Source organism: Paraburkholderia humisilvae (genome assembly GCF_902859855.1).
GTDB lineage: Bacteria > Pseudomonadota > Gammaproteobacteria > Burkholderiales > Burkholderiaceae > Paraburkholderia > Paraburkholderia humisilvae.
In genome coordinates, this window is record NZ_CADIKH010000003.1 from 114536 (window position 1) to 172206 (window position 57671).

Sequence of the window (57671 nt, forward strand, 5' to 3'; positions counted from 1 at the left end):
ATCCGCGTTCAGGTCGCCGAAGCCGCCGAGCACGCTGAAACTGCCCTGGCCATCACCCGGGTGCTGGGTCTTGCCGGCCTGCGCATCGATCTGCAAGCCCTGGAAGTTCTTCTTCGTGATGATGTTCACGACACCCGCAATCGCATCCGAACCGTATTCCGACACGGCGCCCGTCTTCACCACCTCGATGTGATCGACAATATTCAACGGAATCGCGTTGACGTCGAAGAACGTATCCGTGAAATTCACCGGCATCGCGTAGTTCGCGACGCGCTGACCGTCGACGAGCACCAGCGTGTACTTCTCGCTCAGGCCGCGCAGCGCAATGCCTGCGCCACCCGGCGCAGAGCTGTTCATAGTCGATTGCGACCAGCTGCTCCCGGAGTTCGCCGCCATGCCGCGCAGAAAGTCCGCTACCGTCGTGTACCCGCTTTGCTGGATTTCCTTTGGCGTAATGGTTTGGACTTCGATGTTGCCGACCTTGTCCGACGTGCGGATCAACGAGCCGGTCACTTCCACTTTCTCGAGCTTGCTAACCGGCGCCGATGCCGCGGGTGCGCTGCTTGCCGCTGCTGCGGGAGCGGCCGTGCTATCCGGTTGGCTTTGCGCATACGCGACCGGCATGCAAGCCGCCGTCAACACGAGCTCAGCACCGATGATTCTCGTCATTGCCGAGACCAATTTCTTCTTTTTCACTTGCTCTCCTGCTTGTTGTTGAGGCCACCTTCATTGAACGATCCGCACGGCGCGCGAGTCACGCGCGTGCAGCCGTGCGAAGTCCGATGTGATCAGCGAGTTCGTCGCCGCCGGTACCTATCCCTGGTCTCGCACGTCCCGTCCAGAACGCCTTGCCGATCGTGTCGAGCGCGTACTGGTTCTTAAAGCGACCGCAGCAAAAGCAGGACGCATGCCAAGCAAAACATCGTTGTGGGCACAACTGCCTCGTTAAATGCAATTGATTTGCACGCAAGTGATTGATTGATCGCGCTTTCATTAGCGATTCAAAGAGACGAATTAACTTCCGCCCACTCACTCGCGCGAGTAACACGGCGGCGGATAAAGTCTTATATGAAACATTTGCGGTTAGAGTGTTTATTCTATTTCCGCTGTGGTGCGTTATCCGCACCTGCTGAATGCGCTCGTTTCCGAAGCGGTGCATATCGTCGAAAATAACCGAAAATGCATAAATTCACCGAAAGCGTGCAGAAAGATAGCGAAAGAAACGAATATAAATAATTGCTTACCAGTCCGTGTTTAGCCCGCCAGCTCGGGATATTCAGGTTACACATCCCTATTTTTAGCAAGCTTCGCTTTAAAATAATTGTAAGAAACTTGTCTATAGTTAATGCTGAATTTGCACCACCGGGCTGCGTCTTTTCTCACGAGCACCAAACAGGCACCGGCAAAGTCTTAAATCGCGCTTTGCAATGAATTAGGTCTTCTTTGCAACTCTTCTGAATTGGCGATTTATCTGCTATTCGAGCGTGACATCCCATTCCGACGTCCCGCCAGAACCCGTGGCTGCGCGCTCCGTTGCGTTCAGCAAGTCATCGCGCGTGGTCAAACAACCCATGCCGCGTTCGGCTGGTACGCCCCTTGCATTGCTCGCAACGCATTTGAGCCGGCCACCCACGAGGGAACCGACAACAAGAAACCCTGCCGTTATGCAACGGCCGTTATGTGCCAACAGGAGTCCGCAGTGCTGAACACGCTTATCAACTACTCGATCCAGTCGATGGGGCTCATCCCCCTGCTCGCGCTCATCTTTCTGATCGGCATGGCGATCATCATCGAACGCTTTATGTTCTTTTCGCGAGCGGTACGCGCCGGCAATACGCTCGAGCACGATCTGAAGCTCGTCGAGCCGACCAACCTCGACGACGCCGCAAAGGTCGTCAATCACTACAGCCAGACCGTGCAGGCCGAACTCGTCAGAACGGCGATGAAGGCGAAGGGCAAGAGCGAAGCCGTCGTCGAACGCGAGATCGAAGAAACCATCATGTTCCAGTTGCCGCGCCTCGACCGCAACCTATGGATTCTGGACACCGCTGTCACGCTTGGGCCGCTGCTCGGGTTGCTCGGCACGATCATCGGCATGGTCGAATCGTTCAATGTGCTCGGTACGAGCGGCACCGCGAATCCGAACGGCGTGACAGGCGGGATCGGCCACGCACTCACCGCGACCGCATGCGGCCTGACGATCGCGATCATCTGCGTCGTCTTTCTCAACTACTTCAACAAGCGGATCCGGATGACGGTCAACCAGTTCGACCTGATCAAGTCGCTGCTCGTGTCGCGCTTTGCCTCGTAAGCACCCCAGGAGAGAATCATGCGCAACCATCGCAGCCACTATCTCGGCGGAGAGGAAAAGGCCCGCATCGAGATCATCCCGATGATCGACATCATGATGTTCCTGCTGGTGTTCTTCATGCTTGCGACGCTGAAGATGATCCAGGGCACGGGTATCAAGCTTGACTTGCCGCAATCGAGTACCGCCGAGCAATTGCAGCAAACGGTCAAAGTATCGATTGGCGTGACGAAGAACGATCAGCTTTATCTGGACGCGAAAGAGATCACGCCGGAAGCGCTCAGCGCACATCTGCAAGGGCTGGTGCACGACTCGAAAAAAGTCGACGTCGCGATCGCCGGCGATGAAGGCACGAGCTACAAAAACATCGTCAAGGTGATGGACCTAGTGCGCGCGGCGGGCATCAGTTCGGTTGCTCTGGCCACGAATCCGACGACATGAACGCGCCGCCCATCGATATGAACGAACCGCAACAGCCTCTGTCCGGCGCGCTTTGGGCTTCGTCCGCGCCCGCGCGTCACAGCGGCTTTTCGATGAAGACCGCGGCCGGGGTGGCGCTACTGGTTGAAGTGTTGCTGATCGCGGGCTTATCGCAGGTGAAGTTCGAGCAGGCGCCACCCCCGCCGCCGAAGGAAATGCGTGTGCGGATGGCACCGCCTCCGCCGCCTGAGGTCAAGAAGCTGGAGCCACCGCCCGCCCCTCCTGTGCCGCAAAACCCTGTGCAAAAGACGGTACAGCCCAAGCCATTGCCGACACCGAAGCCGCCGCCCGCGAAACCTGCGGCAGCGCCCAAGGAAGCGGTGATTCCGGCCGCCGCCGACCCTGCGCCGAATGCGCCGGCACTGGCCACGGCGCCCGCGACATCGGCACCGTCGACACCGACCGCCGCGGTAGGGACGGCGCCGACTGCACCGCCCGCGCTGCATGGTGTGGTCGACGGCCGTGGCCATTGCCAGTCGGTACAGCCGCAAATTCCGCAAAAGGCGCTGCAGGAAGGCATTTCCGCGGATGTGATCGCGCATCTGTCGATCAACACGGATGGCAGCGTTGGTGACGTGAAGATCGTCCGTGTCACGCCGCCTACGTCCGTGTTCAACCAGGCGGTCATTGCGGCTGGGCGCGCGTACAGGTGCGAGAAAAACGCGGAGCCTTACGTGGGTGAAGTGGAGTTTTCGTTCAAGACGACTGCGGCCGATGGCGAGTAGTGCAATCATCGTCGCGCAAATCGTGGCGAGAGCGTCGGCGCTCGCTACGCTCCGCTGATTCGGATATTCGCGCGCTGGCTATAAGCCTGTAAGCCGGCGCGCGAATGCTAGTGGCGCGCCGCCCCCAACTCAAATATGGCCACCGCCGCATTCAACCGGTTCGCCTGATCCTCCAGCGCTCCCGCGGCGGCCGCGGCCTGTTCCACCAAAGCCGCATTCTGCTGCGTGACCTGATCCATCTGCGCGATGGCGACATTGATCTGCCCGATCCCCGCGCTTTGCTCGGACGATGCCGTTTCGATCTCGCTCATGATCGCGCTCACCCGCGTGATCGAATCGAGAATCTCGCGCATCGTCTCACCCGAGCGCGTCACCAGCGCCGCGCCGGATTCAATGCGTCCGGTCGATTCGCCGATCAGGTCCTTGATCTCCTTCGCCGCCGACGCACTACGCTGCGCAAGCGAGCGCACTTCGCTCGCAACGACCGCGAACCCGCGGCCGTTCTCACCTGCCCGCGCCGCTTCAACCGCGGCATTGAGCGCGAGAATATTGGTCTGGAACGCAATGCCTTCGATCACACCGACGATATCGCCGATCTTGTGCGAATCACCAACGATATTCTCCATCGCACCGACCACGTCGCGCGTCAGATCGCCGCCCTGACTCGCGAGCGAAGAGGCCCCGGTTGCCAGCGAATTCGCGACCTTCGCATTGTCCGCTGTCTGCTTGAGCGTCGAACTCAGCTGTTCAATGCTCGCGACCGTCTCTTCGAGCGACGCCGCCTGCTCCTCGGTACGCTGCGACAGGTTCGCATTGCCGGCGGCGATCTCGCTTACGCCCGTGTGAATCGACTGCACGCCGCCGCGCACATTGCCAACGGTTGAGATCAGCGACTCCTGCATGCGCTTTAGCGCCGCCGTCAGCACACCCATTTCATTGCTGCTCTCGACGACGATCTTGCCGCTGAGATCGCCCGCCGAAATGCGCTCGAAATGCGCGATCGCCGCATCGGCCGGCTTGACGATGGCACGCAGCAACACGACACGCATCAGCCACGACAGCGCAAGCGCCGCGACAAGGCCGACCGCGACCAGCATCATGACCAGACGGAACTCGTCCTGCGCTTTCCGGTAGCGATCTTCACCCTGGTCCATTTGCACCTTCTCGAGCGCGAGCATCGCCTTTTCGAATGCGCTATAGAGCTTCGGTAACTTGTACGCCTGGATCTGCAGGAACGCGTCCCTGTCGCCGGCACGCAATGCGGCCAGTCCAGGTTCAATGCCCTCCTTGAGCAACGTATTGCGCGCGGCCTGCATCAGTTGAATCTGATTGCGCGCTTCATCGCTGTCCACCGCGGCGCCGAGAAATTTCGTCAGCTTGTCATTGGAAATCTCGAGGTAGGTGTCCGAGCGCTTGAGCACCGCGTCGGCGCCCTTCGCATCGTGCAGATCGGTCAGCGACGCATAGGTCGCAAGCGCAAGACGCAGACGCAACAACTGCCCCGCGCTATTTTCCAGATTCGCGACCGCCGGCGTATCGACGGTATACGTTTGCTGAAGTGCGTGGTTTTCCGAGCGTAATGCGACGAGCCCGATGGCTGCGCCCACCATCAAGGTAATTGCGAACGCAACCACCATCAGGGTCAGGCAAGTTCTTATTGAAAGGTTCTTTGACATGATTATCCGGCGTGATCAGACCGATGCCGCATCGGATAAGTCCTCTGCGCGGCACTCCTTATGGTCATCGGCACGATGCTTACAAAACTTTAGCTTAACGTGCCGATGCCGCCCCGTAGTTGTCCCTGCGGTTGCCCCGTTATGCGACACGCCGACGTCGCGACAACCGGTAACACTATGCAGCCACTTCGCTTTCCAGCAACGCTCCCTCTTCCTTTAACGCGCGAATCCGCGCATCGTCGAAGCCATATTCCCGCAGCACCTCGCTCGTATGCTGCCCAAACAACGGCGCAGGGCGCGATTCGCGCGTGCAGCCCTCGGAAAAATGAATCGGCAGACCGAGCCCACGCATTTTTCCGGCTACCGGATGCTGCGTCTCGACGATCATCCCGCGCGCCAGCGCCTGCTCGTGTGCAACCGCTTCAGGCACTTCGAGCACCGCGCCCGACGGTAAGCCGATCTCGTCGAACATCGCAAGCCACTCGGCCGTGGTGCGCTCAACGAGTCGCGCGGTCAGAATCTCGACCAGCGCGTCACGATGCTTCAGCCGCCCCGCATTAGTCTGAAAGCGCTCATCGCGCTCAATATCCGGGATTTTCAGTACACCGATCAGCCGCTCATAGTTGCTTTGATTCGCCGCGCCGATGTTGATCCAGCCATCGCGTGTGCGGAATGCCTGATACGGCGCGCTGGTCGGGTTCGCCGAGCCGGCTTTCGGCAGCACGGTACCGTCCGCGAAATAGTTCGCGAATGCCCAGTACATCTGCTGCAAGCCCGCTTCGAACAACGACGTGTCCACCATCTGCCCGCGCCCGGTCCACTGTTTGTTCGCATAGGCGGCACAAATGCCAAGCGCGGCAAGAATACCCGCGTTGATATCGGTAACCGGTGAACCGGCCTTGATTGGTGCCTGGCCCGGCTCGCCGGTCATGCTCATCAGACCGCTCATGCCTTGCGCGATCAGATCGAAGCCGCCTTTGTCCGCGTACGGACCGCTGCGGCCAAAACCCGAAATCGCGCAGTAAATCAGACCCGGATTCGCGAGCTTCAGCGCGTCGTAGCCCATGCCGAGCTTTTCCATCGTGCCGCCTCGATAGTTCTCGGTCACCACGTCGGCGCTCGCCAGCATCTTGCGGAGCACTTCCTTGCCGCCTTCGGTCTTCAGATTCAGCGCAATGCCGCGCTTGTTGCGGTTGACGATCATGAACGAGGCCGACTCGCCGCCGTCGATGATCGGCGCAAAACGGCGGCAATCGTCGCCGCCCGGAATCTTTTCGACCTTGATCACGTCCGCGCCCATATCCGCGAGCATCATGCCGCAGATCGGCCCGGACATGATGTGCGCAAGCTCGATCACGCGCATACCGGCAAGCGGCCCGGCGCCGGGCGCGTGTTGTGAGTTCGTGTCTGTCATGTCAACGCCCCTTGAATTCAGGTTTGACCTTGTCGAGAAACGCGCGATAGCCGGTGCGGAAGTCTTCGGTGCCAAAGCATGCAAAGCCTTCGTCGCGTTCGGCCGCGGTGAGCGGCGCAGGGTCCATCGCGCGTCTGACGAACTGTTTGTGCCAGCGCGCGACGAGCGGCGCGCCGTCGGCAATTCGCCGCGCGGTCTCATACGTGTGCGCGGTCACGTCAGTATCGGGCACCACGCGCGTCACGAGGCCTTTCGTGAACGCCTCCTGTGCATCGAAGATACGCCCTTCCAGCAGAATTTCCAGCGCGACCGCTGAGCCCGCGAGACGCACGAGCCCTTCAAGCTCCGCATGCGCCATCACGAGCCCGAGATTCTTGATCGGCACGCCAAAGCGGCTCGACGTGCCGCAGATGCGCAAATCGCACATGGCCGCGATCTCAAGCCCGCCGCCGACGCAAATGCCGTGAATCATCGCGACCAGCGGATGACGGCACGCGTTGAGCGCATCGAGTGTGCGATGCATCAGCGCGCCATATACGCGCGCCTGGTCGACGTTCGAGCGATCGGTGGCGAATTCGCCAATGTCGTTGCCCGGCGAGAACGCCTTTTCGCCTGCGCCGCGCAACACGATGCAACGCAGCCCGTCGTCCGCTGACAATTCGTCGATGCGTTCGCCAAGCATGCGCCACAGGTCCTTCGTCATCGCGTTGAGCTTCGCTTCACGGTCGATCGTGACCGTCGCGATGGTCCCTTCTCGCTCGACAGAAATGGTGGGTTCAGCCATAGCGTCTCCTCGGAAATGGCACTCGCTGTTCGCTGTCACTGTTGTGTCAGGTGGCAGGAGACAGGGCTGCGCACGGCGCAAACGCCGCTGGTCCTTCATCGAGCGCATACGCGCACGCGTCAAGCGCGCCGCACGGGGCTGCGTGCGGCGCGCGAGCGCTGGGGCGCCGGCATCAGACAAACTTGCGCGCGTCCTTCGTGGTCTCTTCGTTGCCGTCGGCACCGAGCACACGGTCCGGCCGCATCGTAAAGGACAGCACAATGCCGAGCGCCATCAGCGCCATCGACACGGTGAACGGCAGATTCCAGTTGCCGGTGAGGTCGATCAGCCAGCCGCCGACCACCGGGCTGATGATCGCCGCAAGCGCCGAACCGGTGTTCATGATGCCGCTCGCGGTGCCGGCATGCTTCGGCGCGATATCCATCGGCACGGCCCACATCGGCCCGATCGTCATTTCGTTAAAGAAGAAGCCGCCTGCCAGACACAGCGCCGCCATCGTGATCGTGATGTTGGGGATCAGCATGATCGGCGCGAGCGACAGCAACGTCAGCAGCATGCAGATGCCGACCATCACGTTGCGCGCAAGACGCACGTTGCCGCTCGAACGCAGAATGCGATCGGTAATCGAGCCGCCGAGCCAGTCGCCGATCACGCCGGCGAAAAACACGCTCGACGCAAACAGCGCGGACTTCTTGAGGTCCATGTGATAGTTGTGCAGGAAGTACTGTGGAATCCAGCCGAGGAACAGCCACAGCACCCATCCATAGCAGAAGTACACGGCGGTCACGGGCGCCATGCGGCCGACCAGTGCGCGCCACGGCACCGGCGTGCGCTGCTTTGCGCCGCTATACGCGGACAGCGTCGCACATTCGGAATCCGTAATACGCGGATGCTCGCGCGGATTGTCGCGGAAGTACCAGATCCACACGACCGCCCACAAGAAACTCACGATACCGGTCACGATGAACGCGCCACGCCAGTTGGTCGCCACCATCAGCCAGACGATCAGCGGCGGCGCGACGGCATTGCCGATCCGGGAAGCCGCATGCGTGATGCCTTGTGCGAATCCGCGCTGGTCGGCGCGCATCCAGTTCGACATTGCGCGCGTCGCGGTCGGGAACGTTGCACCCTCGCCGAGACCGAGCAGCAAGCGCGCGACAATCATCGACGCGAAACCGCCCGCGAGGCCGGTCAGCACGGTTGCGCCCGCCCAGATCACCGCGCAGATGCCCAGCGTGCGGCGCGGCCCGAAACGGTCGCCCACCCAGCCGCCGATAATCTGGAAGATCAGGTACGGATACGCGAACGCGGAAAACACAAAACCGACTTGCGTGTGATTCAGGCCCAGTTCCGCGCCGAACTGGCTGGCGGCGGTGCTGACGTTGACCCGGTCGATATACGTGATGAAATACATCGCGCAGAGAAGCAATAGAACGCGCGTCGTGGCTCGACGGAACATCATCCTCTCCTATAGTTGTGTGCGAAGTCCCGGGACGTGCGGGCGCACACCGAAGGCATCGAAAAGCGGACAGCGAAAGCACGGCGGCGCCGAGCGCGCGCCGTTACCGCGTACGTCCCGGCATGGGGCTCTGCAGGCCGCCACGCATGTGTCCGGACAGGCCACCGGGATGGGGATTGCAACGTCGTGTCATCGCTTTGTCTCCTGATTACTCATACTGTTTGCTTATCCTCTGATCGGGTGGTCTCTTCCCGCTGCTGCGACTTGTTGTTAATCAGTGATCCTCTACTCCAGCGCCGCCTCAAGCACGCGTGCGACATGCAGCGCCTCGGCCTGCGCGCCGTCGGCGATCTGATGGCGGCAGCTCGTGCCATCCGCGACAATCAACGCATCGCCCGCCTGTCTAACCGCCGGCAACAGCGACAGTTCCGCCATCGCCTTCGATGCTTCGTAGTGCTCGGCCTCGTAGCCGAAGCTCCCTGCCATTCCGCAGCAAGACGATTCGATCGTTTCGACCTTCAGCCCCGGAATCCAGCCGAGCACCGTCTGCACCGGACGCACAGCATCGAATGCCTTCTGGTGGCAATGCCCATGCAGCAACGCCTTGCCGGTCTCGAGCCGCTTGAGCGGCAACTTCAGACGCCCCGCATCATGCTCCCGCACGAGAAACTCCTCGAACAGGAACGACGACTTCGCGAGGCGCTGTGCCGCGTCGCCATATCCGTAGCCGAGAAACTCGTCACGCAGCGACAGCAGGCACGACGGCTCGAGGCCGACGATCGCCACGCCGCGGTCCACGTACGGCAGCAGCGCATCGAGTGCACGGCGCGCTTCGGCCTTGGCCTCATCGACGAGCCCCGCCGACAGGAACGTTCGGCCGCAGCACAGCGGCCGTTCACCCGCCTTGACGTTGAAGTGCACCTGATAGCCCGCTGCTTCGAGCACGCGCTGGGCGGCACGCGCGTTGTCCGGCTCCATGTAATTATTGAAGGTATCGACAAATAGCAGCACTTCTTTAGCGCCTGCTTCAAAATTCATGCGAGGCTGCGTTGCCGAAAGGAAGGGTTTCGCAAACTGTGGGAAAGAACGTTCTGTTGCGAGACCCAGGCGGGCTTTTATCCAGCGCGCAAATGGCATCTGTTCGAGCGACGGCATGCGGCTCGCATATTGCGCATAGCGCGGCAGGTAAGCAATCAGCCGCTCGCGCAGCGTCGTGCCGTGACGCGCGTTCCATGCGGCGCGCGCCTCGATCTTGATGCGCGCCATATCGACACCGGTCGGGCAATCGCGCTTGCAGCCCTTGCATGAGACGCAGAGGTCGAGCACTTCCTTGACCTCACTGCCGGCCAGCCCGTCTTCACCGAGCTGTCCCGAGATCGCCAGCCGCAGCGTATTCGCGCGGCCTCGCGTCACGTGCTGCTCGTCCTTCGTGATCCGATAGCTTGGACACATCGTGCCCGCGTCGAACTTGCGGCAGTGGCCGTTGTTATTGCACATCTCGACCGCTTTCGCGAGGCCATTTGCGCGATCGCCGCCGGAACCGGGCGCGCCTTCGTCGCCGGTGAGCGGATCGCGCGTGACATTCCATGCGGACCAGTCGAGCACCGGCTTCCACGCGCGCTCGCGATACGAAGGCGGAAAGCGGAAACTCGTTGCGTCGTCCATCTTCGGCGGATTGACGATGCGGTCCGGGCTCAGCCGGTTCTCCGGATCGAACAGCGCCTTGATGTCACGAAATGCCTGATTGATACGCGGGCCGTATTGCCATGCGACCCATTCCCCGCGGCACAGGCCGTCGCCGTGCTCGCCCGAATAGGCGCCCTTGTATTCGCGCACCATCGCGGCCGCCTCTTCGGCGATGGCGCGCATTTTCTGCGCACCGTCGCGGCGCATATCGAGAATCGGCCGCACATGCAGCGTGCCGACGCTCGCATGCGCGTACCACGTGCCTTCGGTGCCGTGCTTGTGGAACACGTCGGTCAGCCGGCTCGTATAGTCCGCGAGATGTTCGAGCGGCACCGCGCAGTCTTCGATAAACGATACCGGCTTACCGTCGCCCTTCATGCTCATCATGATGTTGAGCCCGGCCTTGCGCACGTCCCACAGCGCTTTCTGCGCGCCGGCGTCCGGCATTTCGACCACTGAGCGAGGCAAACCGAGATCGCCCATCAGTTCGACCAGTTGCGCAAGCTTCGCGAGTTGCACATCCTTGTCAGCGCCGGCAAACTCGACCAGCAGCACGGCTTGAGGATCGCCGACCAGCGCCTTTTCGACGACCGGGCGAAACGCGGGGTTCGACATCGCAAGGTCGATCATCGTGCGATCGACCAGCTCGACCGCGACGGGGCCAAGCTTCACGATATGCTGCGTCATGTCCATCGCCGCATAGAACGTCGGGAAGTTCACGACGCCGAGCGTCTTATAAGCGGGCAGCGGCGAAAGCTTCAACGTCAGCGTGCGGCTGAACGCGAGCGTGCCCTCGGAGCCGACCAGCAGGTTCGCGAGGTTCGGTTCGCCATCCTCGGTAAACGGCAACGGGTTCTGGCATTCGAACAGATCGAGGTTGTAGCCCGCCACCCGCCGCAGCACTTTCGGAATCTGCTCGCGCATCTCGTCGCGTTCGCGCTGCGCGATCTTGCGTATGTCTTCGACCAGCGCGCGCGTGCGCTCGTCGCCTGTCATCTTCGACAGTCGGGTGAAACACGCTTCGTGGCCATCGGCCAGCACCGCGTCGATCGCGTCGACGTTGTGCACCATGATGCCGTATTCCATGGAACGCGAGCCGCACGAGTTGTTGCCCGCCATCCCGCCAATCGTGCATTGCGCGCTCGTCGATACGTCGACCGGAAACCACAACCCATGCGGCTTGAGCCACGCGTTCAGATGATCGAGCACGACACCCGGCTCGACCGTAACGGTACGCGCCTGCGCGTCGAAGTGCACGATGTTGTTCAACCACTTGCTCGTATCGATCACGAGCGCTTCGCCGATCGTCTGCCCGCACTGGCTTGTGCCCGCGCCGCGCGCAAGCACCGGCGTCTTGCTGTCGCGTGCGATGTCGAGGGCGAGCCGCAGGTCCGCCTGGTCTTTGGGCACGACCACGCCAAGCGGCATGATCTGGTAGATCGATGCATCGGTCGCGTAGCGGCCACGCGCCGCCCGATCGAATAGCACGTCGCCTTTGAGTTCGGCGGCAAGACGCGCGGCGAGTGGCGTGAGCTTCGCGCGCGCGGCGGCGGGCATCAGGTGAATCGGCTGGACCAGTGCCTGGGGACGGGAGTTCAGCATCGGCATCGCAACGTTTCAGTGAGTGGGCGTTCGCTTGGGCCGGCAGGTCGGGCGTAATTCGTCAGCCAAGCGTCAATTGCACCGGCGGCAATCCATCGATCACGCCGAGCGCGACGCCCCGCTTCTCCGGAAATACCATGCCGGTGTACGAACCGGTCGTCAGCACGGTGCCAGGCTCGAACGTGAGCCCGCGCGACACACCGTGATTGATCAGCCAGCCGAGCAGCCGGCGCGGATCGCCGGCGGGATTGGCAGATGCGCCATCGAACACCGGCGCGCCATCGAACGTAAAGCTCGCGGCCGGTACGAGAAATGGGAAACGGCTGTCATACGGCACGCCTTCGCCGACGATCAACGCACCATGGTTCTGCAAATCGGCGAGCTGCCACAGCTTGTCGACATGGGGCCAACCGCTGAAGCGGCTCGTCACCACCTCGATCGCCGCATGCATCGACTCGATCGCGCCGAGCACCTGTTCGTCGCTATACGGCGCGCCTGCCGGATCGAAACGGCGGCCGAGCGCGAACGCCACTTCGAGTTCAAGCCCGGCCTGGTGGAACGCGCCGCGCGGCAGATCGACCCCGCTGCGATGCACGCAGGCGGCCGGCAACGGCGAGCCTTGAATCGGCCCGGTCGGCGACTTCGCGCCGACCTTCCATCCGCCGATCGACGCGCGCATCGCATCGAGCGTGGCGAACTGGACTGCGTAGGCATCCTCTGCGTTGGCCGGCTGCACATCGTGAGGCAGTGTATCGAGCGGCGCATGGCGCACGCGCGCGTCGACGAACACACGCGCAAGCAGCGCCGCCCGATCGGCGGCCGCCGCCTGCGCCTGGGGCTCGCGCGCCGTCATGCGGCCGCCTTCAGCGACGGCTTGGCAACGTGGCTCGTCAGATAGTCCATCGCGGCCGCGACCCCGCTCGCCTTGAGCGGCACGCCCGCGAGCTTCAGACCCATCTCGCAGCCGGACAGTGTCGCCATCAGCGTGAGGTCGTTGCATTCGCCGAGGTGGCCGATCCGGAACATGCGCCCCTTGACCTTGCCGAGGCCGGTGCCGAGCGACATGTCGAAGTGCTCGTAAATCAGCTTGCGCACCGCGTCCGCATCGACGCCTTCGGGCATGATCACGCCGGTCAGCACGGGCGAGTAGACGGCCGGGTCCGCGCACTGGATCTCAAGGCCCCACGCGGTCACCGCCGCACGGCACGCGGCCGCGAGCCGCTGATGACGCGCGAACACGTTGTCGAGCCCTTCGCCGAGAATCATCTCGAGCGATTCGGACAGCCCGTACAGCAGATTCGTGTTCGGCGTGTACGGCCAGTAGCCCTGCTTGTTCATTTCGACGATATCGGTCCAATCCCAGAACGCGCACGGTAGCTTCGCGCTCTGATGCGCCTTCATCGCCTTGGGCGAAATCGCGTTGAAACTGATGCCCGGCGGCAGCATCAAGCCCTTCTGCGAGCCCGACACCGTCACGTCGACACCCCATTCGTCATGCCGATAGTCGGCGGACGCGAGGCCTGAAATCGTATCGACCATCAGTAGCGCCGGATGGCCCGCGGCATCGATCGCGCGGCGCACCGCCGCGATATCCGACGTCACGCCCGTCGAGGTCTCGTTGTGCACGACGCACACGGCCTTGATCGAGTGATTCGAGTCGGCACGCAGACGCGCTTCGATCATGTCCGCCTGCACGCCACGGCGCCAGCCCTCGACGCCCGGCAAACCGAGAAACTCGGGTTTCAGGCCGAGGTTTTCGGCCATCTTCTTCCATAGCGTCGCGAAGTGGCCGGTCTCATACATCAGCACCGCGTCGCCCGGGCTCAGCGTGTTGCATAGCGCCGCTTCCCATGCGCCGGTGCCCGACGCCGGATAGATCACGACCGGCTGCGAGGTCTTGAAAATCTTCTTGATGCCGTCCAGCACCTTCAGCCCCAGCGCGCCGAACTCAGGGCCGCGATGGTCGATGGTCGGGTAGCTCATCGCCCGCAGAATGCGATCCGGCACGGGACTCGGCCCTGGAATCTGCAAAAAGTGACGTCCGGCTGGATGAAAGTCGAGTTTCAGCATGTTTGCGCCCTTGCATTTGAATTTTGCATGCAAAATACTGTAGCGCACCGAGCTCGTCGCGGGAACACATTTCACCCAGGTATAAACCCGCAGGCATTCTTCCTGGCCGGCCTGCGATAAAATTGCGGGCGAATCCAAACAAGAGGTCTTTGCATGCAAAATGCTGACATGCCGGAGGCAATGCTGCCGCCGTCATTGCCGAAGGTCGAACGGCAGCGTCTGCACGACACGGTGGTCGACCATCTGCGCAACTTCATCGTCGAAGGGCTGCTCGCCCCCGGCGTGAAGCTCAACGAGCGCAAGCTATGCGAGACGCTCGGCATTTCGCGCACGCCGCTGCGCGAAGCGCTGAAGGTGCTGGCCGCCGAAGGTCTGATCGACATTTCGCCGAACAAGGGCGCGACGGTCTCGCAGATGAGCGAGGCGGAAATTCGCGAGACGTTCGAACTGATGAGCGGGCTCGAGGCATTCTCAGGCGAACTCGCGTGCGAGCGCATCACGCCGGTCGAGCTCGCGGAAATCAAGGCGCTGCACTATGCGATGCTCGCGTGCCGCGCGCAGAACGACCTGTCCGGCTACTACAGCCGCAACCAGAAAATTCACGACAAGATCAATGAGGCGGCGCGCAACTCGGCGTTGCGGCAGACCTACCTGTCGATCAACCGGCGCCTGCAGGCGCTGCGGTTTCGCTCGAACTTCCAGACGCACAAGTGGGATAGCGCGATTCGCGATCACGAAGCGATGATCGAAGCACTCGAGTCACGCGACGGCAAGAAGATGGGGACCATTCTGCGCTCACATCTGCTGTCCAAGCGCGATGCGGTACTCGCGGAGCGGACCCTGTCGACGGTCCAGCCCGTACCGCACGGCGATGCGTCCGCCGATGATTGACGGCCGACGCAGCCTATCTGGAAGCGTGTAAGCGCGAATCACTACGACTGCTCATCGGGTCCGTTTTGACGGGTGGCTGCATCCTGACCGGCGCCAGCGTCCGGTCCGGTGTCGGACTCGGTGTCCAGTTGCTCGACCCACGTGCACCGCAAACCGACACCTTCAATTCTCTCCCACCGCGCGCGTAGATGCGGCGCCTTCACCACTGCGGGCGCTTCGCAATGTATTCGCCAGTCGACATCGGCGAATGAACCTGATTCACAAGCCCGCCGAATATCCTTCAGCAATGTGGCGACGTGCTGCGGCAACGGAATAACGTTGTAATCAGGTGCTGCCGGCTCCTGATCGGTCTTTCCGGAATCGCCTTCTTTTTTGATCGCGACTGTAACTTCGGGTCCAGCGTATGTATCCAATAAGTCGTACATGCGGCTGTTTCGCATTTCTTTTCTCCGCAAAGAAGAGGCTTTCATCGATGGCACATCGGCTCACGGCGCATTACGTGAATGCTTTTCACTTTCCGTTTCCACAAAACAGGTAGTGGAATCCGCTTATTCCACAACTGGCTTAACGCAGCACGCCGGTGAATTTTTACCCAACTTATGAAAATACCGAAATGAGGTACAACTACATAGTGACCGAACGCCAGTAATGGCGATTCATGTTTTTCAAAAACAAAAAAGGATTTTTCTGGAATTTTCAAAAATAACGTAACACGTTATATCCAAATCTCATTAAATCTAATGGGCACGAATAATGAATTCTCTCCGGAAAAAGCCATATGCAAAACCTTTATAGCGAATATCGCCCGCCGCGAGTGGCGCATGCGTACAAAAGCGTCACGCATGATGGCGTGACGCTTTTGTGTCGCCACGCTCAATGCGCGGCAACAGGCTTCACGAAGCGCAGCGTCATCCGGTCGGATTCACCAATCGCGGCATAACGTGCGCGATCGGCATCGCCTGCTGCGTAGGTCGGCGGCAGCGTCAGACACCCTTCGGATAGACCTTCGTATCGCGCGGATTGTCGTTAATCCCGCTGCGGCCGGCCAGTTCGAATCCCGCGGCCCGCGCATGCTGAATCACGTAATCCTCGGTCACATAGCCGCTCGCGATGGTCTGCTGCAGCGTCGTGCCCGGGTTCGCGCGATGCTCCTCGACACCCAGCACGCCACCCGGCTTGAGCGCCGTGTAGAACGCCCTCAGGTTGGCGTCAAGATCGCCGTCCTTGATCCAGTCGTGGATATTGCGAAACGTGAGAACCGCATCCGCGCTGCCCGGTGCGCCTACGCCGGTCAAACGGCCCGCATCGAGTTCGCCGACCGTCACGCCGCCGTAGTCCGCGGGATCTTGCGCAAGCTTCTGCCGGTAGCGGTCGAGCATCGGCGCGAGACGGGCCGCAAGCGCGGTGTCGGGCGTGATGTACGGTGCCTCATAGAGCTTGCCGTGCGCGCGCAGATAGGGCGCGAGAATTTCGGTGTACCAGCCCGCGCCCGGCGCGATTTCGATGACCGTTTGCCGGTCGGTCAATCCGAAGAAACGCAGCGTCTGTTCGGGATGGCGATAAACGTCGCGAGCGCGGTTCGCGTCGCTGCGTTGCGGGCCCGCGATCGCGGCTGCGAGCGACGCCGTATCGGCCGCACGCGCAACATGAAAGGCGGATGAAAAAGCGATCAAGGACGCGCTCGCCGCAACGGCGAGCACGCTACGTCGAAGAGAAAACGGGTGCGAGAGGAGGGTCACGGCGAATGGACAGGAGTGGTTTGAACGCTATCGTACCGCCTGCTGATACGAGACACCCAGCCACCCGAAATACGCCGTCGCAGCGGTGCTGTAACCCACCGCTAGCGGTTAACCACGTTACCCGGCACGATGAACGTCAACAGCGTGCCGATAAAGAGTGCGCCCGCCATCGCGTACAGGCCCAGGTTGGCGCTATGCGTCATGTCCTTGATAAAGCCGATCAGATACGGGCTGACGAAACCCGCCAGATTGCCCCACGAGTTGATCATCGCAATGCCCGCAGCCGCCGCCGAACCGCCGAGAAAAGCCGTCGGCAGGCTCCAGAACATCGGCAGCGTGCTCAGACCGCCCATCGCCGCGAGCGTGAGGCCGATCATCGCAAGCACCGGCTGCGAGCCGAACACCGCCGACATGATCAAACCGATGCCGCCGAGCACCGCAGTGAAGGCAAGGTGCCAGCGCCGTTCGCGACGACGGTCGGCGCTACGCGACACGAGCAGCATGGTGACTGCGGCGGCGCCATATGGAATGGCGGTCAACAGTCCGACATGCAGCGGGTCTTTCACGCCGGTCGACGCGATCAGCGTCGGCAACCAGAAGCCGACCGTATAGAAGCCGCAGATCAGGCAGAAGTAGATTGCGGTAAGCAGCCACACGCGGCCATTCGTGAACACCTCGCGCAGCGAAGGGTCGGCCTTGTGAGCGGAATCGGCGCGAATGTTCATATCGAGCAGCGCGCGTTCTTCAGGCGTCAGCCATTTTGCTTTCTTGATGCCGTCGGTCAGCACGAAGACCGCCGCGATGCCCGCCGCGATCGACGGCAAACCTTCGATAAAGAACAACCACTGCCAGCCTGCATGGTTCATCACGCCGCTGAACGCGTGCAGCAGATAGCCCGAAAACGGGCCGCCGATCAACCCGGAAAGCGGCACCGCCGCGGCGAATGCCGCGAACATCTTGCCGCGCCTGTGCGATGGATACCAGTACGACAGGTACAGAATCACGCCCGGGTAGAAGCCTGCTTCGGCAAGACCGAGCAGAAAGCGCATTACGTAGAACGTGGTCGGCGTGGTCACGAATGCCATGGCCGACGAAATCACACCCCATGTGATCATGATGCGCGCCATCCACAGGCGCGCGCCAACGCGATGCAGAATGATGTTGCTCGGGATCTCGACGAGAAAATACGCGATAAAGAAGATGCCGGCGCCCAGACCGTAGACCGCGTCCGAGAAATGCAGATCGGACGACATTTGCAGCTTCGCGAAACCGATATTCACGCGATCGAAGTACGCGACCAGATAGCAGAACATCAGGAATGGAACAATGCGCCACGTGACTTTTGCGTAGGTGCGCTCCTCGAATGCCAGCGCGTCACGCTGCGTTACGACCTCTACTGTTTCCGTCTGCACTGCGTTGTCTCCTTCACAGCCTCGCGATCCGGCTGTACCATCATTCCAACAATTTGTATGATAACCATATGTGTTACATATGCCGTTCCGATCATAGGTAGAAAGTGGTACGGTGTCAACGCATCGCCTATAACGACATTCAATGTGTCTTCCGTTCTCCCTAACGACATGGCTACCTCGACCACCACGCCCCGTTCCTCTGCGACGTTCGACGCGCCCGTCATCACGAATGTCGGCACACTTGCCGACCGCGTCACAGCCGTTCTGCTTGAAAAAATCAAAGGCGGCGAATTCCCGGCCGGCACACGCCTGCCAACCGAACAGGTCATCTCCGAGCGCTTCGGTGTGAGCCGCACTGTCGTGCGGGAAGCGATCTCGCGGTTAAAGTCCGATGGTCTTGTCGAAGTGCGTCAAGGCAGCGGCACGGTGGTGCGCGAACCGAACCGCACCACCGCGTTCCGCCTCGATATCGACCCGAAAAATTCAGTCGATGCGGTGCTGCGTGTCACCGAGCTGCGCCGCGGCATTGAAGCGGAAGCAGCTGCGCTCGCCGCGCAGCGCCGTACGCGCGCGCAGCTTGCCGAAATCCGGCGCGCCCTCGCTGCGATCGATACCGCGGCGAAACAAAAGCGCGACGGCGTCGACGAAGACCTCGCGTTTCATATGGCGATTTCGCGCGCGACCGGCAATCCGCTCTATCCGTCGCTGCTGGAATTCATCAGCCAGTTCACGCACGCGGCGATCCGCGTCACGCGTACCAACGAAGCGCGCCGCGACGATTTCTCCACACAGGTGCGCAACGAGCACCGCGCGCTGTTCGACGCGATCGCCGCACAGGATACGGACGCCGCGCGGCAAGCGGCGATCACGCACATCGACAACGCAGGCGCGCGCATCCAGGAGGCCGACCCGGCGTTCTGGGAAGACGTCGGCAGTGCGGCCGTACGGCCGCTGATCAACGAGGAAAAGAAAGCGGCCAAACGCGGCTCGCGCAACTGAAACGCAGCGCAAACCCCATCGGACTACTCGCCGCGCAGTTTGCCAGGCCCGTCGACATAAGATAACATCATCATACAACTTCGCGGCGGGGCTCCGCCGTGCGCAATGGTGCGTGTCCTGCATGGAAATGGAGACGAATATGAAAGTGCTGGTAACGGGTGCGGCTGGCTTCCTCGGCCGACGATTGATTAGCGCGCTGCTGGCGCGCGGTGAACTGACCGGCCCGGCCGGCAAACCGGTTGCCATCGACCGGATCGACGCGTTCGACGTGGTGCCGCTCGAAGGCATCCATGATCCGCGGGTTCGCGCAGTAACCGGCGATATCGCCGAGCCGGCACAGATCGAGCGGCTTGTCGACGCCGACACGCTTGCCGTGTTCCATCTTGCCGCGATCGTGTCGGGCCAGGCGGAACAGGAATTCGAACTCGGCATGCGCATCAACTTCGACGCCACGCGCATGCTGTTCGAGCGCATCCGCGCGCTCGGCACGCAGGCGCGCTTCGTGATGACGAGCTCGGTCGCCGTATTCGGCGGCGCGATGCCGGCCACCGTACCGGACTCGCAAGTGTGGGCGCCGCAAAGCTCGTATGGCACGCAAAAAGCGCTGTCCGACCTGATGCTCGCCGACTACAGCCGGCGCGGCTATATCGATGGCCGCAGTCTCCGGATGCCGACCATCGTCGTGCGGCCAGGCAAGCCGAACCGCGCGGCGTCGAGCTTCGCGAGCGGAATCATCCGCGAGCCGATCAACGGCGTCGACGCGGTGTGCCCAGTCGCGCCGGAAACCATTCTGTGGCTGATGTCGCCGGATCGGGCAATCGACAACCTGCTGCACGGCTACGAACTGCCGAAGGAAAAGCTGGCGCAGGCACGCGTGATCAATATGCCGGGCCTGTCGGTATCGGTCGAAGATATGCTGGCATCGCTGCGACGCATCGCCGGCGATCAGGTCGCGAACCGTGTGCGAATGGAGCGTGATCCGGCAATCGAGCGTATCGTCAATTCGTGGCCGGGCAACTTCTCGGCCGAGTACGCGCGCTCGCTTGGCTTCGTGTTCGACGCCGATTTCGACAGCGTCGTGCGCGCCTTTATCCGCGACAACGCCGCGCAACCCGCCTGATTCGACTGGACCCGCGGGCCCGGACGCAGCGGCGCTAGCGCCACGCTATCGCCGCCACGCCGGCCCAGACTTCGGAACACCACCATGACCTCCTCTCCTGCCCTGCTCGGCTGCATCGCCGACGACTTCACGGGCGCCACGGACCTCGCGAATATGCTGGTCCGCGGCGGCATGCGCACCATTCAAACGATCGGCGTGCCGAACGGCCCGCTCGACACGCCCGCGGAAGCGATCGTGGTCGCGCTGAAATCGCGCACCGCGCCGCGCGAACAGGCCGTCGCCGAATCGCTTGCGGCGCTCGAATGGTTGCAAAAGCTCGGCTGCAAGCAGTTCTACTTCAAGTATTGCTCGACCTTCGATTCGACCGACGCCGGCAATATCGGTCCCGTCGCCGACGCGCTGATGAAAGCGCTGAACGCGCCGTTCGCGATCGCGTGCCCGGCGTTTCCGGAAAATGGCCGTACCGTGTACCGCGGCAATCTGTTCGTCGGCGATCTACTGTTGAACGAATCCGGCATGCAGAACCATCCGTTGACGCCGATGACCGACGCGAACCTCGTGCGCGTGCTGCAGCGGCAAACGCGGACCAAGGTCGGCCTGCTGCGCTACGACACAGTCCAGCGCGGCGCGGCGGCGGTCAACGAAGCACGCGTCGCGTTGCAGCACGATGGCGTCGGCCTCGCGATCGCCGATGCGATCTCCGATCAAGACCTGTACACGCTTGGCGAAGCATGCGCGAACGATCTGCTGCTCACCGGCGGTTCCGGTCTCGCACTCGGCCTGCCGCGCAATTTCGAGCGCGCGGGCCTGCTGCCGGCGGCGCAAGACAGCGAACAGGTGCCGGGCGTGCACGGTTTGTCCGCGGTACTGTCGGGCAGCTGTTCGCGCGCGACGCAGGCACAGGTCGCGAACTGGCGCGATAGCGGTCGCCCTGCATTCCGCATCGATCCGCTCGCGCTCGCGCGCGGCGACAAGGTGGTCGACGCGGCGATGGCATTCGCGCAGCCGCTGCTCGCGCAGGGTCCGGTGCTTGTGTACGCAACCAGTTCGCCGGAAGAAGTCGGCGCGGTGCAACAGCAGCTTGGCACCGCCACATCGGGCGAACTGGTCGAACAGGCGCTCGCCGCGATTGCGCAGCGTATGCATGACGCCGGCGTGCGCCGCTTCGTGGTTGCAGGCGGCGAGACATCGGGTGCGGTGGTCAACGCGCTCGACGTCAAGGCACTGCAAATCGGGCCGCAGATCGATCCAGGCGTACCGGCCACCGTATCGATCGGCGCAACGCCGCTCGCGCTTGCGCTGAAGTCCGGCAACTTCGGCACCGTCGACTTCTTCAGCAAGACGCTCGGCCTATTCGACCAGTTGGCGGGAGCGCGGCAATGAGCACGACCGTCACGTCCACCGCGACAGCCGAAAGCCGCGCGCGCGAAGAGATCGCGCAGATCGGCGCCGATCTGTACACGCGCCGCTATACGGTCGGCTCGGCGGGCAACATCAGCGCACGACTCGATGACGGCTGGCTGATCACGCCGACTGACGCGTGCCTCGGCCACCTCGACCCGGCGAAAATCGCGAAGGTCAGCCGCGACGGCCAGTGGGTCAGCGGCGACAAGCCGTCGAAGACGCTCGCGCTGCATCGCAATGTGTACGACGCGAACCCCGAGATGCACGGTGTCGTCCATACGCATTCGACGCATCTGGTCGCGCTGACGCTGGCCGGCGTCTGGAAGCAGACCGATGTGCTGCCGCCAATCACGCCGTACTACGTGATGAAAGTCGGCCACATTCCGCTCATTCCGTATTGCCGGCCCGGCGACCCGAGCGTCGCCGAGCGTGTGCGCGTGCTCGCGAACGACGTGCGCGGCGTGCTGCTCGAGCGGCTCGGTCCTGTCGTCTGGGGCGCGAGCGTATCGCAAGCCGCCTGGGCGCTCGAAGAACTCGAAGAGACCGCGCACTTGTGGCTGATGACCGACCCGCGTCCCGCGCCGCTCACGGACACGCAGATCGAAGAATTGCGCACGACATTCGGCGCGCGCTGGTAACCCCCTTCACCTGGACCTGGACGACGACGATGCCACGCTTTGCCGCCAACCTGACGATGATGTACCGCGAGCACGAATTCCTCGACCGTTTCGGCGCTGCCGCGGCCGACGGCTTCAAAGCGGTCGAATATCTGTTCCCCTACGACTACCCGGCCGACCAGCTATCGGCGCTGCTCACCCAGCACGGCCTGCAGCAGGCGCTGTTCAACGCGCCGCCGGGCGACTGGGCGAAAGGCGAGCGCGGCATCGCGGCACTGCCGGGCCGCGAAGACGAGTTCAAGCGCAGCGTCGACACCGCGCTTCACTATGCGCAAGCGCTTGGCAACCGCAAGCTTCATTTCATGGCAGGACTCGTCAGCGCGGACGCCGACCGGGCGCGGCATCGCGACGTCTACGTGCGCAACCTCGCGTACGCGGCTTCGCAAGCGGCTCAGCACGGTCTGATGGTGGTGATCGAGCCGATCAACACCCGCGACATGCCCGGCTACTTTCTGAATCTGCAACGCGATGCGCAGCAGGTCTGCCGCGAAACCGGCGCGGCGAACCTCAAGGTGCAGTTCGACCTGTACCACTGCCAGATCATGGAAGGCGATCTCGCGGTGAAGTTAAAGCAGATGATGAAAGACGACATCGGGCACCTGCAGGTCGCCGGCGTGCCGGATCGTCACGAGCCCGACCTGGGCGAAGTGAACTACCCGTATCTGTTCGGGCTGATCGACGAACTCGGCTACGACGGTTGGATCGGCTGCGAATACGTGCCGAAGGGCGCGACGTCCGCCGGCCTCGGTTGGGCGAGGCAGTGGCTCGGCTAAAAGACCCCGGGTAGAGAAACTTACCTGCCGAAATTGCTGACCAGGTCGCGCGCGAGCTCGCCGCCGCTGCCCGCCCAGAAGTCGCGGTCTGCCAGACGCACGCGTTCGGCGACACATAACATATGGTCGCCGGCCGCCGCGCGCGCCGCATCGGGCTCACCGGCAACGATCGCCGCGACGATCTTTTCGTGCTCTTCGCGAACCTGATTCGCGAAGTCTTCCCGGCGTGCTTCGTTCGCACGCGTGACCTTCACCGCAAGCCGGATTTGCTGCGCGAACATTTCGACAAAGCGCACCCAATACGGATTACCGGTCGCCTCGGCGATACGCAAATGAAACTGCACGTCTTCCTCGACGCCATCGCCTCCGGCGCGCATCGCATCTTCGACGCGCCGCAATGCATGCTCGATTTCCGCGAGTTGCCCGGGCGTGCGCCGCACCGCCGCGAGCGCCGCGATTTCCGCCTCGAGGCCGCGCCGCACTTCGGTCAGATTCAATAGCGACTGCACCGACTGCTCGGTCAGCGGATCGCCTTTTGCCGCACGCGGAAACCCGGTCTGGCTAACGAACGCGCCGCTGCCCTTGCGCGTGGTCAACACGCCGTCCGCCTTCAACAGCGCGATTGCTTCGCGCATCACCGTGCGGCTCACGCCGAAGTGCTGCGCCATCGCATGCTCGGAGGGCAGCCGCGTGCCCGGCGCCAGGCCGTCGCTGCGAATTTTCGCCAACAGCTTTTCGGCGACGCGCTCGCCCAGCGTGCCGGCATCGAATGTGCCGCCGCTCTCCTCGGTTTCGGCCACCAAGCGGGAAGTCGCCGGGCTCATCGATTCGATCCTTTCGAAAAGTTTGACCATTCGGTCATTGTACGCAATTCCAATTTCTGTTGACAGCCTTCGAACAGGTTAATACCATTCCTATACAGATTTTATACACGTAGTCATTTAAGACTGGCCGGGGTGTTTTTCGGCCATTCCGCCATCGGGGAGACACAGGAGTGAAGCGATGAGCTTCGTGATCAACAACGTCCAGGTGCTGTTCGCCGGACTCGCGCTGGGTTCGATCTATGCATTGGTCGCGCTCGGCTTCGTGCTGATCGTCAGGGCCACTAACGTTGTCAATTTCGCGCAAGGCGACTTTGCGATGGTGGGCGGCTTCGCGATGGTCGCGTTTCTCAGCAGCGGCCTGCCCTATTGGCTCGCATTCGTGCTCGCGCTGATCGTATTGGGCGTCTTCGGTGTGATCTTCGCGCTCGGCGTCTATTACCCGCTGCGGCACCGCTCGTATCTGCCGGTCATCATCAGCACGCTGGGCGCATCGATCTTCATGCAGAACGCGGCGCTTTATATCTTCGGCCCACAGCCGCGCGCGATGAAGCGGCTGTTCGACACGCCGGGCATCGACGTCGGCGGCGTGTTCATGGACACGCAATACCTCGCCATTCTCGGTTTCACCGCGATCGCGGTGACGTTCCAGTACGTGCTGTTCGAACGCACGATGCTCGGCAAGAAGCTGCAGGCCACGTCGCAGGACAAGGACATGGCGCGCCTCGTCGGCATTCCGGTCGCCGCGATGATCGCGTTCACGTTCTTCTATAGCGCGGTGCTCGGCGGGCTCGCCGGCGCGCTGGTGTCGCCCATCCTGTTCGTGTCGATCGGCATGGGCTCGATCATCGCGTTAAAGGCGTTCGCAGCCGCGATCATCGGCGGCTTCGGCGACATCACCGGCGCGATTATCGGCGGCCTGCTGCTCGGCGTCGTCGAGAGCTTCGGCGCGCAGTACATCTCGGTCGCCTACAAGGACGCGTTCGCGTTCCTGCTGCTGTTCCTGTTCCTGATGCTGCGTCCGCAAGGCATCTTCGGCGAAAAGATTTCGGAGAAGGCTTGATGAACCCGCTATCCGCTTCTACCGGACCGGCGCCGCAAGCGCGCACCGCGCGGCCTTCGTTCAGCGCCGTCACAGCCATCGTGATTGCGATTGCCGTTGCGCTGGTGCCGTTCGTGTTCCCGCTGACACCCTATGTGCTGAACATCTTCATGCAGGCCGCGACCTACGCGATCGCGGTGCTCGGCATGACGGTCGTGCTCGGCTACACCGGCCAGATCAATCTCGCGCAGGCCACGTTCTTCGGGCTGGGCGCGTATGCGGTCGGCCTCGGCACCGTCGTACTGGGCCTGAACTTCTGGCTCACGCTGCTGCTCGGCATCGGCCTCGCCACCGTCGCGGGCTTCGTACTCGGCCTCACCACCTTGCGTCTCGGCGGACACTATCTCGCGATGATCACGATCAGCTTCCAGCAGATCTTCGATCTCGTGATGGTGAACTGGGCCAGTGTCACGCAAGGGCCCGACGGCGTCGCGGGCATCCAGCGGCCGTCGATCTTCGGCTTCCTGTTCGCCGACGACCGCGTTTATCTGGTGCTGTGCCTCGTATTCCTGTACGCGGCGGTCGCATTCGTCTGGTGGCTGCCGCAAACGCGCATCGGCCGCGCGATGCGCGCCGTGCGCGAGAACGAACTCGCGGCCGAAGTGACCGGCGTCGACACGCTGCGCGTAAAAGTCACCGCGTTCACGATGAGCGCGGCGCTTGCGGGAGTCGGCGGCGCGTTCTACGCGGCAGGCTTTGCCTACATCAGCCCGGACAACTTCAACTTCGCGCGCTCGATCGAATTCCTGACGATGACGCTGCTAGGCGGCGTCGATTCCGCATTCGGCGGCGTGTTCGGCACCGGCCTGCTGATCGTGCTGCCGGAATGGCTGCGTTTCCTGAAGGACATCTACCTCGCGGTGTACGGTCTGGCGGTGATTCTGATCATGGTGTTCCTGCCGGCGGGCATCTGGGGCATCGTGCGCGGCCGTTTCGACCGCTTCAGAAAGACCCCCCACGTCGACGTCGATCGCATTGCGCCGCTCGAGCTCGACGTGTCGATCGCGAACCCGGCGCCGATCCTGCGGTTCGAAAATGTCGCGAAGCATTTCGGCGGGGTGAAGGCGGTGGACGGCATCTCGATCGAGGTCGCACGCGGCACGGTCCACACGCTGATCGGTCCGAACGGCTCCGGCAAGACCACCACGCTCAATGTGCTGAACGGCATCTACAAGGCGACGAGCGGGCGCATCGTGTTCGACGACGTCGATATCACCGCGATGTCGCCGCATCAGCGGGCGGGCCTCGGTATCGGCCGCACGTTCCAGAACATCCGCCTGTTCGCGTCGATGTCGGTGGTCGAGAACGTGATGGTCGGTGCGCAGCGCGCGAACAATCCGGTCGGCACGAGCCGCGCCGCCCTCTTCGAGCGCGCGATGTCGGCACTCAAGTTCGTCGGCATGGCGGAGCAAATGCACATGACCGTGAAGAACCTGCCGTACGGCCACCAGCGCCTCGTCGAAATTGCGCGCGCGCTCGCCGGCCACCCAAGCTTTCTGCTGCTCGACGAGCCGGCAGCCGGTCTGAACCTGACCGAAAAGAAAAGTCTCGGCGAACTGTTAAAGCGCCTGAAAGGCCATGGCATGACGATTTTCCTGATTGAACACGACATCAGCCTGATCGAGCAGGTGTCCGACACGATCACCGTGCTCAACTTCGGCAAGAAGATCGCGCAAGGCGAGCCGGGTTACGTGATGCGCCATCCGGACGTGGTTGCCGCCTATCTCGGGGAGAGCGCACATGCCGCTGCTTGAACTGACTCATATCGAAAGCCACTACGGACACGTGCAGGCGTTGAATGACGTATCGCTGCACGTCGAAGCAGGCGAGATCGTCACGCTGCTTGGCGCGAACGGCGCGGGCAAAAGCACGACGCTGCGCAATATCTCGGGCCTTGTGCCGGCCACGCGCGGCCAGATCCGCTTCAATGGCGAATCGATCGAGCGTGCCTCGCCGGAGAAGATCGTTCGCATGGGCATCGCGCACGTGCCCGAAGGCCGCCGCATTTTTCCGGGCCTGACGGTCAAGGAAAACATCATGATCGGGTCGTCGCCGCGCGGCCACATCGGCCGGCGCGCGCTCGAATCCGAAGTCGAAGACATGTACGCGATCTTTCCGGATCTGAAGCGTCTGTCGAACGCGCTCGGCTGGAGCCTGTCCGGCGGCCAGCAACAAATGCTCGCGGTAGCGCGCGGACTGATGTCCAAACCGAAGCTGATCCTGCTCGACGAACCCTCGCTCGGGCTCGCGCCGATCATCGTGCAGCAACTGTTCGCGACGATCCGCATGATTCGCGAGCGCGGCACCACGGTGCTGCTGGTCGAACAGAACGCGAACATGGCGCTGTCGGTCGCGGACCGCGGCTATGTGCTGTCGACGGGACGCGTGATCGTCACAGGCACGCCAGCTGAACTGCTCAATAACGAAGAAGTGCGCGCCGCGTATCTGGGTGGCGGCAAGGCCCACGCGGCGGCCGGCTAAGCCCGCCTCGCCCGTACCGCGCCGCGCGCTTCGTCGCAACGCTTATTCGTTCCGCTGCGGAACACACAGGAGAGTCAAAGATGGAAAAAATCGCAATCATCGGCGCCGGGTTGATCGGTTGTGCGTGGGCGTCGGTGTTCGCGCGCGCCGGACATACGGTCACGCTGTACGACATCGACGCGAAAGCGGTCGCGAGTGCGCGCGATACCGTCAAGGCCGGCCTCGTCAAGCAGCATGCGATCGGCCTGATCAGCGAAGCGCCGGACGCCGTGATCGCGCGCGTCAGCGCGACGGCGTCACTCGAAGATGCGCTGCAAGGCGCGGACTTCGTGCAGGAAAACGTGCGTGAGACGGTCGACGCGAAGAAGGAAATCTACGCGAAGCTCGATAAGCTGATCGGCCCGAACACGCTGATCGCGAGCTCGACGTCGGGCATCCCCGCTTCTGCGTTCACCGAAGAACTCGCATGCCGTCAGCGCTGCTTCGTCGGTCACCCGATCAATCCGCCGTCGGTGGTGCCGCTCGTCGAACTGGTGCCGGCACCGTGGACCGACCCGGCCGTGATCGAACGGGCGCGCACACTCTATCAACGCGCGGGCCAGGTGCCGATCGTCGTGAACCGCGAAATCCAGGGCTTTATCGTCAATCGTCTGCAAGGCGCGCTGCTCGCGGAAGCGTTCCGTCTGGTCGAAGACGGCTATGTCAGCGGCGGCGATATCGACAAGGCTGTCAAAGATGGGCTCGGACTGCGCTGGTCGTTTATGGGACCGATGGAAACCATCGATCTGAACGCGCCGGGCGGCCTTCGCGATTACTGCGGCCGCTACGGTCCGCTGTATTTCGACATCGCGACGCAAGCCACACCGCGCCAGTGGAACGACGCACTGATCAGCAAGCTCGAGCGGGAACGCCTTGCCGAACTGCCGGCCGATCAGCGTCCGGCGCGCTCGGCATGGCGCGACCTGCGCCTGATGAATCTCGTCGCGCACAAGCGCGCCGCACCGGAGAAGTAAACGCTGAAGTTGGGGATGTTGTGCCGTTGAACGCTTGACCATCACGCCAGGCTATCCGGCCTGGTACGTCTGGAGACACGTAACATGAAAAGAACATCGTCATGGCTGGCCGCTATTTCGGCCGCCACGGCCGCCGCCTCTCTCGCACTCGCGTCGTCGCACGCGTTCGCCGCTGATCCGGTCACGTTCGGCATGATGACCGAGAGCACCGGGCCAAGCTCCGAAGCCGGGATTTATCAGGCCAACGGCGCGAAGCTCGCCCTCGACGAAATCAACAAGGCCGGTGGCGTGCTGGGCCACCAGATCGTGCTGCGCGATGAAGATAACCAGAGCACGAACCCGGGCTCGGTGCTCGCGATCTCGAAGCTGACCAGCGCGGGCAACCTGTCCGCGCTGATCGCGACAGTGCGCAGCACGCAGATCCAGGCGATTTCGCCGACCGTGATGCGCGCACGCCTGCCGATCATGGTCGGCGGCACCGACGTGGGCCTCACGCATGCGAACAACCCATGGGTGTTCCGCGCCCGCCCGAACGACGGCTATTCGGCCAAGGTGATTGCCGACTACGGCGTCAACACGCTGAAGCTGAAGAAGTGGGCGATCGTGCACTCGACCGACGCGTTTGGCAACGGTGGCAAGAATGCGCTGACCGACGCGCTGAAAGCAGCGGGCATCACGCCGGTGATCGTGCAAGGCTTCACGAGCAACTCGCAGGACTTCACGCCGATCGTGCTGGCCGTGAAGAACGCGGGCGCGGACATCGTCGCGACCTACATCGCGAACTCGACCGATGTGGCGATTTTCGGCAAGCAGCTGCGCCAGTTGGGCGTGAAGGCAGCGTGGATCGGCTCGCCGTCGGTCTCGACCGCGACGGCGATGCAGCTCGCTGGCGACGCGCTGTACGGCTCGTATTCGATCGCGGATTTCGCACCCGATTCGAGCCCGGAGGCGAAAGCGTATGCGCAGAAGTATCGCGCTGCGTACAAGGTCGAGCCGGATTTCTATTCAGCGTGGGCGTATGACTCGATGAACCTGCTCGCGCTCGCGATCAAGAACGCGAATAGCACGAAGCCGGACGATATCGCGAAGGCGCTGCGTGCGATCAAGGGGTATAGGGGCGTGGAAGGCACGTATACGTTCGATGCGAATGGCGATGGTCTGCATGGCTATAACATCGTCAAGAACGACAACGGCAAGATCGTGTTTGTGAAGCATATCGACTTTACCCAGTAACGCCGGTTGTTGCGGTATCTGCCGTTCGGTATCTGAAGGAAAAGAAGCCGCCGCGGGTGATGGCCGCGGCGGCTTCTTTTTTCGTGGAAAATCTGCGTGAAGTTTCGCGCGGCGTGGCGCGCTATCGTCTATAACATTACTGATTTGCACTCGCAGGAGAAGAAGTCCAGCAAGCAGTTGCAGTTGCTACGAAACGAAGCCAATACCAAGGAGACACTTCGATGAACGCAACGCCCAAGCTTCTGCCGTTCGCCGTCGCGACGCTCTGCGCGGCACAGTTCGCGACACTACCCGCCGTTCAAGCCGCGGACAACGTCAACACCCTGTCCAACTTCCAGCAAACCGGTAACACCACGCCACCCGAAACGGTGCCGCAAACCGGCCCGCGCGCCGATGCACTACGCGACAACCTGAAGCAGATCAAGCTGCCCCCCGGCTTCAAGATCGAGCTTTACGCGGTGGTGCCCGAGGCACGCCATATGGCCATCGAGCCGTCCACCGGTGTCGTGTTCGTCGGCACCCGCAAAAACCGCGTCTGGCAGGTCACGGACCGCACGAAGCGCCGTGTCGCCGACGACGTCGTTTCGTTTGCCAGCTCTGTCACGTTTAAAGTGCCCAACGGCGTGTGCTTCTCGCCGGATGGCGTGCTGTACGTCGTTGAGCAGAACCGCGTGCTGGCGTTCCCGGCCGCGCAGTTCTTCGGCGAAGGCGGCCCGGACGTCGCGGCGGCCGTCGTCGTCCCGCAGGGCAAGCTGATTCCGACGCAGTTCGAGAGCTTCAATCACGGCGCACGCGTGTGCCGCATCGGTCCCGACAAGAAGCTCTATATCGCGCTTGGCCAGCCGTGGAACGTGCCGCCCAAGGACAAGCTTGCCGATCTCGACAAAAATGGACTGGCGGGCATCATCCGCATGGATCAGAACGGCAAGAACCGCGAGATCTATGCGCATGGCGTACGCAATTCAGTCGGCATGGACTTCAACCCTAAAGACAAGACCTTGTGGTTCACGGACAACCAGGTCGACGGCATGGGCGACGACACCCCGCCGGGCGAACTGAACCACGCGCCCAAGCCAGGTGAGAACTTCGGCTTCCCGTGGTACGGCGGCGGCAAGGTCCGCACCGAAGAGTACAAGGACAGCACGCCTCCCGCCGGCATCGTGTTCCCGCAAGTCGAGTTCGCCGCGCACGCGGCCGATCTCGGCATGTCGTTCTATACCGGCAAGATGTTCCCGGCGAAATATCAAGGAGGCATCTTCGACGCCGAACACGGCTCGTGGAACCGGACCAAGCCGATTGGCGCACGCCTCATGTTCATCCCGATCAAAGATGACGGGACGGCCGGCACCGCCGAAGTCTTTGCCGAAGGATGGCTCACGCCGAACGGCGAGTACATGGGCCGCCCGGTCGACGTGCAGCAGTTGCAGGACGGCTCGCTGCTCGTGTCGGATGACTATGCAGGCGCGATCTACCGGATCTCGTACACGGGGGCGAAATGACGCGTGTGGCGATAGCGGCAGCGCTTGTTGCGGTGGGCGCCGTGAGCCCTGCGCTTAGCGTGCAGGCGGCGGATGTCGCGGCCGGACGCACAAAAGCGGTGCAATGTCAGGCTTGTCACGGGCTCGACGGCATCTCGAAGCAACCCGATGCGCCGAATCTGGCGGGCCAGAATGAGGACTATCTGGTGAAAGCGCTCAACGACTTTAAAACCGGGGCGCGCAAGAACGAGTTGATGTCGACGGTCGTCAAGCCACTGTCGGATACGGATATCGCGAACCTCGCGGCGTACTATCACAGCCTGCGGCCATAGCGGAACGTCATCAAAGGGAGAAAAGCAAGGGCGCGCGGTAGAAAGGCCGCGCGCCCTTGTCATTGTGCGAACCCGGTGCAACCATGCGGCTCGCGCCGCTCGACCATCACACCCACAGCTTGCGTGCAAGGAACGTCAGCGTGCGGTCCCACGATAGTTGCGCCCACACCGGATCGTACTGCGTACCGGCGATACGGCTCGGTCCGACCGCGGTCTCGTTCGCGAACGCATGGTGCGCGAGATAGCGATGGAACTGCGCATCGACATTCGCTTCACGCAGCTTTGCGGCAAGCGCATCGACGCCCGATTCCGCAAAGAAAACATCTTGCTTCGCCCAATGCGCGAGCACCGGCACCTTGATCTTCGAGGCGTCGATATAGTCGATCGGCGGGTATCCATAAAAGATCACGCCGGCCGAGAGTTCGGGAGTCTGACAAAGCGAAAGCCACGCAAGCGCGCCGCCCATGCAATAGCCCATCACCGCAACCCGCTGCGTTTGCTGCTTCAGGTACTGCACCGCGCCGCGAATGTCCTGCGACGCGGCATCGCCAAAGTCGAGCCCGGTCATCAGGTGGTGCGCTTCTTCTTCTTCGACGGTCGATTTGCCGCGATAAAGGTCCGGCACCAGCGCCAGATAGCCGGATTGCGCGAGACGGTCCGCGACCCCGCGGATCTGGTCGTTCAAACCCCACCATTCCTGCAGCACGACCACTGCGGGCGCGCCCTGCGGGTTTTCCGGCTTTGCCAGATACCCGTTGACATCTTTGCCGTCGGGCCGGCGAAAGCCGACCATCGATCCGAGATTCGGTTTCATGAGGAGGTCCTTGGTGACAGGAGGGAGAAGCGGAAGCAGTAGCATAGCGCCGGCCGCGCGTCCTTGCAGCCGTTGGTGCAGTGCAGCTAAGGGAGCCTTAAGGCTCCTCGTCCACTATCGCCCTTTGTCTGCGCGCCGGAAACACGACGCGCGCGTGGCAGGTTCTTGACAGGAGGGTGCAACGTGACGCGATCGACAGCCAATTTCAACGATCGGAACGATCTGATCAGTAAAGTACCGCAAGCGACTGCAATATTCTGGATGGTGAAAATTCTCGCGACCACGGTCGGCGAAACAGGCGGCGACGCATTATCGATGACGCTTGACCTCGGCTACGCGGTCGCCACCCTCGTTTTTCTCGCATTCTTTGTCATCACGCTGACACTGCAGGTGCGAAGCGACCGCTATCACCCCGCGATCTACTGGGCGGTCGTGGTGGCGACCACCACCGTCGGCACGACAATGTCCGACTTTCTCGACCGCACGGCGGGCCTCGGCTACGTCGTATCGTCCGCCGGGCTGCTCTTTGCCGTCCTGCTGATTCTCGCGGCATGGCGTGCAGTCGCGGGCCGCATCGAATATCAGAACATCGTGCGCTCGCGCGATGAAGTGTTCTACTGGCTGACGATTCTCGTGTCCAACACGCTCGGCACCGCGCTCGGCGATTTCACCGCGACCAGTCTCGGCCTCGGCTTCGAGCGCGGCGCGCTGGTGTTTGCGGGCCTGCTCGTGCTGGTTGCAGTCGCATGGCGCGTCGGAAAACGGATTCCGGTCAGCGTCCTCTTCTGGGCCGCCTATGTGCTGACCCGGCCGCTCGGCGCGACCCTTGGCGATACGCTAACCAAGCCGCATGAGGACGGCGGCTTCGCGCTCGATCGCATCACCGCGTCGCTTGCGATCCTCGGCGCGCTTGTCGTGATCGTCGCGCTGCAGCATTGGCGCGGCACGCGTATTGCGGCACGTCCTGTGCAGTAAATTGGTTCAACCAATATTATTAATCAGCCACACAATTTATTAAGCCGTCTATAAGGCTGACGAACTAGTCTTAAAGATGAGTGTGCATTGCATGCCGCTCTCACTACTTTAAGGAGCATTCATGAAAGCCTTGTTACCCGTTATCGCTTCGGCATCTTTATTACTCGTCCCCGTGGCATCGTTCGCGCAAAATTCGAACGGCATGGGCAACGGAGCCACGACCTATGGCTCCCCCGCCACCACCACGGGCCAGCAAACCTGGCAGCAGCAACCGGCGATGAATCAGAACGCGCCAGCCACGGACAATATTGATTACGGCATGCCCGCGACCGGCACCTACCAGTCCGGCCGTTCGATGTCGCATGGGCTGACTGAACCGACCTTCGGTCATCATTGACCGATGACGCAGCCGGCATCGAGTCATCGTTACCGCTTTGCGTGTGCGGACCCTACACCGCGCCGCCGCGGTAACATCGACCCCAGTTTCTACGGAGTGGCAGATGCGCCTGCTGTTGATCGAAGACGACGAAATGATCGGCGAGACCGTGCTCGAATCGATGCGGCGCGCCGGTCACGCGATCGACTGGGCGCGCGACGGTCGCGCCGCGGCGCTCTCGCTTGGCAATGGTGTCTACGATCTGGTGCTGCTCGATCTGAGCCTGCCGAAGGCCGACGGCATTGACCTGCTGAAGACCTGGCGCGGCGCGGGCGGCGATGCGCCGGTGATTATCCTGACCGCGCGCGACGCGATTGAAGATCGCGTCCGCGGTCTTGACGCCGGCGCCGACGACTATCTTGTCAAACCGTTCGACCTCGACGAACTCGCCGCTCGCACCCGCGCGCTGTTACGGCGTCGCGCGGGACGCACGCAACTGGTCTTCACCCATGGCACGCTCAAGCTCGATCCGGCCGCGCACGAGGTCTTCAAGGACGGTGAGCCGATCGCGCTGATCCCGCGCGAGTTCGCGCTGCTGCACGCGCTGATCGAAGTGCCGACGCGCGTGTTTACGCGCGCCGAGCTCGAAGAAAAGCTTTACGGCTGGGGCGAGGAAGTCGGCAGCAATACGATCGAAGTGCACGTGCATAGTCTGCGGCGCAAGCTTGGCGCCGATCAGATCGTCACCGTGCGCGGCGTCGGTTATCGATTGAAGAGAATCGAAGCATGACGTCCATCCGGCGCCGGCTGCTCGGATGGCTGATTTTCGGTTTCGGTGCGGCATCGGCGGCGGCGTCGTATGGCATCTTTCACACAGCGCGCAAGGAAGCCGGCGAGCTCTTCGACTATGAACTGCGCACCGTCGCGCTGTCTTTGCCGTCGAACCTGCAAGCGACGATGACCGCGCAGCAGTCGGACACCATGCTTGGCGACATCGCCGACGATCTAATCGTCATCGATATCTGGGACACCTCCGGCAAGCTCATCTATCACTCGCAACGCGCACAAACGCTCGACCGCCACCCGCCCGGGCTGCGCACCATTGAAGACGATGAGGTCCACTGGCGCGTCTTCGGCGTGCAACAGCCGACCCGTTTCGTGCAAGTTGCACAACCGCTTTCGGTGCGCAACGATCTCGCGCTGACCCTCGCTCTGCACACGCTGTGGCCGGTCGCGCTGATGGTGCCCATGGCGATCATGATCGTGCTGTTCGTCGTCACGCGCGGACTTGGGCCGATCGGCGGGCTATCGCGTTCGCTCGGGAGCCGCTCGCTCGACTCGCTCGAACCGTTGCCGGTCGATGCGCGCACACCCGTCGAAGTGCGGCCGCTCGTCGTCGCATTGAACGATCTGCTAAAGCGCCTGCATGTCGCATCGCAAGCACAACGCATGTTTGTTTCGGATGCCGCGCACGAATTGCGTTCGCCCCTGGCCGCGCTGCAGTTGCAATTACAGGCAGCTGCGCGCGACGGCACATTGACGGGCTCGGAAGCGACACTTGAACGCATTCAGGGGCGCCTCAAGCGGCTTATTCATCTGGTCCAGCAATTGCTGACACTCGCGCGCGAAGATGCGGCCACTTCGACGCCGATGGCGCCCGTCAGCATGCGGCGCGTCGGCGAGCAGGTGGTCAGCGAGTTCTCGCTGCTCGCGGAAGCGAAGCATATCGACCTCGGGCTCGAAATAAACGCGGCACTTGGCGCGACAGACCCGTATGTCGCGCTGACCGATCCACACGCGCTCTTTCAGCTGCTGTCGACGCTAATCGATAACGCGATCCGCTACACACCCGAAGGCGGCACGGTCGACCTGCTGCTCGAGCGCGCCGACGGCCGCATCGGCATCGAAGTGCGCGATACAGGCCCCGGCATTCCGGACGATGAGTTCGAACGCGTATTCGACCGTTTCTATCGAGGCTCCGGCACCCACGTGCAAGGCAGCGGTCTCGGCCTCGCGATCGCCGCGCGAATCGCAAAGCGGCTGGGCGTCGTATTGAACCTGCGCAACCGTATCGGTGCATGCGGTCTGTCGGCGCGCATCGACGGCTTCACGCCGACCAACACGCAGCGGATGACAGGAAGCTAGTCCACGCACGGCAACTGCACCGCTACCGCGTCGCGCCGTTTGCGTATCAAGGCTCGGCTTTATCCTTGTCCTTTTCAAGCTGCAAATACAGGTGCTCGACGTTCTGCGGCTGCGCGACGCGATACAGCTTATCGTGGCGAAACGCCGGCAGTTGCACGTCGTGCATCGCCTCCGTCAGTCCGCTGCCGGCCGTGAATGCATGGCGCACCGCCGCATCGAGCTCGCGCAGATACTGCGCAAGCCGGTCGAGATCAGCCGGCTTCGCCAGCAGCCCGAACGCGGGCACGATCGCGTTCGCGTCGAGCGCTTTCAGCTTGTCAAGCGCGTCGAGCCAGCCCGGAATATCCTCATTGCGGAACTCGGGAATGCGCCCGACGCTGACGAGCCCGCCGGCAAACAGCACCCCGGTCTTCGGGTCCAGCACCGCGAGGTCGCCCGGCGTGCTGGCGGGCCCGAAAACCAGCAGGCGAAGCGATCGGCCACCGCTTTCGATTGGTGTCGTTGCGTCGACAGTACGATCCGGCACGGTCACACGCGAGCCGCCCATGTCATCGTCGCCGAGGGTGCGAATCAGATTCTTCAGGCAAATTGCACAACGCTCGCGAATCAGCTCAGCGGTACGGCGCTGCGCGAGAATCGGCACGCCCTGGTCGTGAAACGCCGACGCGCCGAATACGAACTCCGGACCTTGATGGGTAATCACGACCAGTTCGACCGGCAACGATGTGACGTGGCGGATTGCTTCGAGCATCGCGCGGCCGTAGCGGTACGACGAGCCGGTGTCGATCACCGTCACGCCGCTCGTCCCGACGATAAAGCCGTTGTTCGCGACAACGCCATGATTAGCCGGCGCGACCGCGTCGCCGCTGCCGAACATCACGTAGACGCCCGGTGCGATTTCGCTCGGCACCGGCGCGCGGAATGGCGTGTCAGCGGGCGGCGCATCTTGCGCAGCAGCCACCGACGCGACCAGAATCGCCGCACCGGCAAACAGCGCAACCGGTGCCGCGCATACGGCGCCCACCCAGCGCGCGCGTCGGCGCGGCCCATCTCGCATCGCCTGCGTCACAGCTTCGACGACGCGTTCTGTTGCGCGCCGGCTTGCGGGCTAACCGCAACCGCCGCATTGAACTGCTTGCTCTTCGAATCCTCGACATGCGCCTTTAATTCACCGTCGCCACGCGGCACGAACCAGAAGCGGAAGTTCGGATTCTCGCTGATCGAAAAATTGACATCGGCGATCATCACCGGCTTGTCGCCATAGCTGACCGTCACCTTGCGCACGAAATAAGCGGTCGAGTAGTTGCGCGTGACCTGATTCATCGCCATTCCGGTGCGATTCGGATGCCTGATCATCAGCTGCGCGAGTTGCGGCTTGCCGGCTACCGTCTGCCCTTGCAGCGTGAGCCGCACGAGGCCGGCGTTCGCTTCGGCCGCGGCATCGTCCTTGCCCGCCGGCGCCGAACAGCCACCCGACGCCTTCACGAAACGCACCGAGCTGTATAGCTTGCCGTCGTTCGTTTCGGCGATCACCCGCATAAACGTGTAGTCCTCGACCCGCACGCGCGTTTCGATCGTCGCAAAGCCTGAATCCGGCGTGAATTCGAACGAGCCCGCATACGGTTCCGGATTCTCGTCGATAAACAGGTAGACCTTCCTGATGTAGCGCGCGGGCGTCTGCGGAAACTGCGCGGCGATCGCGATCGGCACGACCGCGCCGTCCGCCGCCCGCGCGGGCGCGTCGAGCTTGATCACCGCATCCGCGTGCGGATTGATTGCGCGACCCTTGAACGTGCCGTCCCTGAAATCGACCCAGCGGGCGGGCGTATCCGGGTTGTCTTCCGGATGCTCGTCCGCGTAGGCGGCGCCGACGGTCAGCGTCGCGGTCACGACAAGAAAACCGGTCCACGCGGTTTTCGCGATCCTGTTCATCTCACGTCCCTCCATCCTGCGGCGGAGCCCGTACGTTTACTGCTCCCACTCAAGCTCCGCATACGCGGCCGTCACATTGCGGCGATGATAGATATCGAACAGCCGCCATTTGCCGCGCTCGTCCAGGCCGATCGTATCGACTGCCTGTTGCATCGTCTGCCCTTGCCTAAGCGCCGCGCGCACGTCGTGCACGAGGCGCGCGAGGTAGGCCTGCTCCGCGGCAAGCGCCCGTTGCCACGGTACATCCAGCGGGCCGTGGCCAGGCACGATGCGGCGCGGATTCATTGCACGAATCGCCGCGATATCGTCGAGCCAGCCGAGCGCGCTGCCGTCGATCACCGGAATGCACTGGACGAACAGCAGGTCCCCCGCGATCAGCGTGCCGCTAGCTTCATCGTAGACGGTCAGATCGTTGTTCGTATGGGCGGTTTTCCATGTCTGCAGGCGCAGCACGCGGTGACCCAGATCCAGCGTCATGCTGCCGGACACCGTCAGCGTCGGCGGCACAATCACGCTGCCGTCGGCCAGCGCGCCCAGTTCGCGCTTGAGCACCCGCATATAGCTCTCTTCGTGCGACGCCTCGGCTTCGGCCAGCGTCGCGCTGCCGACGAATTGCGGATAATCGGCCGCAAACGCGACATTGCCGAAGATATGGTCCGGATGCATGTGCGTATTGATCACATAACAGACTGGCAACGGCGTCACCGTGCGAATCGCCGCGCGTAGCGCCCGCCCTTCAGCCGCAGTGCCGCCGGTGTCGATCACCGCGACACACCGTGAACCGACAATAAAACCGATGTTCGCGATATCGCCGCCGTTCGCGCGCGTCGCGACGTCATCCTGGCCGCGATGCATGTAAAGACCCGGCTCCAGCTGCACGACCGGCAGCGGCTGCGCGGCGTCCTGCGGCGCGGCCGCGCAGTGCAGCGGCAACGCAAAACACGCGTAACACGAGAGCGCTCCCACCATCCTCAACCAACCACGCCCGCGCGACGCCACCTCCGCGTCGCCTTCCTTCATACGGATACCGCGCATTACCGGGCCACCGTCCGATCCGTCGCGCCGTCGCCGCCGTGTTTTGTAGCAGCGGCAGCCGCCGCACGCCGCGCGGCCGCCGACGACGGCTGCGGCAGGAACTCAGCATATTCGCGTTCGAGATACGGTTGCGCATGTTCGAGCATGAAACGCCGGAACGCGACGCAGGTCGGTGACAGCTGCTTCGACGTCAGATGCACAATCTGCCAGGTCCGCTCGAGTGGCGTGCCGTTGACGTCGAGCACCGCCAGCGCACCCGCCCGCAATTCAAACGGCAGCGTGTGCAGCGACAGCAGGCTCACACCCATGCCGGCCATCACCGCCTGCTTGATCGTCTCGTTGCTGCCGAGCGTCACGCAGCGCGCCGGCGTGAACAGGTGCTGGCGGAACATATGCTCGACCACCGCGCGCGTGCCCGAACCCGGCTCGCGCAACAGGAACGTATCGCCGGCGAGCTCTTGCAGATCGAAGCGCCGCGCGTCGCGCAGCGGATGATTCAACGGCGCGATGATCACATGCGGGTGCCGCGCGAGCGGCTCGGCGGTGGTGCCGAGCTCGGGCGGCGGTCGGCCCATGATCGCGAGATCGGTCGCGTTATCCTGCAGCAGACGCAGCAGCGTCTCGCGATTGCCGACCGAAAAATGCACATCCACCTTCGGAAACTGCTGCGAATAAAGCGCGAGCAGCTTCGGTGCGAAATAGGTTGCCGAACTGACGATGCTGACCGCGATCGTGCCACTGTCCGCTTGCGCAAGCGACGTCATCGTGTCTTCGATATCCTTGATTTCGCCGAGGATGCGGCTCGCGTGATGCGACAGGCGCTCGCCCGCTTCGGTCAGCGCAAGCCGCCGCGACAGGCGCTCGAACAGCGGCAGGCCGAGCGCGTCTTCGAGCTGGCGAATCTGCATCGACACCGCGGGCTGCGACAGATGAAGCTCTTCGGCCGCGCGCGCAAAACTCGGCAAACGGCTCGCGACCACGAAGATTTGCAGTTGTCGTAGCGTCAGCGCCCGGATCAGGTTCACGCTGTCCTCAGCGACTCGCGCGCGGCGCGTTCGGCAGCGCCGGCGCCGGCTTGCCTTGAGCCGGCGGCAGCTTGCGCACCGCGGCCTGGAACGCGAGCGTTTCAGTCAGCCGGGGGTGCGCGAAATCGTTGTTCTCGCCGGGCACTTCGGTGCGAATCAGCGAGACGCCGCCCGGCACGTCGTCGGCGAACACGAACGTATAGCGCTTGGCGATGTAGTCCGGAAACCGCTGCGCGTTCGGGTCGTTCAGATAGGGCTGGATCTCGATCTTGCGCGCCTTCACCGTCTTGCCGTTCGCATTGCTCGTGACCGGCGTGATCGGCGGGTTCGCCGCGAGCGCAAGCCGCACGCGCTTCTGGAAGTAGCGCCGCTGGCCGCCGGTCAACTGCTCCATTTCGGCGATATCGTGCTCGAGGAAATACACGATCACCGGGTTACACGGCAAACCACCGGACGGCACCGCGACCTTGCCGTTACGATCGCTGACGCTCGCGTCGGCAGCCGAGTTGTTCGGGCTTTGCACGAGCACGCGGATCGTGTCGCTGACCTTTTCCGGCGGATGCGACAGGATCATCGAATAGTCGAGTTCGGTCTGCGCCGCGACGCCCTGCAAATGCGGCGTCAGGAACAACAGGCGCTCGGCGGGCGCGATATCGCTCGACGCATCGGACGCCGGTGACGCGGCGGACGCCGCAGGCGCAGCCGCATACGCGGCCGGCCATACGGCGAGCGCCGCAAACAGGCTGCCTGCCAGACACCACGTCTTACGGCGCATCGGACACATCGGGCGCGACAGGGCGCCGCGCGGCGCTAACGTCGCCAGCCTGTTCATCATTGCGGCGCATTCGTCGCGACAGGCGCGCTCGCCAGCGGCAGCAGCGGCACGTCGTAGCTGGTGAGAATCGTATTGATCTTGTCCTGATGGGTCGCAATCCACTGGTCGACCTTGTCGTGCCACGCCTTTTCGCCGTAGCGCGTGCCCATCGCGATCTCGTAGTCGAAGCGGATGCCCTGCTGCGGCGGGAACGGGACGAGCTTCACCTGATTGCCCGCGAGCTTCGCGAAGTAACCGGCAATCGGCCCCCACACGAACACGACATCGACGTTGCCCTGTCTTAGGTCATGCTGGATCATCTCACCCGGAAACGCCTGCGGGTCACCGCTTTGCGCCTGATACGACACCGCCTGGTCGATCAGGTTGTTCGCCAGCAGCCAGTCCACCGCGGGCGTCTGCGCGAAAATGCCGAGGCGCAGTTTCTTCAGCTGATCGGGCGGCAGCTTCAACAGGTCGTTCGGCGTGTTGATATTCGCGAACTCAGGCTTCTTGACGAACACCATCGCGTAGGTGGAATGCAGATATGAGCGCGTCGTCGACGTCATGTCGTAGCCGTGCGGCACGCCGATAACCAGATCGCACTTGAAGCGCTCGGTATTGGGTTCCTTTTCGCGCAACGTATGGCGTATAAATCCCATGCGCTGCGGAAAGTAGGTGTATTCGACCTTGTAGCCGAAATCGCTCGCCATCGCGGCCGCGATCTTGTTCTCATAGCCTTCGCCCTTGTCGTTCGACAACGGCAGGTTGTTCGGGTCCGCGCATACGCGCAGCACGTTATCGGCGCCGTCGTTGTTCGGTAGCGACGGCGCGCCCTGCGCATGCGCAAATGGCACCGCGCAGCCGGCACACGATAGCGCGAGCGCGGCGCGCACGATGAAGGCGAATCTTGTTTTGCGAGCGGACATGGCAATCTCCGGAACGGGAAACATCGGGTAAACCGATAAGGCCGACGGGGTGGTCCGCATCAGGTCATTTGTCGATCGGTTGCAGATCGCCCGGATTGATCTTGCCGTCGGAACGCCCCTTTAGATACGAATAAAGGTTTTCCCAATTCTTTTGCATCATCTGGCTCGAACTGAAGTCGGGCATACCCTTGTCGATGCGTCCGCCGAATACGGTGCGATGGAATTCGTTCTTGTCGATCGTCTTGAATGCGTCGATCAGCGAAGGGCCGACGAGGCCTTCCTGTTTCGCGCCGTGGCAGCGTTCGCAGGCTAGCGCGCGCCACGTTTTCCATCCCATGTACGTATCGTTGTCGACCTTGTTGCCGTCAACGACCTTGTACGCAACCGGTTTCATCTGCGTGACATTGGTCTGTGCATAAGCAACTGGCCACGCGAGTACAGCCACTGCAAAAGGCAACACCATCAAACGGCCTTTCATGCGTTCGTCTCCATCCACTTTTTGATTCCGCTTGGGACTCGAATAATCGGCTCGACGCGTCGGAACGTGCATGCCGTGTACCACCGCAACGCGGCATACACACTTCCGACACATCGCATCACCACTCTCAGCGCAAGCTGATGTTCACGTCACGCAACCCGCTTCAGCTCGGAATCGCGAAGATGAACAGCGTGCCGCCGAGTGCCGTGTACTTCGCGAGTTCACGATAGCCGCCCACCGCGCCGAGGCCTTCGGTCGACTTCTGCAGGCCCGCTGCCATGCCGATGCCGGCCCAGCCGCCGATGCCCGAATACACGCCGACAAACTGCTTGCCGTTGTACTCGTACGTGAACACGTTGCCGATGATCCCGGACGGCGTCTTGAACTTCCAGAGTTCCTTGCCGTCGCTGATCCGCACTGCCTTGATGTAGCCTTCGAGCGTGCCGTAGAACGCGATGCCGCCGGCCGTTGCGAGCGCGCCGGACCACACCGAGAACTTCTCGGGCTTCGACCAGACAATCTTGCCCTTCGACGCGTCCCACGCGATGAAATTGCCCATCGCGCCGTTCTCGTTCGGACCCGGGAACATCGACAGCGTCGCGCCGACATACGGTTGACCCGACACGTAATCGACGTCAAACGGCTCGTAGTCCATGCACACGTGATTGGTCGGCACGAGGAACAGGTTCGTGTTCGGATCGAACGACGCGGGCTGCTCGTCCTTCGAACCCAGTGCCGCCGGGCAGATGCCCTTCACGTTGTGATCGGGGCCGGCCTTTTGCGTCGAGTAGCTCGCGTTGCGGATCGGCAGACCGCTCTTCAGGTCGACGCTTTCCGCCCAGTTCACCGCCGGGTCGAACTTGCTCGCGACCAGCAGCTGGCCGGTTTCGCGATTGAGCGTATACCCGAAGCCATTGCGGTCGAAGTGCACGATTGCCGGCACCTTCTTGCCGTTGATCGTCAGGTCGGCGAGGATCATCTCGTTCACGCCGTCGTAGTCCCACTCATCGTGCGGGGTCATCTGATACACCCACTTCGCCTTGCCGGTGTTCAGGTCACGCGCGAAGATCGACATCGACCACTTGTTGTCGCCAGGACGTTGCGACGGGTTCCATGTGCCCGGGTTGCCGGTGCCGTAGTAGACAAGGTTCAGCTTCGGGTCCCACGCATACCAGCCCCACGTGGTGCCGCCGCCGAGTTTCCACTGATCGCCCTTCCAGCTCTTGGTCGACGAATCCGCACCGACCGGCTGCATCTTGCCGTCCGCATACGTCATGGTCGAATTCGGATCGAGCAGCATCTCGTTGTCAGGGCCTGTGCTATAGGCTTTCCAGACCTCCTTGCCGGTCTTGATGTCGTAAGCGACGAGGCGCCCGCGCACGCCGAATTCACCACCCGAAATGCCGGTGAGCACCTTGTCGCCGAACACGTGCGGCGCGTTGGTGTTGGTTTCACCCGCCTTCGGATCGCCGTTCTTCGCGGTCCACACGACGTCGCCGGTCTTCGCATTCAACGCGACGAGCGTCGTATCCGCCTGCTGCAGGAAGATCTTGCCGTCGCCATACGCGAGCCCGCGGTTCACCGTGTCACAGCACATCACGGAAATGACCTGCGAGTCCTGCTTGGGTTCGTACTGCCAGAGGAAAGTCTGATCCTTCAGGTTGACCGCGATCACCTTGTTCGGGAACGGCGAATGGATGTACATCGTGTCGCCGATCACGAGCGGGGAGCCTTCGTGACCACGCAGCACGCCGGTCGACATCGTCCACGCGACCTGCAGCTTGCCTACGTTATTTGCATTGATCTGCTTGAGCGGGCTATAGCGGTGATTGTCATAACCGCCGGACTGCGATGCCCAGTTGGATGGGTTCTTGAGCAGCGAATCGAGCTGCGGATCGGCGTTTGCGAAGAAAGAACTCAGCGCCGTTACCGCAGTCACCGCCAGTCCCAGAACCAGGGTGCGTACGTTCATGTCTCCTCCAGATTGGGTAAACCGACACCTCACCTCACGATGACACGCTACCGCGCCACACCAGCCGCGCCGTCCGGATGCGGGTAACGAGCTAAATCCAAGCCGGATTCATTGCCCGGCTCATGCGTATGAAGGCTGGTCGCATATTCCATGCCGACCGCGCGCATCTGGGGTGTACCGCGCGGTTCGGCGTCAAGGTGTTCCGCTTCGCTTCGGATGACGATACATACTGTGTCAAATACGCGATACATTGAAGGCACCCATCGCGCGTTCGATCGCGCGTGCCTCCCCTATCGATATCCCGTCAGTCGAGGTCAGTCATGGCACAAGCCGAACGAGTCTATTCCGATGAAGAAGTGCAGCAGCGGCTTCAGGGTGCATTGCAGCACTGGTACCTGGAAGACGGATGGCTGCGTCGCAAGTACCGCACCGAAAGCTGGAAAGGCACGTTGATGGTCGTCAACACGGTCGGCCACCTCGCGGAAGCCGCGTGGCATCACCCGGACCTGACCGTGTCGTATGCGTTTGTCATCGTGAAGCTCAAAACGCATACCGCCAAAGGGATCACCGACAAGGACTTCGCGCTCGCGAACAAGATCGAGGAAGTGATCCAGTGGCAGCCCGGCAAGGAAGGTGGCGCGCTCGAAGGCACGCCGGCCGACGATCAGCGCTTCCGCTATATCAAGTACGACGCGCCGAAGAGTTGAAGCGCGACGCAGTCAGCACGCGCGTCGGGAACCTTGGCATGCGGCGTGTTCGCATGCGTGGTACGGCTTTTGCCTCGCTGGTGTCGGCTCGCGGTATAGAAGCGCGCAACGCGGGCCCCTACCACGACTCGACAAGGACACGCTCGCCATGCCGATTGACTCTGACCGTCTCGCACCGCTATCGGCGGTGACTGTCGACGCGCCGGCCCGTCTGCATCTGGGCTTTCTCGACCCGAGCGCGTCGCTCGGACGCGCGTTCGGCAGCATCGGGCTCGTCATCGAAGGACGCGGCACGCGCGTCACCGCGCGGCTCGCCGAACGATCGCATGTCGCCAAGGCACCGAGCGACGCGCAGCGTGCGCGCGCGGCGGTGTATCTCGACTGCCTGCACGATGCGTGGGGCGGCCCGCCAGTGGTGATCGATATTGAACAGGCGCCGCGCTCGCATTGCGGTCTCGGCTCGGGCACCCAGCTCGCGCTCGCGGTCGGCGCCGCGTTCGCACGGCTCGCCGGCGTGCCTGCGGCAACTGGCACGATCGCGCAACTGCTCGGACGCGGCGCGCGCTCCGGCGTCGGCGCGCTCGGCTTCGATCATGGCGGGCTGATCGTCGACGGCGGCCCTGTGCGCGGTGCGCAACCGCAAGATGCACGCATGCCGCCGCTGCTGTTCCGGCAGCCGTTTCCGGATGCATGGCGTGTCGTGCTGATCGACGACACCGACCGCGAAGGCTTGCACGGCGACGAAGAACGGCGTGGTCTCGCCGCGCTGGCGCCGTTTCCGCAGGCACTTGCCGCTCACCTATGCCATCTGCTGCTGATGCGTGTGCTCCCCGGCGTCGTGGAGCAGGACTTCGACACCTTCGCGGACGGCATCAGCGCAGTGCAGCAAACCATCGGCGAATACTTCGCGCCCGTGCAAGGCGGCGTGGTCTCGAGCCCGGCGGTCGCCCGTGCGCTGCAGGCCATCGCGAGTCAGCAGAAGGCCGGCATCGGCCAGACCTCGTGGGGGCCGGTCGGCTTCGCGATCGTGCGCAGCGCGGACGCCGCGGAAGAGGCGCTCGCGGCGGCGCGCGCCGCGACGCGCGATAGTCCGTCCGTCGTCTGCTCGATCACGGTCGCGCGCAATCGCGGCGCGACGCTCGGCGTCGAGCGCACGCATAGCTGCAAAGTCGATGTCGGATGACGCCGCGCGGTGCGCGCGCCGGCGCCCGCACCGCGGTGCTTCAACCACGCTGCTTGACCCATTACGTCCACCCCATCACACGGCCTATTGCATCGCACCGAACACCACGCGGCATCGCCTCTGTTCCCCGAAACGCTCCTTGATATCAGCCTACTGCCATGTCCGAAGCTACTGAAAGGCCATACATCCTGCATATGTTCACGGCTACCCCGCAGATGAGTCCGTTTGACGTCAACATGGCAGCCGACGCGGGCTACCAGATCGTCGTGCCATACAGCCACGTCGACGCCAGCAACGTCGTGCAACTCACCCAGGACGCGATCTTTTCGCGCGGCCCGAAAGGCGTGTCACGCACGGGCATTTTCATCGGCGGACGCGACGTGATGCTGGCCGCCGACATGCTCGATCTCGCGCGCCAGGCGATGGTGCCGCCGTTCGAGGTGTCGGTGTTCGCCGATCCGAGCGGCGCGTACACGACGTCGGCCGCGCTGGTCGCGCTGGTCGAGCGGCATCTGAAAGCCGAGCACGGCGAGGAGCTCGGCAGCAAGCGCGTGCTGATTCTCGGCGGCACGGGCGCGGTCGGCCGCGTGTCGGCCGCGTTGATCGCGTCGCTCGGCGGCAACGTCTCGATCGCGAGTCATTCCGACGCGTCACGTGCGCAGCGCGTCAGCGACGAAGTGAACCAGCGCTTCAGCATCAAGACCAAGGGTATCGGCGTCGGCACGGCCGACTCGCTGCATGCGGCGCTCGCGCACGCGGACATCGTGATCGGCACCGCCGCGGCCGGCGTGCAGATTGTCACCAGCGCGGACCTTGCGCATGCGCAGCCTATGCGCGTGGCCGCCGACGTCAATGCGGTACCGCCTGAAGGGATCGCCGGCGTCAATGTGATGGACAACGGCAAGCCGCTTGCCGGCGCCGCGCGACCCGATGCGGTCGGCATCGGCGCGCTTGCGATCGGCAATGTGAAGTATCAGGTCGAGCATCGTCTGTTTCTGCGGATGCGCACCGGCGGCAAGCCGGTGTACCTCGGCTTCACCGAAGCATTCGACGAGGCCCGCGCGATCGTCGCCGGCCGCAGTTGACGAGTGTCCGCGCGCGCCATGCTGACGGTGCCTCGTCGACCCGCGTTGCGTGTATCGGCCCGGCCGTACGCGCGCACGTATGACATCCGCGTGCCGTTCGTCGCGATCGCGGGCCTTTCCGCACGGCTTTTCACCGAATCGGCGGGACGGGCTCGCCTGAACGTCGCCGCACTCGATCTGTTCGGCGATCGCGATACGCGGCAGCGCGCGAAAGTCTGGCTCGATATCGGCGGCGCGGGTCTGTCGGTCGATCGCGATAAGCTCTTCGATGCGCTCGCACGCGCCGCCCGCCTGCCTCGGATGCTCGGCCTGATCGCGGGCGGCGGGCTGGAACCGTTCGCGCGCGAGTTGCACGAGCGGCCGGGCCTACCGCGCTTCATCGGCAACGACCTGCGTGCGATAGCGGCCGTGCGTGAACCGCGGCGCTTTTTTGCGCTGCTCGATGCATTGGGTATCGCGTATCCGGAGGTGACGTACACGCGACCTACTGATTCGCGCGGCTGGATCGGCAAGCACGCCGATGGATGCGGCGGCACGCATATCCGCGCGGCGAGCGATACGGACGCCGCTGTGCCGTCGCCCGATTACTTTCAGCGCGTAGCCGCCGGGCGCTCAATGTCGGCGTTGTTTATCGCCGCCGGCGGACACGCAATGACCGTCGGCTTCGCGGAGCAGTTGAGCGTCGCGTACGGCGCGCTACCGTTTGTGCATGCGGGCTCGCTCGGACCGATCGATCTGCCGCCACCGGTCGCGTCGCGCATCGACGGCATGGTGCGCGAGATCGTCGCAAAGACGGGCCTGACCGGCATGAACAGTATCGATTTCCTGCTCGACGACGACACCGTCAGCGTGCTCGAAATCAATCCGCGACCTTCGTCGACCGCCGCGCTTCACGAACTCGCCTCGCCGGCAGCGTGGCCGCATGGCTTGCTTGCGTGTCATATCGACGCTTGTGTCAAAGGGCGGCTGCCGCAACCGACCGGCACGGCGCCGCAGCGATGCATCGCACAGCGCGTCGCATTCGCCCCGCATGGCTTCACCGTCACACAGCATGTCAGCGACACGCTGTTCGCCGCGCCGTGGTGCCGCGATGTGCCGCAGCCCGGCGTGCGCATCGCGGCGGGCGAGCCCGTCTGCACCCTGATCGCGACCGCCGCGGCGCCCGCGCTGCTCACCGACGAACTGGAACGGCAGCGCGCACGTCTTATCGAACTGATCGACACTTGCCACGAGTCCCACGATGACCTCACCACACGAACCGGCTAACCCGTCGCACGCGCTTTCGCACAATAAGCTAAGCGTCAACCGGCTTGCCGAACCGCTCGTCGAGCAGTTGCTCGCCGATGCGGCGCGGCTACGCATCGATGTGTCCCGCACCGCATCAGGCACGACGATCGTCGACGCCGGCGTCGCCGCGCGCGGCAGCGTCGCAGCAGGGGTTCAAATCGCGCGTATCTGCATGGGTGGGCTCGGACACGTCGCGCCGCGTGTCGCGGCCGAGCGCGAGCCGCTATGGCCCACGATGATCGAAGTGCATACGTCGACGCCGGTGCTTGCGTGCCTCGGCAGCCAGTACGCGGGCTGGAGCCTTGCGGCCAGCAAGGAACAGAACAACGGCAAGAAGTTCTTTTCGCTCGGCTCGGGTCCGGCGCGCGCGCTCGCGTGTAAAGAGCCGCTGTTCGACGAACTCGGCTACCGCGACCGTCACGACAGCGGCGCGTTGGTGATGGAAGTGAACCAGTTGCCGCCGCAAGCGGTCATCGACAAGGTGCTGAACGACTGCGGCCTCGCGCCCGAGCGTCTGACGATCGTCGTCACGCCGACCCAGTCCATCGCGGGTACGGTGCAGGTCGTCGCGCGGGTCGTCGAAGTCGCGCTGCACAAGGCGCATGTGCTCGGCGTGCCGCTCGACGGCATCGTCGAAGCAAGCGGCATCGCGCCGCTGCCACCGCCTGCGCCCGATGCGCTCGCCGCGATGGGCCGCACCAATGACGCGATCCTGTACGGCGGCCGCGTGCATCTGACGGTGACGGACGACGCGCTTGCGCGGCGCCTCGCAGCCGAACTGCCGTCATGGAATTCGCGCGATTACGGCCGCCCGTTCGCGGATGTGTTCGCGTCGTTCAACCACGACTTCTATCAGATCGACCCGGCTCTGTTCGCGCCGGCGGAGGCGTGGATCAGCAGCCTCGAAAGCGGTGCGACCTATTACGGCGGACGGCTCGACGGCGCATTGCTGCATCGTCAGTGGGACGGCGCCGCTGATCCGCTCGCAACGAGCACACCCGCGTCAGGCCAAAGCGACGCAGGTCCGCAATGAGCGACATGCCGTTCAGCGCAGATCTGCGCGTCGCGATCATGACCGACGAAACCGGCTGGCATACCGCGCGCCTGAAAAAGGCGTTCCGCGCGCGCGGCGTCGACGCGCGCTGCATCGACCTCGCCGCGTGCCGGATCGATACGACATGGGAACCGTACGGCCTCGCGCTGCCCGGGTTTGGCCACGCGCTGCCCGACGCGGTGTTCGTGCGCGGCATCGCGGGCGGCACGTTCGAGCAGGTGACGCTGCGCCTGGGCATCCTGCATGCGCTGCGCGAATGTGGCGTGCCGGTCTACAACGATGCGCGCGCGATCGAGCGCAGCGTCGACAAATCGATGACGAGTTTTCTGCTGCACCGCAGCGGTGTACCGACGCCGGCAACGTGGGCAGGCGAATCGGCTGCGTTCGCACAGCGTGTGCTGATGCGTGAGACCGCGGCCGGGCATCAAGTCGTGTTGAAACCGCTGTTTGGTTCGCAGGGCAAAGGCTTGCGGCGGCTCGGCGCAAGTGCGCGACGCGACGGTACGTTGGTCCCGCTGCCGCCGCTCGCGCGGTATCAGCAGGTCGCGTATCTGCAGCGCTTCGTTGGCATAACCAGGCGGACGGCGCCCAGGCTACACGCCGGACCCGCGTTCGACTGGCGCGTGCTCGTGATCGGCACGCGCGCGGTGGCGGCGATGCAGCGCGTCGGCGGCCGCGGCTGGATTCACAATGTCGCACGCGGCGCGCGCTGCGAACCCGCCGTGCTCGACGACACGCTGGCGCAAACCGCCGTGCGCGCCACGCAAGCGCTCGGGCTCGACTACGCGGGCGTCGACCTGATCCCTTCGCCCGACTCGCATGACGCGGCGCACGCAAGCCCGCTTGTGCTCGAAGTGAACGGCGTCGCCGCATGGCGCGGGCTGCAAACGGTCACACCGTTCGATATCGCCGCCGCACTCGTCGACGACCTGCTTGACCGAAAGCTCGCGGCCGCCGTTCCCCCGCCTGCACCGATGCGCCATGCAAGCGTCTGACGACCCGCTCGTACTCGCCCGCCATGCGTTCTTGCGCGCGTGCAGCCTCGATGTGGCAACGCCCAAACCCGGCAACGTCAGCATCGATCGCGCGGGACACCGGATGGATGCGGAACAGTTCATCGCCAGCGCGTCGGCCTGCGTCACGGCGCTATTCGCGCACCGTACACCGGTCGGCGCGCGCATCCTCGACGCGGTGATGAGCACGCAGCAGGCGGTCGGCTGCAACACGAATCTCGGCATCGTGCTGCTGGTCGCGCCGCTTGCCGCCGCGCTCGAAGAGCCCGGCAGCCTGCGCAGCGCGGCACACTGGCGCGACGCGAACGAGCGCGTGCTCGCGCACCTGAGCGTCGACGATGCGAAAGCAACCTACCTGGCGATCCGCGCGGCCAACCCGGGTGGCCTCGGCGACGCATCCGAACAATCGGTGCATGCGCAGCCGACCATCAACCTGCGCGCCGCGATGAAGCTCGCCGCCGCGCGCGACAGCATCGCGCGCCAGTACGAGAACGGCTTTGCCGATATCTTCACGACCGGTCTCGACGCGATTGCCGCACTGCTACAGGCAAACCCTGATGCCACACCCGAGACCCTCACGCTCGACGTGTTCCTCACCTTCCTGTCCGCATGGCCCGATTCGCACATAGTGCGCAAGCAGGGTGTGACGGTGGCGCAAAGTGTCACGCGCGAGGCGGCCAGACGGCACGCGCAATGGCGTCTATCGCCGCAGGGCCCGCAGGCAGCGCGGCTCGATGCATGGGATGCCGAATTAAAGCGTGAAGGCATCAATCCGGGCACGAGCGCGGACCTGACTGTCGCGACGCTGTTCGTCGCGATCTGTCTTGCACCGCAGCGTTTTTTGCGCAGCGCCGCCGGCTCGTGACACGCGCTGGATTGGCACGCTTCCTGTTAGACGATGCGATGGTGCCTTCTCCGCTCGCCTGTGCGGCAGAGCGCCGCACGCCGCGGGCGCCCCCCCAGCGTTGACAGATCCAACTTCATCGGAGGAACAGCATGGCCAAGATAAACCGCGTCCTGGTAGGCGAGTCGCTAGTCGGCGATGGCAACGAGGTCGCTCACATCGATCTGATCATCGGACCGCGTGGTTCCGCAGCCGAAACCGCATTCTGCAATGCGCTCACCAACAACAAAGACGGCTTCACGTCACTGCTCGCCGTGGTCGCGCCGAACCTGATGGCCAAGCCGAACACCATACTGTTCAACAAGGTGACGATCAAGGGCGCCAAACAGGCGGTGCAGATGTTCGGCCCCGCGCAGCACGCCGTTGCGCTGGCCGTCGCCGATTGCGTCGAGGACGGCACGATCCCGAAAGATGAAGCCGACGATCTGTTTATTTGCGTCGGCGTCTTCATTCACTGGCAGGCCGAAGACGACAAGAAGATTCAGGAATTCAACTACAAGGCAACGCGAGAAGCGCTGCAACGCGCGGTAGCGGGCGAGCCGAGCGCGGCGGAAGTGGTGTCGAAGAAGAGTTCGGCCGCGCACCCGTTCGCGCCGAACTAGCGGTCGATACCCGCTGGTCGATGCAAGCCGCGTAACGGACGGCGATCCGGCGCGCGACTTGCATCGGCGGATGATCATAGTGTTTCGATAAGAGGTCCTCGCATGACTTCACGTTGTCGCACGCGGCTCGCGATTCTCTCGGTGGCATGCGCCGCGTGCCTGCCGCTTGCTGCGCTGGCCGACGGGCCGGCATCCGCAGGTTCCGCTAACAACGCGGCGCCTGCACAAGGCTACAGCTATCCGACCGAGGGGCGTGTCGAGTACGTGCTCGGCTGCATGGACGAAAAAGGACACGATTTCGCCAACGTCTACAAGTGCTCCTGCACGATCGACAAGATCGCGGCTGCGCTACCGTACGACGATTATGTCGAGCAGTCGACCTTCTCGAAGTACGCGACGATGGGCGGAGAAGGCGGCGCTGAATTCCGGATGGACAAGGCACGCGCACAGACGAAGAAATTCCTCGCATTGCAGCAGGCTGCGTACGATCAGTGCGGCCTGGGTAAGCCGGCCGCATCGGCCTCGGCAAAATAGCGCGACAGCGGCGCGGCGGCGAGCTCAATCGGGAACCAGCCCTTCCCCGAGCGACGCGCATTTACCCCAGATGCTGCGTGTGTCGCTGCGCCTGCGTTCCCGTTCGATCAGCACGCCCACCGCGGCGACGTCGTCGAACTTCGCGGGCTTGCTGAGCGACACGCGCACCCAATGCGCGCCGAACGTACCGATCATCAATTGTGCGATCTGTTCGGCAAGCGCCTCGAGCAACTGGACCTTGTGCGTCGCAAGAAGCGTATGCAGCGCGGTGCGCACCGCCGAATAGTCGACGGTATCCGCAATGCGATCGGTATCGCATGCGCGCAGCCGCGGCACGCCAATCGCGAGATCGAGCCTGACCGGCTGCGTCGTATGCAGTTCGGGCGCGTCGATGCCGATCACCGTCTGGCCCGTGAAGCCCTCGATATAGACGATGTCCAGCGCGGCGCGCGCCGACGCATGGGTCATGCCATCGCCCGCCGTCAGCCGCTCGTTCATGTCGGCAAGCGGGATGTCGATCGGTTGCCGGATCGCGCGCATCGCATCGAAACGCTCCATAAGGGTTACTCCGCTGCCTGTCGGCTTCCAGGTGGTCGAGGTGGATCGGACTGAGCGCCGCCGTTGCGCAGTGCATACGAATGCCATGCGCGTGGCAGCCTGTCACATTAAGCAAAAAGCGCGCACGGAATGGGGTCCTTATAAGACTACTTATTGATGACCGGCGCTATCGGTTGTAGAGTGTTCGCAATCGGGCAATGAAGCAGGTGCCTACAATCGTCTGTCTGTTGTGGCTGTGGTTGTGGCTTGGCGGATGCGCGACGCAGATTCGCGCGGCGCGCAGGGGAAGAGGTAAACATATAAAGGCGTCGGCGCGCCGCTAATTCGGTGCGGATAAGCCGAACGCAATGGAGACGCCCCAACATGTCATCGCTCGCTGACATCAACTCACACATCCGTGATGTCCTGAACACGGTCCATAACCAGTCGCCCACGCGTCAGACGAGCGATTCGGTCGCGCAATCGTGGACGCGCTGCCTGAACGAGTTCGGTCTCGATCCGGGCCGCTTCATCATGCCGCCCGTGCTCACGCAGCACGAGCTTTCAGCGCGCCGCGAAGCGGCGACCGATCTGATCGCATGCTCGAAGCTCGAAATGACCACGCTGTATCAGCAACTCGCGGACCCGAGCCTCGCCGTCGTGCTGACCGATGCGGACGGCGTGATCGTGCACCAGGTATCGTCGGTACCGTTCAGCGAAGCCGTTGCCGCGGATGGTCTGCGCGTCGGCGCGGTGTGGAGCGAGCGCACCGCCGGCACGAACGGCATGGGCACCTGTCTGGCCGAACGCGAATGCCTCGCCGTCTATCAGCACGAGCACTTCTATCCGCGCTACACGTCGCTCACCTGCTCCGCCGCGCCGATCCTTGACGACCATGGCATGGTCGTCGGCGTGCTCGACGTGACAAGCCGCTCGAAACTGTTGCAGCAGCACTCGCTGGTGCTGGTCGGCATGTCGCGGCAGATGATCGAAAACCGGCTGATCGACTCGCGCTACCGGCGCGCCAACATGATCCACTTCCATAGCCGGCCCGAGTTCGTCGGCACGCTGCACGCGGGCAAGCTGGCCGTCGACGACGCAGGGATCGTGCTCGCGGCAAGCCGCAGCGCGCTATTCCAGCTCGACCTGCGTTCGCCGGACCAGCTGTGCGGCAAACGGATCGAGGAAGCATTCAGCGCGAGCCTCGAAGACATGATCGCGCGCAGCATTCGCGGCTCGTTCCATCCGGTCACCGTCTATGGCGCGCGTACGAACAATCGCTTTTTCCTCGTCGCGCAAACGCCGCGCGATGCGACCACCTTTGCGAGCGCCTTCTCGACACTGCCTGCGCCACGCGCGACGGCCGGCGATGCCGCGCCGCGCGGCCGCGCCGCAAAGAGCAAGGAAAGCCGCGCACCGGCCAGCAGCCGTCTCGACAAACTCTCGCAACTCGAATTCGGCGACCCGCGGATGGCCTCGCAAATCCAGCTCGCCGCGCGCGCGATCCAGCGCAAGATCCCGATCATCCTGCGCGGTCAGACGGGTACCGGCAAGGAAGTGTTTGCGAACGCACTGCATAGCATCAGCCCGAATAGCAGCGGCAGCTTTGTCGCGGTGAATTGCGCGTCGCTACCGGAAAACCTGATCGAAAGCGAGCTGTTCGGCTATCGTGCCGGCGCGTTTACCGGTGCGCAGCGCGAAGGACGACGCGGCAAGATCGTGCAGGCGAACAACGGCACGCTCTTTCTTGATGAAATCGGCGATATGCCGATGGCGCTGCAAGCGCGTCTATTGCGCGTCCTTGAAGAGCACGAAGTCACGCCGCTGGGCACCGAAACCACGCAAAAGGTCGACTTCCAGTTAATCAGCGCGAGCCACCGCAATCTGCTCGACCTCGTGCAGCGCGGGCTATTCCGTGAAGACCTGTATTACCGTTTAAGCGGCATCGAAATCAATCTGCCGGCGCTGCGCGAGCGCGCGGACATCGGCGCGCTGATCCAGCATCTGCTCGACAGCGAAACGGACGATGCGCCGGCCCTCAGCGCGGAAGCGCGCCAGGCGCTGCTCAACTATGCGTGGCCGGGCAACATCCGCCAGTTGCGGCACGTGCTGCAGATGGCCATCGCGCTGTGCGACGGCACGGAGATTCGCTGCACGCACCTGCCGCCAGAAATCATGCAGGTCAGCGGCGCACCGCTGACCGTTGCACGCACAACCGACGCGCCTGCCGCGATGCAGGAGATACCCGGTGCTCCGACGGACGACTGCGACGTATCGACGCTCAACGCAATACAGATCAAGGAACGCGAAACGGTGCTCGCGATGCTCGACGAACACCGCTGGAACGTCAGCAATGTCGCAAAGACGCTCGGCATTAGCCGCAACACGTTGTACCGGAAGATGCACAGACTGTATATCCGGCTCTCGCACGACACGCCGTCTCCACTCAACGATGCCTGACGCACGGCCACGCGTATCGCCGAACCCACGGCGGCACGGTCCATGAGCGCGCCGACGCCCGCTCGCCGCCCCGGCGAATTCAGGCCCGACGCGCGCTTCGCATGGTGCGTGACCGGCTCCGGCCATATGATCGAGGAATCGATCGACCTTGCGCTGCAACTGCCGGACGTCGATATGTTCCTGTCCGCAGCCGGCGAGGAAGTATTGCCGCTGTACGGCTGGCCCATCGCCAGGCTGCGCGAACATTTCCGCGTGATGCGCGACAACAGCGCGAGCAGCGTGCCGGTCGGCATGCTTTACGAGGGGCTTTATCACACGGTGGTGATTGCGCCCGCAACCAGCAACACGGTCGCGAAATGCGCATTGGGCATTTCCGACACGCTGCCGACGAATCTCTACGCGCAGGCCGGCAAGCAATGCGTACCCGGCATCGTTTTCGCATGCGACACCGAGCCAACCGTGATCACCCAGAGTCCGCACGACTGGGTCGAGTTGCGGCCGCGCGCGATCGAACTCGAGAACGTCGAGCGGCTCGCGCGGATCGAACACACCACCGTCGCGCGCTCGCTCGACGAGCTGCGCGGCGCGCTCACGCAACGGCTGACGACTCTCGGGCTCGCATGGAACACATCGTCTTCCTGACCGGCAGACTGGCCGAAAAAAGCGTCGTGCAGGTGCTCGAAGGCTTCGCGAATCCGACCTTCACGTGGGAAGTGCGCGAAATCGGCCTGCAGGTCGCGGGGCTCATGACCGCCGACATGATCCGTCGGCGCGTGCCGCTGCCGCTCAACGCAAACCGGCTGATCGTGCCCGGCCGCTGCCGTGGCGATATGGATGCGCTGACCGCGCATTTCGGCGTGCTGGTGCAACGGGGACCCGATGAGATCAAGGACTTGCCGCAATTCTTCGGACAGGCGGCGCGCAAGCTGGACTTATCTCGCTATGAGACCGAGATTTTCGCGGAGATCGTCGATGCGCCACGGCTCGATTTCGATGGCATTGCCGCGCGTGCCAAGCGATTCGCGGACGACGGTGCTGACGTAATCGACATCGGCTGCCTGCCCGATACGCCGTTTCCGCATCTCGAAGAGGCCGTGAGGATGCTGAAGGACACCGGCTATCGCGTGAGCGTCGATTCGATGCTGACCGATGAGCTGCTGCGCGGCGGACGGGCGGGCGCCGATTACCTGATGAGCCTGAATGCCGACATGTTGTGGATCGCCGATGAAGTGCCGGCAACGCCGATCGTCGTTGCACGCGAGCCGCGCGATACCGCGTCGCTACATCAGGCGATCGATACGATGCTCGCACGCGGCAAGCCGTTTCTTGCCGATCCGATTCTCGACCCGATTCCGTTTGGCTTTGCCGCTTCGGTCGCGCGTTACGTCGCGTTGCGCGAGCGCTATCCGCAGATCGCGATCATGCTTGGCATCGGCAACGTCACCGAGCTGACCGAGGCCGACACGACCGGGATCAATGCGCTGCTGCTCGGCATCGCGGCCGAGTTGCGCATCGCCGCCGTGCTCACGACGTCGGTCAGCCTGCATGCACGGCATGCGGTACGAGAAGCGGACGTCGCGCGACGCATCATGCATGCGGCCCAACAACAGCAAGTTCTACCAAAAGGGATTTCCGGCGATCTCGCCGCGCTGCATGCGAAGCGGCCCTTTCCCTATAACGCCGATGAAATCGCGGAACTCGCCGCCGCCGTACGCGATCCGAATTTTCGCGTGCAAGTGTCAGGCGACGGAATTCACGTGTATAACCGCGCTGGCCATTTAAAGGCCACCGACCCATTCGAGCTTTATCCGCAATTAAACGTTGAACACGACGGCGGACATGCGTTCTATCTCGGCGTGCAACTCGCGCGTGCCGAAATCGCGTGGCAGCTTGGCAAACGGTTCGATCAGGACGAACCGCTCGACTGGGGTTGTGCGGTCAAGCGGCCTGAGCAGGATCTGACCGCGTGGCACCTGCCGGGCAGCACGAAGAAACGAGGCTGACGCGTTGACGTCTTGCCGCGATGCCCACGGCCGGCGGCTCGGAACACGCGCGGCATGGTAGCGTTGCGTCATTGAATGGAGACGTGACATGAAAAACCCACCGCACCTCTGGCCGATCCTTCTCGCGTTGA

At 63.2% G+C, this 57671-nt stretch carries 55 protein-coding genes (2 of these 55 running past the window's edge); 33 read left to right on the top strand and 22 right to left on the bottom strand.

The annotated features are described in order from the left end of the window. Positions 1 to 669, bottom strand: partial view of a TonB-dependent receptor plug domain-containing protein gene (locus HV796_RS03760; RefSeq protein ID WP_377693090.1) — the start only. 1992 nt of this gene lie to the left of the window's left edge; the window shows 669 of its 2661 coding nt (coding positions 1-669); the start codon lies at positions 667 to 669; its stop codon lies beyond the left edge, outside the window. Positions 670 to 1699: 1030 nt separating this feature from the next. Here HV796_RS03760 and HV796_RS03765 point away from each other — a divergent pair. The 3 genes from HV796_RS03765 to HV796_RS45355 are packed head-to-tail and all read left to right on the top strand — an operon-like array spanning position 1700 to position 3513. After that, positions 1700 to 2311, top strand: coding sequence for a MotA/TolQ/ExbB proton channel family protein (locus HV796_RS03765; RefSeq protein WP_175225119.1), 612 nt, complete (start codon positions 1700 to 1702; stop codon positions 2309 to 2311). Positions 2312 to 2329: 18 nt separating this feature from the next. Then, positions 2330 to 2749 carry an ExbD/TolR family protein gene (locus tag HV796_RS03770; protein WP_175225120.1) on the top strand — a complete coding sequence of 140 codons (420 nt, stop codon included), beginning with the start codon at positions 2330 to 2332 and terminating at the stop codon, positions 2747 to 2749. After that, positions 2746 to 3513, top strand: coding sequence for an energy transducer TonB (locus HV796_RS45355; RefSeq protein WP_175225121.1), 768 nt, complete (start codon positions 2746 to 2748; stop codon positions 3511 to 3513). The genes HV796_RS03770 and HV796_RS45355 overlap by 4 nt, the downstream gene beginning before the upstream one ends. Before the next feature lie 107 nt (positions 3514 to 3620). On the opposite strand, the gene HV796_RS03780 is transcribed toward HV796_RS45355, so the two are convergent. From HV796_RS03780 to HV796_RS03810, 7 genes are all read right to left on the bottom strand, one after another. After that, entirely contained in the window at positions 3621 to 5189 is a 1569-nt protein-coding gene (locus HV796_RS03780) for a methyl-accepting chemotaxis protein (RefSeq protein ID WP_175225122.1), read from the bottom strand. A gap of 175 nt (positions 5190 to 5364) precedes the next feature. Continuing rightward, positions 5365 to 6603 (bottom strand): CaiB/BaiF CoA transferase family protein, encoded by a 1239-nt coding sequence (locus tag HV796_RS03785; protein ID WP_246355667.1) that lies wholly within the window; start codon positions 6601 to 6603, stop codon positions 5365 to 5367. Position 6604: 1 nt separating this feature from the next. Continuing rightward, on the bottom strand, positions 6605 to 7387 hold the full coding sequence (locus tag HV796_RS03790) for an enoyl-CoA hydratase/isomerase family protein (RefSeq protein ID WP_175225123.1): 783 nt from the start codon (positions 7385 to 7387) through the stop codon (positions 6605 to 6607). A gap of 172 nt (positions 7388 to 7559) precedes the next feature. Then, entirely contained in the window at positions 7560 to 8849 is a 1290-nt protein-coding gene (locus HV796_RS03795; protein ID WP_175225124.1) for an MFS transporter, read from the bottom strand. Between the two features lie 282 nt (positions 8850 to 9131). Continuing rightward, positions 9132 to 12134: an FAD-binding and (Fe-S)-binding domain-containing protein gene (locus HV796_RS03800; protein ID WP_175225125.1), complete on the bottom strand. Its 3003-nt coding sequence runs from the start codon at positions 12132 to 12134 to the stop codon at positions 9132 to 9134. Positions 12135 to 12195: 61 nt separating this feature from the next. Next, positions 12196 to 12987, bottom strand: coding sequence for a 2-keto-4-pentenoate hydratase (locus tag HV796_RS03805; RefSeq protein ID WP_175225126.1), 792 nt, complete (start codon positions 12985 to 12987; stop codon positions 12196 to 12198). Further along, on the bottom strand, positions 12984 to 14204 hold the full coding sequence (locus tag HV796_RS03810; RefSeq protein ID WP_175225127.1) for a pyridoxal-phosphate-dependent aminotransferase family protein: 1221 nt from the start codon (positions 14202 to 14204) through the stop codon (positions 12984 to 12986). Before HV796_RS03810 ends, HV796_RS03805 begins: the two co-directional genes overlap by 4 nt. Positions 14205 to 14357: 153 nt before the next feature. Here HV796_RS03810 and HV796_RS03815 point away from each other — a divergent pair, with 153 nt between their 5' ends. Continuing rightward, a complete protein-coding gene (locus HV796_RS03815) occupies positions 14358 to 15095 on the top strand; it encodes a GntR family transcriptional regulator (protein WP_175225128.1) in 738 nt (245 codons plus the stop codon). A 41-nt stretch (positions 15096 to 15136) separates the two neighbouring features. On the opposite strand, the gene HV796_RS03820 is transcribed toward HV796_RS03815, so the two are convergent. The 3 genes from HV796_RS03820 to HV796_RS03830 form a co-directional block, all read right to left on the bottom strand. Further along, on the bottom strand, positions 15137 to 15565 hold the full coding sequence (locus HV796_RS03820; protein ID WP_217477845.1) for a hypothetical protein: 429 nt from the start codon (positions 15563 to 15565) through the stop codon (positions 15137 to 15139). Between the two features lie 513 nt (positions 15566 to 16078). Then, a complete protein-coding gene (locus tag HV796_RS03825; RefSeq protein WP_377693056.1) occupies positions 16079 to 16768 on the bottom strand; it encodes a class I SAM-dependent methyltransferase in 690 nt (229 codons plus the stop codon). A 167-nt stretch (positions 16769 to 16935) separates the two neighbouring features. Further along, on the bottom strand, positions 16936 to 18246 hold the full coding sequence (locus tag HV796_RS03830) for an MFS transporter (protein ID WP_246355668.1): 1311 nt from the start codon (positions 18244 to 18246) through the stop codon (positions 16936 to 16938). A gap of 144 nt (positions 18247 to 18390) precedes the next feature. On the opposite strand from HV796_RS03830, the gene HV796_RS03835 reads away from it, so the two are divergent. The 5 genes from HV796_RS03835 (at position 18391) to otnI (ending at position 23219) form a co-directional block, all read left to right on the top strand. Beyond that, positions 18391 to 19245 (top strand): FadR/GntR family transcriptional regulator, encoded by an 855-nt coding sequence (locus HV796_RS03835; RefSeq protein WP_246355669.1) that lies wholly within the window; start codon positions 18391 to 18393, stop codon positions 19243 to 19245. A gap of 139 nt (positions 19246 to 19384) precedes the next feature. Next, positions 19385 to 20365: a D-erythronate dehydrogenase gene (gene denD / locus HV796_RS03840; RefSeq protein ID WP_175225130.1), complete on the top strand. Its 981-nt coding sequence runs from the start codon at positions 19385 to 19387 to the stop codon at positions 20363 to 20365. An 84-nt stretch (positions 20366 to 20449) separates the two neighbouring features. Further along, a complete protein-coding gene (gene otnK, locus HV796_RS03845; protein ID WP_175225131.1) occupies positions 20450 to 21748 on the top strand; it encodes a 3-oxo-tetronate kinase in 1299 nt (432 codons plus the stop codon). Next, complete coding sequence (otnC, locus tag HV796_RS03850; protein ID WP_175225132.1) at positions 21745 to 22407, top strand: 3-oxo-tetronate 4-phosphate decarboxylase; 663 nt, start codon at positions 21745 to 21747, stop codon at positions 22405 to 22407. The genes otnK and otnC overlap by 4 nt, the downstream gene beginning before the upstream one ends. 29 nt (positions 22408 to 22436) lie before the next feature. Beyond that, on the top strand, positions 22437 to 23219 hold the full coding sequence (gene otnI / locus HV796_RS03855) for a 2-oxo-tetronate isomerase (protein WP_175225133.1): 783 nt from the start codon (positions 22437 to 22439) through the stop codon (positions 23217 to 23219). Positions 23220 to 23239: 20 nt separating this feature from the next. Here otnI and HV796_RS03860 read toward each other — a convergent pair whose 3' ends face one another. Further along, the gene (locus HV796_RS03860; protein ID WP_175225134.1) at positions 23240 to 24043 is read right to left on the bottom strand and encodes a FadR/GntR family transcriptional regulator; all 804 of its coding nucleotides are present in this window, start codon (positions 24041 to 24043) and stop codon (positions 23240 to 23242) included. A 178-nt stretch (positions 24044 to 24221) separates the two neighbouring features. Here HV796_RS03860 and HV796_RS03865 point away from each other — a divergent pair, with 178 nt between their 5' ends. From HV796_RS03865 to HV796_RS03895, 7 genes are all read left to right on the top strand, one after another. Continuing rightward, positions 24222 to 25103 carry a branched-chain amino acid ABC transporter permease gene (locus HV796_RS03865; protein WP_175225135.1) on the top strand — a complete coding sequence of 294 codons (882 nt, stop codon included), beginning with the start codon at positions 24222 to 24224 and terminating at the stop codon, positions 25101 to 25103. Further along, the gene (locus HV796_RS03870; RefSeq protein ID WP_175225136.1) at positions 25103 to 26896 is read left to right on the top strand and encodes a branched-chain amino acid ABC transporter ATP-binding protein/permease; all 1794 of its coding nucleotides are present in this window, start codon (positions 25103 to 25105) and stop codon (positions 26894 to 26896) included. The genes HV796_RS03865 and HV796_RS03870 overlap by 1 nt, the downstream gene beginning before the upstream one ends. Continuing rightward, positions 26889 to 27623, top strand: a complete 735-nt coding sequence (locus tag HV796_RS03875; protein WP_217477848.1) for an ABC transporter ATP-binding protein — start codon at positions 26889 to 26891, stop codon at positions 27621 to 27623. The genes HV796_RS03870 and HV796_RS03875 overlap by 8 nt, the downstream gene beginning before the upstream one ends. A gap of 80 nt (positions 27624 to 27703) precedes the next feature. Further along, complete coding sequence (locus HV796_RS03880; protein ID WP_175225138.1) at positions 27704 to 28636, top strand: 3-hydroxyacyl-CoA dehydrogenase; 933 nt, start codon at positions 27704 to 27706, stop codon at positions 28634 to 28636. An 84-nt stretch (positions 28637 to 28720) separates the two neighbouring features. Beyond that, positions 28721 to 29869: an ABC transporter substrate-binding protein gene (locus tag HV796_RS03885; protein WP_175225139.1), complete on the top strand. Its 1149-nt coding sequence runs from the start codon at positions 28721 to 28723 to the stop codon at positions 29867 to 29869. A 221-nt stretch (positions 29870 to 30090) separates the two neighbouring features. Then, positions 30091 to 31368, top strand: a complete 1278-nt coding sequence (locus HV796_RS03890) for a PQQ-dependent sugar dehydrogenase (RefSeq protein WP_175225140.1) — start codon at positions 30091 to 30093, stop codon at positions 31366 to 31368. A 41-nt stretch (positions 31369 to 31409) separates the two neighbouring features. Then, a complete protein-coding gene (locus HV796_RS03895) occupies positions 31410 to 31679 on the top strand; it encodes a c-type cytochrome (RefSeq protein WP_343052852.1) in 270 nt (89 codons plus the stop codon). Between the two features lie 106 nt (positions 31680 to 31785). On the opposite strand, the gene HV796_RS03900 is transcribed toward HV796_RS03895, so the two are convergent. Next, positions 31786 to 32493, bottom strand: coding sequence for a dienelactone hydrolase family protein (locus tag HV796_RS03900; protein ID WP_175225142.1), 708 nt, complete (start codon positions 32491 to 32493; stop codon positions 31786 to 31788). A gap of 183 nt (positions 32494 to 32676) precedes the next feature. Between HV796_RS03900 and HV796_RS03905 the strand changes: the two genes are divergently transcribed. The 4 genes from HV796_RS03905 to HV796_RS03920 all read left to right on the top strand — a co-directional run bounded on the left by HV796_RS03905 (position 32677) and on the right by HV796_RS03920 (position 35989). Further along, a complete protein-coding gene (locus HV796_RS03905) occupies positions 32677 to 33468 on the top strand; it encodes a COG4705 family protein (protein ID WP_246355670.1) in 792 nt (263 codons plus the stop codon). A 121-nt stretch (positions 33469 to 33589) separates the two neighbouring features. Then, a complete protein-coding gene (locus HV796_RS03910) occupies positions 33590 to 33865 on the top strand; it encodes a hypothetical protein (protein ID WP_175225143.1) in 276 nt (91 codons plus the stop codon). 103 nt (positions 33866 to 33968) lie between these two features. Then, a complete protein-coding gene (locus HV796_RS03915; RefSeq protein ID WP_175225144.1) occupies positions 33969 to 34634 on the top strand; it encodes a response regulator in 666 nt (221 codons plus the stop codon). Further along, positions 34631 to 35989 carry an ATP-binding protein gene (locus tag HV796_RS03920; RefSeq protein ID WP_175225145.1) on the top strand — a complete coding sequence of 453 codons (1359 nt, stop codon included), beginning with the start codon at positions 34631 to 34633 and terminating at the stop codon, positions 35987 to 35989. The genes HV796_RS03915 and HV796_RS03920 overlap by 4 nt, the downstream gene beginning before the upstream one ends. A 46-nt stretch (positions 35990 to 36035) precedes the next feature. Here the strand turns inward: HV796_RS03920 and HV796_RS03925 are convergent, their stop codons facing one another. The 8 genes from HV796_RS03925 to HV796_RS03960 form a co-directional block, all read right to left on the bottom strand. Next, a complete protein-coding gene (locus HV796_RS03925) occupies positions 36036 to 37046 on the bottom strand; it encodes an MBL fold metallo-hydrolase (RefSeq protein ID WP_175225146.1) in 1011 nt (336 codons plus the stop codon). An 8-nt stretch (positions 37047 to 37054) separates the two neighbouring features. Further along, positions 37055 to 37921 carry a quinoprotein dehydrogenase-associated SoxYZ-like carrier gene (locus HV796_RS03930; protein WP_175225147.1) on the bottom strand — a complete coding sequence of 289 codons (867 nt, stop codon included), beginning with the start codon at positions 37919 to 37921 and terminating at the stop codon, positions 37055 to 37057. 36 nt (positions 37922 to 37957) lie between these two features. Further along, positions 37958 to 38956 (bottom strand): quinoprotein relay system zinc metallohydrolase 2, encoded by a 999-nt coding sequence (locus HV796_RS03935; RefSeq protein WP_246355671.1) that lies wholly within the window; start codon positions 38954 to 38956, stop codon positions 37958 to 37960. Next, positions 38956 to 39981 carry a LysR family transcriptional regulator gene (locus tag HV796_RS03940; RefSeq protein WP_175225148.1) on the bottom strand — a complete coding sequence of 342 codons (1026 nt, stop codon included), beginning with the start codon at positions 39979 to 39981 and terminating at the stop codon, positions 38956 to 38958. The genes HV796_RS03935 and HV796_RS03940 overlap by 1 nt, the downstream gene beginning before the upstream one ends. A 7-nt stretch (positions 39982 to 39988) precedes the next feature. Then, positions 39989 to 40756, bottom strand: coding sequence for a hypothetical protein (locus tag HV796_RS03945; protein ID WP_246355672.1), 768 nt, complete (start codon positions 40754 to 40756; stop codon positions 39989 to 39991). A 56-nt stretch (positions 40757 to 40812) separates the two neighbouring features. Continuing rightward, positions 40813 to 41721, bottom strand: a complete 909-nt coding sequence (locus HV796_RS03950; RefSeq protein ID WP_175225149.1) for a substrate-binding domain-containing protein — start codon at positions 41719 to 41721, stop codon at positions 40813 to 40815. 64 nt (positions 41722 to 41785) lie between these two features. Continuing rightward, positions 41786 to 42199, bottom strand: a complete 414-nt coding sequence (locus HV796_RS03955; RefSeq protein ID WP_175225150.1) for a c-type cytochrome — start codon at positions 42197 to 42199, stop codon at positions 41786 to 41788. Positions 42200 to 42362: 163 nt separating this feature from the next. Then, the gene (locus tag HV796_RS03960; RefSeq protein ID WP_175225151.1) at positions 42363 to 44171 is read right to left on the bottom strand and encodes a methanol/ethanol family PQQ-dependent dehydrogenase; all 1809 of its coding nucleotides are present in this window, start codon (positions 44169 to 44171) and stop codon (positions 42363 to 42365) included. Positions 44172 to 44491: 320 nt separating this feature from the next. On the opposite strand from HV796_RS03960, the gene HV796_RS03965 reads away from it, so the two are divergent. From HV796_RS03965 to HV796_RS04005, 9 genes are all read left to right on the top strand, one after another. Next, positions 44492 to 44878, top strand: coding sequence for a 4a-hydroxytetrahydrobiopterin dehydratase (locus HV796_RS03965; protein WP_175225152.1), 387 nt, complete (start codon positions 44492 to 44494; stop codon positions 44876 to 44878). Positions 44879 to 45026: 148 nt separating this feature from the next. After that, positions 45027 to 46061, top strand: a complete 1035-nt coding sequence (locus tag HV796_RS03970) for a beta-ribofuranosylaminobenzene 5'-phosphate synthase family protein (RefSeq protein ID WP_175225153.1) — start codon at positions 45027 to 45029, stop codon at positions 46059 to 46061. 158 nt (positions 46062 to 46219) lie between these two features. Beyond that, complete coding sequence (locus tag HV796_RS03975) at positions 46220 to 47146, top strand: NAD(P)-dependent methylenetetrahydromethanopterin dehydrogenase (RefSeq protein WP_175225154.1); 927 nt, start codon at positions 46220 to 46222, stop codon at positions 47144 to 47146. Between the two features lie 3 nt (positions 47147 to 47149). Beyond that, positions 47150 to 48412, top strand: a complete 1263-nt coding sequence (locus tag HV796_RS03980; protein WP_246355673.1) for an ATP-grasp domain-containing protein — start codon at positions 47150 to 47152, stop codon at positions 48410 to 48412. Further along, positions 48387 to 49466, top strand: coding sequence for a methenyltetrahydromethanopterin cyclohydrolase (mch, locus tag HV796_RS03985; protein ID WP_175225156.1), 1080 nt, complete (start codon positions 48387 to 48389; stop codon positions 49464 to 49466). The genes HV796_RS03980 and mch overlap by 26 nt, the downstream gene beginning before the upstream one ends. Next, positions 49463 to 50482, top strand: a complete 1020-nt coding sequence (locus tag HV796_RS03990; RefSeq protein WP_175225157.1) for an ATP-grasp domain-containing protein — start codon at positions 49463 to 49465, stop codon at positions 50480 to 50482. Before mch ends, HV796_RS03990 begins: the two co-directional genes overlap by 4 nt. Further along, entirely contained in the window at positions 50469 to 51365 is an 897-nt protein-coding gene (locus HV796_RS03995) for a triphosphoribosyl-dephospho-CoA synthase (protein ID WP_175225158.1), read from the top strand. Before HV796_RS03990 ends, HV796_RS03995 begins: the two co-directional genes overlap by 14 nt. Positions 51366 to 51496: 131 nt before the next feature. Continuing rightward, on the top strand, positions 51497 to 52006 hold the full coding sequence (gene fae / locus HV796_RS04000) for a formaldehyde-activating enzyme (protein ID WP_175225159.1): 510 nt from the start codon (positions 51497 to 51499) through the stop codon (positions 52004 to 52006). A 102-nt stretch (positions 52007 to 52108) separates the two neighbouring features. Further along, the gene (locus HV796_RS04005) at positions 52109 to 52540 is read left to right on the top strand and encodes a hypothetical protein (RefSeq protein ID WP_175225160.1); all 432 of its coding nucleotides are present in this window, start codon (positions 52109 to 52111) and stop codon (positions 52538 to 52540) included. A 24-nt stretch (positions 52541 to 52564) separates the two neighbouring features. Here HV796_RS04005 and HV796_RS04010 read toward each other — a convergent pair whose 3' ends face one another. Further along, the gene (locus HV796_RS04010; RefSeq protein WP_175225284.1) at positions 52565 to 53038 is read right to left on the bottom strand and encodes a dihydroneopterin aldolase; all 474 of its coding nucleotides are present in this window, start codon (positions 53036 to 53038) and stop codon (positions 52565 to 52567) included. Positions 53039 to 53461: 423 nt separating this feature from the next. Here HV796_RS04010 and HV796_RS04015 point away from each other — a divergent pair, with 423 nt between their 5' ends. From HV796_RS04015 to HV796_RS04030, 4 genes are all read left to right on the top strand, one after another. After that, positions 53462 to 55537: a sigma-54-dependent Fis family transcriptional regulator gene (locus HV796_RS04015; protein WP_175225161.1), complete on the top strand. Its 2076-nt coding sequence runs from the start codon at positions 53462 to 53464 to the stop codon at positions 55535 to 55537. 42 nt (positions 55538 to 55579) lie between these two features. Next, on the top strand, positions 55580 to 56179 hold the full coding sequence (locus HV796_RS04020) for a flavoprotein (RefSeq protein WP_175225162.1): 600 nt from the start codon (positions 55580 to 55582) through the stop codon (positions 56177 to 56179). Then, positions 56158 to 57540, top strand: coding sequence for a DUF6513 domain-containing protein (locus HV796_RS04025; RefSeq protein WP_175225163.1), 1383 nt, complete (start codon positions 56158 to 56160; stop codon positions 57538 to 57540). Before HV796_RS04020 ends, HV796_RS04025 begins: the two co-directional genes overlap by 22 nt. An 88-nt stretch (positions 57541 to 57628) precedes the next feature. Further along, positions 57629 to 57671 carry the 5' portion of a hypothetical protein gene (locus HV796_RS04030; RefSeq protein ID WP_175225164.1) on the top strand. Its footprint extends 272 nt past the window's final position, so 43 of the gene's 315 nt are visible here — the first part of the coding sequence; it begins with the start codon at positions 57629 to 57631; its stop codon lies beyond the right edge, outside the window.

Bases quoted from the DNA above. Each gene is read 5' to 3' on its own strand.
- HV796_RS03770 (WP_175225120.1), top strand. From the start codon at position 2,330: ATGCGCAACCATCGCAGCCACTATCTCGGCGGAGAGGAAAAGGCCCGC.
- HV796_RS45355 (WP_175225121.1), top strand. From the start codon at position 2,746: ATGAACGCGCCGCCCATCGATATGAACGAACCGCAACAGCCTCTGTCC.
- HV796_RS03780 (WP_175225122.1), bottom strand. From the start codon at position 5,189: ATGTCAAAGAACCTTTCAATAAGAACTTGCCTGACCCTGATGGTGGTT.
- HV796_RS03785 (WP_246355667.1), bottom strand. From the start codon at position 6,603: ATGACAGACACGAACTCACAACACGCGCCCGGCGCCGGGCCGCTTGCC.
- HV796_RS03790 (WP_175225123.1), bottom strand. From the start codon at position 7,387: ATGGCTGAACCCACCATTTCTGTCGAGCGAGAAGGGACCATCGCGACG.
- HV796_RS03795 (WP_175225124.1), bottom strand. From the start codon at position 8,849: ATGATGTTCCGTCGAGCCACGACGCGCGTTCTATTGCTTCTCTGCGCG.
- HV796_RS03800 (WP_175225125.1), bottom strand. From the start codon at position 12,134: ATGCTGAACTCCCGTCCCCAGGCACTGGTCCAGCCGATTCACCTGATG.
- HV796_RS03805 (WP_175225126.1), bottom strand. From the start codon at position 12,987: ATGACGGCGCGCGAGCCCCAGGCGCAGGCGGCGGCCGCCGATCGGGCG.
- HV796_RS03810 (WP_175225127.1), bottom strand. From the start codon at position 14,204: ATGCTGAAACTCGACTTTCATCCAGCCGGACGTCACTTTTTGCAGATT.
- HV796_RS03815 (WP_175225128.1), top strand. From the start codon at position 14,358: ATGCAAAATGCTGACATGCCGGAGGCAATGCTGCCGCCGTCATTGCCG.
- HV796_RS03820 (WP_217477845.1), bottom strand. From the start codon at position 15,565: ATGAAAGCCTCTTCTTTGCGGAGAAAAGAAATGCGAAACAGCCGCATG.
- denD (WP_175225130.1), top strand. From the start codon at position 19,385: ATGAAAGTGCTGGTAACGGGTGCGGCTGGCTTCCTCGGCCGACGATTG.
- otnK (WP_175225131.1), top strand. From the start codon at position 20,450: ATGACCTCCTCTCCTGCCCTGCTCGGCTGCATCGCCGACGACTTCACG.
- otnC (WP_175225132.1), top strand. From the start codon at position 21,745: ATGAGCACGACCGTCACGTCCACCGCGACAGCCGAAAGCCGCGCGCGC.
- otnI (WP_175225133.1), top strand. From the start codon at position 22,437: ATGCCACGCTTTGCCGCCAACCTGACGATGATGTACCGCGAGCACGAA.
- HV796_RS03860 (WP_175225134.1), bottom strand. From the start codon at position 24,043: ATGAGCCCGGCGACTTCCCGCTTGGTGGCCGAAACCGAGGAGAGCGGC.
- HV796_RS03865 (WP_175225135.1), top strand. From the start codon at position 24,222: ATGAGCTTCGTGATCAACAACGTCCAGGTGCTGTTCGCCGGACTCGCG.
- HV796_RS03870 (WP_175225136.1), top strand. From the start codon at position 25,103: ATGAACCCGCTATCCGCTTCTACCGGACCGGCGCCGCAAGCGCGCACC.
- HV796_RS03880 (WP_175225138.1), top strand. From the start codon at position 27,704: ATGGAAAAAATCGCAATCATCGGCGCCGGGTTGATCGGTTGTGCGTGG.
- HV796_RS03885 (WP_175225139.1), top strand. From the start codon at position 28,721: ATGAAAAGAACATCGTCATGGCTGGCCGCTATTTCGGCCGCCACGGCC.
- HV796_RS03890 (WP_175225140.1), top strand. From the start codon at position 30,091: ATGAACGCAACGCCCAAGCTTCTGCCGTTCGCCGTCGCGACGCTCTGC.
- HV796_RS03900 (WP_175225142.1), bottom strand. From the start codon at position 32,493: ATGAAACCGAATCTCGGATCGATGGTCGGCTTTCGCCGGCCCGACGGC.
- HV796_RS03910 (WP_175225143.1), top strand. From the start codon at position 33,590: ATGAAAGCCTTGTTACCCGTTATCGCTTCGGCATCTTTATTACTCGTC.
- HV796_RS03915 (WP_175225144.1), top strand. From the start codon at position 33,969: ATGCGCCTGCTGTTGATCGAAGACGACGAAATGATCGGCGAGACCGTG.
- HV796_RS03920 (WP_175225145.1), top strand. From the start codon at position 34,631: ATGACGTCCATCCGGCGCCGGCTGCTCGGATGGCTGATTTTCGGTTTC.
- HV796_RS03925 (WP_175225146.1), bottom strand. From the start codon at position 37,046: ATGCGAGATGGGCCGCGCCGACGCGCGCGCTGGGTGGGCGCCGTATGC.
- HV796_RS03930 (WP_175225147.1), bottom strand. From the start codon at position 37,921: ATGAACAGGATCGCGAAAACCGCGTGGACCGGTTTTCTTGTCGTGACC.
- HV796_RS03935 (WP_246355671.1), bottom strand. From the start codon at position 38,956: ATGCGCGGTATCCGTATGAAGGAAGGCGACGCGGAGGTGGCGTCGCGC.
- HV796_RS03945 (WP_246355672.1), bottom strand. From the start codon at position 40,756: ATGCGCCGTAAGACGTGGTGTCTGGCAGGCAGCCTGTTTGCGGCGCTC.
- HV796_RS03950 (WP_175225149.1), bottom strand. From the start codon at position 41,721: ATGTCCGCTCGCAAAACAAGATTCGCCTTCATCGTGCGCGCCGCGCTC.
- HV796_RS03955 (WP_175225150.1), bottom strand. From the start codon at position 42,199: ATGAAAGGCCGTTTGATGGTGTTGCCTTTTGCAGTGGCTGTACTCGCG.
- HV796_RS03960 (WP_175225151.1), bottom strand. From the start codon at position 44,171: ATGAACGTACGCACCCTGGTTCTGGGACTGGCGGTGACTGCGGTAACG.
- HV796_RS03965 (WP_175225152.1), top strand. From the start codon at position 44,492: ATGGCACAAGCCGAACGAGTCTATTCCGATGAAGAAGTGCAGCAGCGG.
- HV796_RS03970 (WP_175225153.1), top strand. From the start codon at position 45,027: ATGCCGATTGACTCTGACCGTCTCGCACCGCTATCGGCGGTGACTGTC.
- HV796_RS03975 (WP_175225154.1), top strand. From the start codon at position 46,220: ATGTCCGAAGCTACTGAAAGGCCATACATCCTGCATATGTTCACGGCT.
- mch (WP_175225156.1), top strand. From the start codon at position 48,387: ATGACCTCACCACACGAACCGGCTAACCCGTCGCACGCGCTTTCGCAC.
- HV796_RS03990 (WP_175225157.1), top strand. From the start codon at position 49,463: ATGAGCGACATGCCGTTCAGCGCAGATCTGCGCGTCGCGATCATGACC.
- HV796_RS03995 (WP_175225158.1), top strand. From the start codon at position 50,469: ATGCAAGCGTCTGACGACCCGCTCGTACTCGCCCGCCATGCGTTCTTG.
- fae (WP_175225159.1), top strand. From the start codon at position 51,497: ATGGCCAAGATAAACCGCGTCCTGGTAGGCGAGTCGCTAGTCGGCGAT.
- HV796_RS04005 (WP_175225160.1), top strand. From the start codon at position 52,109: ATGACTTCACGTTGTCGCACGCGGCTCGCGATTCTCTCGGTGGCATGC.
- HV796_RS04010 (WP_175225284.1), bottom strand. From the start codon at position 53,038: ATGAACGAGCGGCTGACGGCGGGCGATGGCATGACCCATGCGTCGGCG.
- HV796_RS04015 (WP_175225161.1), top strand. From the start codon at position 53,462: ATGTCATCGCTCGCTGACATCAACTCACACATCCGTGATGTCCTGAAC.
- HV796_RS04020 (WP_175225162.1), top strand. From the start codon at position 55,580: ATGAGCGCGCCGACGCCCGCTCGCCGCCCCGGCGAATTCAGGCCCGAC.
- HV796_RS04025 (WP_175225163.1), top strand. From the start codon at position 56,158: ATGGAACACATCGTCTTCCTGACCGGCAGACTGGCCGAAAAAAGCGTC.